Origin of the sequence: Pseudomonas sp. 18175 (assembly GCF_050432925.1) — a bacterium.
GTDB lineage: Bacteria > Pseudomonadota > Gammaproteobacteria > Pseudomonadales > Pseudomonadaceae > Aquipseudomonas.
Genome location: NZ_JBKFTO010000006.1, coordinates 282,668 through 323,540, shown reverse-complemented (window position 1 = coordinate 323,540; position 40,873 = coordinate 282,668). Strand labels below are relative to the sequence as shown.

Here is a 40,873-nt window from a genome sequence, read left to right as displayed (position 1 = left end):
CCTGCTACCGAAACCTACATAACTCATTGTTTACCAAGGAGTTTTCCGTTTCGACTGCGCCGGAAGTGGGGCGAATTATAGACATCCAGAATCTGCCGTCAACCTTTAATTACGCTTTTGTTGCAGAAGGTGCTTTTTTCGCAATAAGCCGTGGAATTCGGCGCATCACAGGCGGAATCCGCAGAATCAGCAGCAGCACACCTATAGATGCATAGATAGCCCACTCCTTTAGATCAGCGCGTACGATCCACAACATATGCAGCAAGCCAAGCCCAAGAATCACATACACAAGTCGATGCAGCTTCTTCCAACGGCCCCCCAACCGACGTTGGCTATAGCGATTGGACGTAACCGCCAACACCAACAACGACAGGAAACCCAATGCCCCGACAATAATATAGGGACGCTTACGCAGCTCTACCCCCAACTGCGACCAATCCAGCCCCAGGACAAACACACAATAAGCCGCCAAATGCAGGACAACATAAGCAAAGCACCACAACCCTAGCTGACGACGCACGGCTATCCACCCTGCCCAACCGCTCAACTTCTGCATGGGTGTCATTCCCAGGGTGACCAGCAGCAGGATCAACGCTCCAAGCCCCAATCGATCAACCAACACCTTGCCAGGATCAGGCCCAAGGGCAGAACCCCACGCCTCATACAGCCAAAACAACGGCCATATCCCCGCAACTATAAAGACGCCAACTCGCCAGACCGGGTAACGCATCAATAGTTCTTCCGCAGATCAAGCCCGGTATAAAGAGAGGCGACCTCATCCGAGTAGCCGTTGAACATCTGCGTCTCACGCACGTTAGGACTGAACAGACCGCTCGGCAGGCGCCGCTCCCTTGCCTGAGTCCAACGTGGGTGATCAACCGTAGGGTTCACATTCGCGTAAAACCCATACTCGTCCGCCGCAATACTTTGCCAGGTGGTTTTAGGCTGCTCGCTTACAAGGCTGATACGTACGATGGACTTCACACTTTTGAAGCCATATTTCCAAGGCACTACCAGACGCAGCGGTGCGCCATTCTGATTGGGCAACTCGCGCCCATACATACCCACGGCCAGGATCGCCAAGGGATTCATCGCTTCATCCAAACGAAGCCCTTCTATATAAGGCCAATCGATCAAGCCAAAATTCGAGCGCTGACCGGGCATGCTCTTCGGGTCTTGCAGGGTTTCGAAACGGATGTACTTGGCCTTTGAGGTCGGCTCAACCTGCTTGAGCAGAGCCGAGATCGGAAAGCCCAGCCACGGGATGACCATTGACCACGCCTCCACACACCGCAAACGGTAGATCCGCTCTTCCAGCCCATAAGGTTTCATGAAGTCTTCAAGGGCATAACGTCCGGGCTTCGCAACCTCGCCATCAATCACAACACTCCAGGGTTCGGTCTTAAGTGAGCCCGCGTTCGCTGCCGGGTCGCCCTTGTCTGTACCGAACTCATAGAAGTTGTTGTAGTGGGTCGCATCCTTGAACGGGGTAATCGCTTCGTCCTTTACGGTCACCGCCTGCCATTTGGCACTTGGCAGCTTCTCGGCAAACCAGTTCGGCGCCCTGCCAGGCTCAACGTCGGCATAACGCGACGCGTCATCAGCACTGGCCCAACGTGGCAGGCTGCTGGCAGCAATACCGGCAAGCGCACCACCGAGCAGGCTGCGGCGGGAAAAGTAGAGGGATTCAGGCGTGACATCCGATTCGTGGCAATCGGACGCTTTTGGCAACTTGATTAACATGGCAACTCCGCAGCATTGGAGAACTGATGCACCAATAGACTGCGGAGTATGGGGGAAATTACATTAAGGCAATGTTTTGTCCCGACGCATATGCAGTAAGTACTGAACCGGGCCCGATGCGGCATAGACCAGGAACGCCAGCAGCAGGATCCGTGGCGGGTCACTGAATACCACCGCAAACACCAAGACCACTGCCAGGATTGCCACGAACGGCACGCGCCCTTTCAGATCCAGCTCCTTGAAGCTGTTGTACTTGATATTGCTGACCATCAGCATGCCGGCCGCCGCAACCATCAAGGCCACCAGGAACGACATCTTCGACCCCTGAATGCCGTAGTCACTGAATGCCCAGACGATACCTGCCACAACACCTGCGGCAGCAGGGCTGGCCAGACCAATAAAGTAACGCTTATCGGCGGTCCCCACCTGGGTATTGAAGCGAGCCAAACGCAAAGCGGCACCCGCAACATAAATGAAGGCAACCATCCAACCCACCTTGCCCATATCACCCAAGGCCCAGGCAAACGCCAGAAGCGCTGGCGCAACACCAAAGGCAACCATGTCCGACAACGAGTCGTACTCGGCGCCAAACGCACTTTGGGTGTTGGTCATCCGCGCCACGCGGCCATCAAGACCGTCAAGCACCATGGCCACAAAAATGGCGATGGCGGCAAAGCCGAAGTATTTGCTGGCACTCGCCGCATCTCCCGCCGCCAGTGCACTTTGGGCACTCATGGAGTTGATGATGGAGTAGAAGCCGGCAAACAGGTTCGCCGTGGTGAACAGGTTGGGCAGAAGATAGATGCCACGATGCCGGACCTTGCGGCCTTCCGCGTCATGGCCCTCTTCGACATGCTCATCGATCGGCAGCAGGCTTTCGGCGTCAGAAGCCTGGTTTGGCTCTTCGGGACGTTCGCTCATGGACTTTACCTTGCAACGGTGTGAAAAAATTCGACAGGTACTTGCGGCGAGTGTTCGCCCGCAAACGATGCAGCTTTATACCAGAACCCGCCCCCCAAACGAAAAAACGCGGCCTAAGCCGCGTTTTCTCTTGATGCGTACGACTTAGTTTTTAGCTTTGTCGACGATCTTGTTGGCACCGATCCACGGCATCATGGAGCGCAGTTGCTCGCCGATGACTTCGATACCGTGAGCGGCGTTGTTACGACGCTTGGCGGTCATCGAAGGGTATCCGGTAGCACCTTCGCTAATGAACATTTTGGCGTACTCGCCGTCCTGAATACGTTTCAGGGCGTTGCGCATGGCCTGACGGGACTCGGCGTTGATCACTTCCGGGCCAGTCACGTACTCGCCGTATTCGGCGTTGTTGGAGATCGAGTAGTTCATGTTGGCGATACCGCCTTCGTACATGAGGTCAACGATCAGCTTCAGTTCGTGCAGGCATTCGAAGTAGGCCATTTCTGGCGCGTAGCCCGCTTCAACCAGGGTTTCGAAACCGGCTTTTACCAGCTCAACGGTACCGCCGCACAGAACGGCTTGTTCGCCGAACAGGTCGGTTTCGGTCTCGTCCTTGAAGGTGGTTTCGATGATGCCGGTACGACCGCCACCCACACCAGCCGCGTAGGACAGAGCTACGTTTTTGGCGTTGCCCGATGCGTCCTGGTAGATCGCGATCAGGTCAGGGATACCGCCACCCTTGACGAACTCGGAGCGTACGGTGTGGCCTGGAGCCTTCGGCGCGATCATGATCACGTCGAGGTCAGCACGTGGCACAACTTGGTTGTAGTGAATCGCGAAGCCGTGGGAGAAGGCCAGGGTGGCGCCCTTCTTGATGTTCGGTTCGATTTCGTTCTTGTACAGCGCGGACTGAAACTCGTCCGGGGTCAGGATCATGACCAGGTCGGCAGCAGCAACAGCGGAAGCAACGTCAGTCACTTTCAGGCCGTGGGCTTCAGCCTTGGCAACGGTGGCCGAGCCTTTACGCAGGCCAACAGTCACGTCAACGCCGGAATCTTTCAGGTTGCACGCTTGAGCGTGACCCTGCGAGCCGTAGCCGATGATGGCGACTTTCTTGCCCTGGATGATCGACAGGTCACAATCTTTATCGTAATAAACTTTCATGAGGTTCCTCTATATATCCAGGCCGTAAGGCCATTCGCTAATTTGGTTTAGATGCTGAGTACTTTGTCGCCACGGGCAATACCGGTGACACCACTGCGTACCGTTTCCAGAATCGAGGCCGTCCCGATCGACTGGATGAAGCTGTCCAGCTTGTCGCTTGTACCGGTCAATTGAACGGTATAAACGCTGGCGCTCACATCGACGATCTGCCCGCGATAAATATCGGTAGTGCGCTTGATCTCGGCACGTTGGGCACCCGTGGCCTTGACTTTAACCAGCATCAGCTCGCGCTCGATGTGGGCACTTTCCGACAGGTCGACCAGCTTGACCACTTCGATCAGCTTGTTGAGGTTCTTGGTGATCTGCTCGATCACCTCATCGTGACCCACGGTGGTCAACGTCAGACGCGACAGGGTCGGGTCTTCGGTCGGGGCCACGGTCAGGCTTTCGATGTTGTAGTTACGTTGCGAAAACAGGCCGACAACACGGGACAGAGCGCCGGGTTCGTTCTCCAGAAGCAGGGAGATAATGTGCCGCATGATTAAGTACGCTCCGTCTTGTTCAGCCACATGTCGCGCATAGAGCCGTCTTTGATCTGCATCGGATAGACGTGCTCGCTGGTATCCACCTGAATATCGATGAACACCAGGCGGTCCTTCATGGCGAACGCCTCTTCCATCTTCGGCTTCAGATCTTTCAGATCGGTGATGCGAATGCCGACGTGGCCATAGGCTTCAACCAACTTGATGAAATCTGGCAGCGATTCCATGTAGGAATGGGAGTGACGGCTACCGTAGCTCATGTCCTGCCACTGACGAACCATACCCAGCACGCCGTTGTTCAAGCAGACGATCTTCACGGGAAGACCGTACTGCAGGCACGTCGACAGTTCCTGGATGTTCATCTGGATGCTGCCTTCACCGGTGACGCACGCCACGTCGGTGTCCGGGAAGCTCAGCTTCACGCCCATGGCCGCAGGGAAACCAAAGCCCATCGTGCCCAGGCCACCGGAGTTGATCCAGCGGTTAGGCTTGTCGAACTTGTAGTACTGCGCGGCGAACATCTGGTGCTGGCCCACATCCGAGGTCACAAAGGCGTCGCCCTTGGTGACTTCGCACAGGGTCTCGATCACGGTTTGTGGCTTGATGATGCTGCCGTCGCCTTTGTCGTAAGGGAACAGGCCGCGATCACCGCGCCATTCGTCGATCTGCTTCCACCAACTGGCAACGGATTCCTTGTTCGGCGTTTCGCCGATGTCCTTGAGCGCAGCGACCATTTCGGTCAGCACGCTTTCTACAGGACCTACAATCGGCACGTCAGCCTTGATGGTCTTGGAGATAGACGCCGGGTCGATGTCGATATGGATGATCTTGGCATTCGGGCAGAATTTGCTCGCGCCGTTGATCACTCGGTCATCGAAACGTGCGCCCACGGCCAGGATCACGTCGGCGTGGTGCATGGTCAGGTTGGCGGTGTAGCTGCCGTGCATGCCAAGCATGCCGACGAACTGACGGTCCGTACCCGGGAATGCGCCGAGGCCCATCAGGGTGTTGGTCACGGGCAGGTTGAGCAGCTTGGCCAGTTCGGTCAGAGGTGCCGAACCGCCGCCTAGAATCACGCCACCGCCTGAGTACAGCACTGGACGCTTGGCCGCCAGCAACATTTCTGCAGCCTTGCGGATTTGGCCCGAGTGCCCACGAACGGCTGGGCTGTAGGAACGCAGCTTGGCTTTTTTAGGGAAGACGTATTCGAATTTTTCAGCCGGGTTAGTCATGTCTTTTGGGATATCGACCACGACAGGGCCCGGGCGACCGGACTGCGCGAGGTAGAACGCCTTCTTCATGACTTCCGGAATTTCCGACGCATGCTTGATCATGAAGCTGTGTTTCACGATCGGCCGGGAGATACCGATCATGTCGGTTTCCTGAAATGCATCAGTACCGACCATGGTGCTTGGCACCTGGCCAGAAATGATCACCATCGGGATGGAGTCCATATAGGCAGTCGCGATGCCGGTAATGGCATTGGTTGCGCCTGGGCCGGACGTTACCAGTACCACACCGGCTTTACCGGTAGCACGGGCGTAGCCGTCAGCCATATGGGTTGCAGCTTGTTCGTGGCGAACCAGGATGTGGGTAACAGCCGGTTCTTTGAACAATGCGTCGTAGACATGCAGCAGAGCACCACCTGGGTACCCGTAGATATAGTCGACGCCTTCGTCACGCAAAAAGCGGACGAGCATCTCACCGCCAGATAAAAGCTCCACGTTGTTCACCTCTAAAACGCCAGAATACCGTCCGTTGAAAACCGACGGGTCTTAATAGGTTTACTTCTCAACAGAGCATGAGCGACGGTGGTCGCCGACTACGTCAGCACTGACTGAGCAAGTATTGGGATCGTCCCAAGTGTTGCGGGCTTTTCCCACCCAGCGCGAGGTAACGCGTTGCGGGTGTAACAGGTCGGCGCGGATGTGCGCCTCATGATCTGCTGAGCGGGCCTGCTTCTGGCAGTCCCGATACAGCGGACTTTGGATTCTTCTGTTTCAGGCCGTTCAAGTCAAGCAATAATTGCGCTTTTTTCCAACTAAGCGCATGAGAACGCAGAAGAAAGGGCTTTGAGGAGGGATAAAACTCGCCTGAATGTCGTCAAGCGGTAGAAATGTGCGCAAGACTGCCGGAAAACCCGGCAGTCAGGCAATTAACGAGCGTCGACGATCAGTTGATCGAACTTTTTCAGCGCATTTCGCAAGCCAAGGCTCTCTCGCGGGCGGTCGGCGTAGACCATCTCGGCCATCTCCAGGATCCCCGACGCATTGGGGAGCGGCAGGTCCTGTTCGAGGATCTGCTTCATGCGCGCGAGGAAGATCCATTGCAACCACTGGTGAAAGTCCAGGGTATCCACCGAAAAGGGCTCGACACTGCTGAGCGCTTCGGCACCAGGGGACACCTCGTCCCACCAGCCCTGTACGCGCAACTCGCGCTCGATCAACAACAACTGTTCGGCAATCGCAGGAAAACGTACATCCATCAGTAGGTAACCTTGCCTTTTTGTCGCGCCTGGGCGGCACCGGCCGCATCACCTTGGGCGGCACGTGCATCACCGATCAAGGCCCACAGGTTCGCTTGCAGATCGGGGCGACCGTTGGCCAGGGTAAGGCCGCGACGGGCGAACTGCTCAGCTTGTGGCGCATCGCCTTGGGCCATACGTACTTGGGCCAGGCGATACAGAACCTGCGGCTCACGAGGCGCAACACGCTGGGCGCGCTCAAGACTCGACGATGCTCCGTTCAGGTCACCACCGGCCTGCTGCTGCTGGGCAGTGGTCAGCAGGGCCAGCACTGGCCCGTCCAGTTGCTCGTCGGCGGACAGGCCACCGGCACTGGACGACGACGGAATACCACTTGGCGTCGACGGCATGGTGTAGATGCCCTGGTTAATCGGCGCCGCTTGAATCGGCGTGGAATCAATCGGACCCGACGTGCTTGGCCCTGGGGTCCATGGCTCGGCGCTGATCGGTGCCGAGGTGGCAGCACCACCGCCCGGCACCATTACCACCACGCCCGAATCTTGCGGGACAGCTTGGGGCTTGGCTTGGGCAGGACGATTGGTCACAGTTTGACGGAACCCGCCATTGGCCGAGATCCGGTCGTTATTGGAGACGGCCGTGCTTGAGTCCACCACGGGAATCGAGCCGCGCTGCACGCTGGCGCAACCATTGAGCAAAGCCAGAGCTGTAATAGCTGGAATCCACCACTTGTTCACTTGAAACCCTCTTTGCTTAATTCATCCAGCCCTTGACCCAATCCATCACCGATTCCGCGTCAGCAGGCGCACTGCCACCGCACGCGGCGCCGGGTGGCGGTTCGCTGCCGCGAATATACGGCATCTGTACGGCGCCCGGACAGTTGGCATCGGAGCCCTGCCCTGTGTGCGGATCAATCCAGGCCTGCACGATGTTATCCGGCTGTGGCATGTTCAACGGCAGCGGGTCAGCCTTGCGCATGAAGCTGGTCCAGACTTGCAGTGCACCGGTCGCGCCGGTGAACGGCGTCTTGCCATTGTCGTCACGCCCCATCCATACAACCGCCAGCACGTCCTGACCGAAGCCTGCGAACCAACTGTCACGCGAGTCGTTACTGGTACCGGTCTTGCCCGCCAGCGTCAGGTTCGACGGCAGGACCTTATAGACCGAGCTGCCCGTACCTTCACGCATAACGCGTTGCATGGCGTTCTGGATCAGGTAGATCGAGCCCGCATCGAAACGCTGCTGGATCTGGAACGGATAGCGCTTGAGCGGCTCACCCTCAGCAGTCAGTACGCTGCGGATCCCGCGCATCGGGGTATTGAAACCACCGTTGGCCAGGGTCTGGTACATGGTCGCGACTTCCATTGGGGTCATCGCGCCAGCACCCAACAGGATCGACGGGAAGGCCGGGAATTCACGGGTGATGCCCAGGCGCCCAAGGGTTTTCAGCACGCTCGGCACACCCACTTCAAGCCCGAGGCGCGAAGTGGAAATGTTGTAGGAATGTGCCAGCCCTTGGTACAGGAACACTGTGCCGTGGGAACGACGATCGAAGTTCTGCGGCGTCCACACCTGGCCGTCACCGCCTTTGACCGACAGCGGGTCATCGGACAGCCAACTGGTCAGGGTGTATTTGCTCGGCTTTTCCAAGGCCGTCAGATAAACCGCTGGCTTGACCAGCGAGCCGATCGGCCGCACTGCATCCAGCGCCCGGTTGAAGCCGGCGAAACTGGCCAGGCGACTGCCGACCAAAGCCTGGACTTCGCCGGTTTCCGGGTTGGTCACGACCATGGCCGCTTCGACCTCATCGGCGCCTTTACGGCCGGTCATACGCTTGAAGGTGTCATTGACCGACGCCTCGGCCTTCATCTGCAGGATCGGATCGAAACTGGTGAAGATCCGCAGGCCTTCTTCGGTCAAGTCTTCGTCGCGGTAGTCTTCACGCAGTTGGCGCTTGACCAGGTCGATAAAGCCCGGGAAAGAGCTGTCCGCCAGCTTGCCGCGAGTAGTGACGCCCAATGGCATCTTTTTCGCCGCCGCCACTTGCTCAGCCGTGGCTACGCCCTGCTGTTCAAGGACGTCGAGCACCAGGTTACGGCGCTCCAATGCACGTTCAGGGTTGCGACGTGGGTTGTAGTAGGACGGCCCCTTGACCATCCCTACCAGCAACGCGACCTGATGCAGCTTGAGTTCAGACAGCGGCTGACCAAAGAAGAACTGGCTGGCCAAGCCAAAACCGTGCACCGCGCGCTGGCCATCCTGGCCGACGAATACCTCGTTGAGGTACGCCTCGAGGATTTCCTGCTTGCTGTAGTGGACCTCCAACAGCATCGCCATCATGGCTTCGGTGAGTTTGCGGGTCAGGCTGCGTTCGTTGGTCAGGTAGAAGTTCTTGACCAATTGTTGCGTCAGCGTACTACCGCCCTGGGTCATCTTGCCGCCCGAAGTGTTCACCCACACCGCGCGGGCAATCGACTTCGGCGAAACGCCCCAGTGATGGTAAAAATCGCGGTCTTCCACAGCAACCAGGGTTTCCAGCAGATACGGCGGCACCTGATCGAGCTTGATCAGGATGCGATCTTCAAGATTCTTCGGGTAAATACCGCCGATCATCAATGGTTCCAAGCGCACCACAGGCAGCTTGGAGCCATTGAGGGACGAGAGCTCCGCCACATAGTCGCCGGAGAAGCGCACGCGTACCGGCTGGGCTTTTTCCAGGCCTTCATAGAACTGGAAGCCGCGAGTGTTCAGGTCAACGGTATTACCGCTGACCGCCGCCGCGCCCGGACCGTTGCTCACGGGTTCGCGGCGATAGCCCAGGGCATCGAGTTCAGTAAGGAAGTCATCCTTGCTCAGCTTCTGGCCGGTGAACAGCTCCAGCGGGCGCGCATACACCTTGGCCGGAATGGTCCAACGCTTGCCGGAGAACTTCTCCTGGACCACAGCATCGAGGTAAACCGCAAAGCCGGCGAGGACCACAAGGCCAACCAGGCTGAGCTTCAACGCCCAGCCCAGCCACGGGCGCAGGCCGCGGGAAGGAGGTTTTTTAGGGGTACGGGGAGATCGGGTTCGAGTCATGGCGGCGGATTATACGCACTTTATTGATGATCAACATGAGCCGGACAGCGGTTTGCACAGCAGGCCCCAACAGCCATAATGCCCGCCATGATTTCCCAGACTCTGAAGGATCGCCCGTGAGCCAGTCCCTGATCGCAGCCCTGCAAAACCCGGCTTTGTACCCCCACCCGGTTGAAGCGTTCCAAGTCATCGAGACCCACATTTCCTGGGTCATCCTGACCGGTCCATACGCTTATAAGCTGAAGAAGCCGATGAACTTCGGTTTTCTGGACTTCACCTCGCTGGACGATCGTGGCCACTTCTGCCGTGAGGAACTGCGCCTCAACCAGCGCCTGACCGAAGATTTGTATCTAGACGTGTTGCCGGTGACCGGCACTGCAGAAGCGCCGCAATTGGGCGGTGATGGCCCGGTGATCGAATACGCGCTGAAAATGCGCCAGTTCCCGCAAAGCCAACTGCTCAGCACCCTGCAAGCCAATGGCGAACTGACCAACGCGCACATCGATGAGATGGCCAAGCAGATCGCACATTTCCACCTCAATGCGCCAAAAGTGCCACAAGACCATCCCGCCGGCACCCCGGACGAAGTGATGGCCCCCGTACGACAGAACTTCGACCAGATCCGCCCCTTCCTCAGCGATAAGGCCGACCTGATCCAACTTGAAGCCCTGCAAGCCTGGGCCGAAAGCAGCTTCGAGCGTCTCAAGCCGCTGCTGGCACAACGCAAGCTGGATGGCTTTACCCGTGAATGCCACGGCGACATCCACCTGGGCAACGCCACCTTGATCGATGGCAAGGTCGTGATCTTTGACTGCATCGAATTCAACGAGCCGTTCCGCTTCACCGACGTGTACGCCGATACCGGCTTCCTGGCGATGGACCTGGAAGACCGTGGCCTCAAGTCCCTGGCGCGCCGGTTTATCAGCCAATACCTGGAGCTAACGGGCGACTATCAGGGCCTTGAAGTGCTGAACTTCTACAAGGCCTACCGCGCCCTGGTGCGCGCCAAGGTCGCGTTGTTCAGCATGCCGGGCGACGCGAGCCCAGTGCAGCGAGCCACCAGCCTGCGCCAGTACCGCAACTACGCCAACCTGGCGGAAAGCTACAGCACCATCCCGTCGCGCTTCCTGGCGATCACCCACGGCGTTTCGGCTGTTGGCAAAAGCCAGGTGTCCATGCGTCTGGTGGAAGCACTCGGCGCTGTGCGCCTGCGTTCGGATGTGGAGCGCAAGCGCCTGTTCGGCGAGCAACAGGTTGAAAACACCCCACAGGCCGGCATCTACGCAACCGACGCCAGCGCAGCCACCTACGCACGCCTGAATGAACTAGCCGATACCGTGCTGCGCGCCGGCTTCCCAGTGGTTCTGGATGCCACCTTCCTGAAGCGCGAACAACGCGACGCCGCCGCAAAAGTTGCCGAAGCCACCGGTGCGCCGTTCCTGATTCTGGATTGCAACGCTCCACAAGCCGTTATCGCCAGCTGGCTGGCACAACGTCAGGCGGATAAAAACGATCCGTCCGACGCCACATTGGCCGTTATCGAAGAACAACAGGCCAATCGCGAGCCACTGACCGCCGAGGAGTTGCTGCTCAGCAAACGCGTCGAGACCAACGAAAGCGGGACCCTTGACGCGTTGGTGGCGCATATTCGGCAGTGCCTGCCAGGCCTGTAAGAAAAATTTCTTGGTCGTGTCTTCGATGAAGGCACACGACCAAGAGATAGTGGCACTATAATGGCGCCATAAAACCAACAGGAGTCGCCGTCATGAGTCAGCCCAAACTTCTTGATACCCCGCTCTACTCGCTCCTGCATAAAGACGATATCCGCGGCTTCAACCAGGAACGCCCGAAAGATGGCGTCATCGACATGCGCGGTGGCGACTTCCGTGGGCTGGACCTGCGGGAGCTGAACGCCTCGGGTGTTGACTTCACCGATGCGTATTTCCGCTCCGCCGACTTGCGCGGCCTGGACCTGCGCGACTGTTCGCTGGAGGGCGCCAGCCTGGCCCACGCGCAGATCTCGGGCACCTACTTCCCCCCCGAACTAACCGCCGATGAGATCCTCATGTCGGTTAATTTCGGCACCCGCCTGCGCTATCGCACCAAGTAAAACCCTGTGTTTGCAACCCCGGCACGCCCTTGCGTGCTGGGGCTTCACGCCTGCGTGCCGTCAAAATCCCCGCGCCATTCTTATAAGCTTTTAGGGCGCTTCTGACCAAAGAACCACGCTTTTCCTACTGAGCGCTACACTCCTTTTCAGGCTTGCCTGGTCACGATACCCACCGCACCATTCGGCCGTCGCAAGGAGGCTTGATGAACGATGAGCTGCAACACCTGAAAAACCTCGGCAAGACGTCAGCACAGTGGCTGCATGCGGTGGGCATCCACAGTGCGTCCGACCTACGTCGCTTGGGGGCGGTCGATGCCTATCGGGCCGTGCGTACGCGCGGGTTCAGGGCATCGAAAGTGCTGCTGTATGCCATCGAGGGGGCTTTGATGGATGTGCACTGGAACGACATTCCTGCCGAACGCAAGGAAGCATTGAACCGTCAACTGGACGCTATCTCAGCGCGCCAGAAAAATTAGATCAGCAACCAAACCCAGCACCTGCAGGCCTTCCGAACAACCGTTTGAGAAAAGCAGAAGCCTGCACCAAAACAATTGTTGACTCTCAAATGAGAATCGTTATGATTATCACAACTGGTCGCGAGATCAGCCGATAACTGAAAGACCATTGGTTCGGACTCTCAGATTATCTCCTCATCAGGCTAATCACGGTTATTTGACCCGGCTCTTGCCGGGTCTTTTTTTGCCCGCAGAAAACCGCTCGTAAAACGCCGCAATCAGCGCGCAATGATCAACGGATGTCCACGTTCAGGGTGCGGCTGAACCAGCACTTCCAACCCGAATACCGCTTTCAATGGCTCGGGCCGCATGACCTGAGACGGAGTATCCAGCGCATGGGGACGCCCCTCCTCCAGCAGTAGAATACGGTCACAGTAACGGGCCGCCAGGTTCAGGTCGTGAAGGATCACCAACACTGCCGCGCCGCGATCAGCAAAGGTCCGGATAGCCTGCAAGGTTGTATGTTGATGCAACGGATCCAACATCGAGGTCGGCTCATCCAGCAGCAACGTCTGCCCCGCTTCACCTGGCCATAACTGCGCCAGCACCCGCGCCAGATGCACGCGCTGGCGCTCGCCACCGGATAGCGCCAGGTAGCTACGACCACTCAGGTGCCCGACATCTGCTGCCTGCAACGCCGCCGCGATAATTTCGTCATCTCGCGCACGTCCGGTCTGATGGGGCAAGCGTCCCATGCCGACCACCTCTTCGACCCGAAAGGCAAAGTCCAGGGTCGAGGTTTGCGGCAGCACCGCCAGGCGTTGCGCCCGTTCTGATCCACTCCACGCGCTCAGCTCACGCTGGTCCAGCCATACCTTGCCGTGGCCAGGAGCCAGTTCACCGCACAACGCCCCCAGCAACGTGCTCTTGCCCGCGCCATTGGGGCCCAACACACCGAGTACTTCGCCGGGCAGCAGGTCCAGAGTGACACCTGCCAGAACGGTTTTGCGACCGCGGCTTATCTGCAGATCTTCTACACGCAGCATCAGGCACGCCCCCGCAACAACAGGTAAAGAAAAAACGGCGCACCAATAAACGCGGTGACAATACCGATGGGCAACTCAGCCGGTGCCAAGGCAAGCCGCGCAACCAAATCCGCAAACAGCAACAGGCTCGCCCCCGCCAGTACCGATGCCGGCAGCAACACCCGGTGATCCGGCCCAGCCAGCAACCGCACCAGATGCGGCACCACCAGCCCTACAAAACCAATCATGCCCGCAGCAGCTACCGCAGCCCCTACACCCAGGGCCGTACAGAACACCAGTTCGCGTTTAAGCCCCTCCACATCGACACCCAAGTGGTTGGCCTCAGACTCGCCCAGTAGCAGCGCATTCAACGCCGTGGCCCGGCGCGGCAACCACAGCGCCACACCCGCACTCACCAGCAATAAGGGCCAAAGCCGCGAATAGCTGGCACCGTTGAGGCTGCCCAGGTTCCAGAACGTGAGGGTACGCAGGGTGGCGTCATCTGCCAGGTAGGTGAACAGGCCCACCGCCGAACTGGCGAGCGCAGTCAGGGCAATGCCGGCGAGCAGCATCGTCGCGACATTTGTCTGCCCGTTACGCCGCCCCAGGCGATAGACCAGCGCGGTCACGCCCAAACCACCTAGAAATGCACACAGGGACAAGAGGTACGGCCCGAACGCCTCCGGCAAGCCGCCAAAATATGAGCCGCCGACAATCGCAATGGCCGCGCCCAGCGCCGCGCCGCTGGACACACCTACCAACCCCGGGTCTGCCAACGGGTTGCGAAACAATCCCTGCATCGCCACCCCCGACAACGCCAAGACGCCGCCGACCGCCAACCCCAGCAACGTGCGCGGTAAACGAATCTGCCCAAGGATCAGCTCAGCCTGCTCCAACCCTTGTGCATTGATGGGCGCGCCCATCATGCGCAAAGCGGCCTTCAACGTGTCCAGCAATGGCAGGCTGACCGGCCCCAGGGCCAGCGAAAGCCAGGTCGCCAACACACATAACAGCGCCAGCCCAATAAACAACGTTCGCGGTTTAACCAGAGTGGTCATGGGGCAGGCTTAGCCTGGGACGGGTAAAAGCCGGCAGAAAGCTTTACAAGACTTTGCGGCAGACGCGGCCCCAAGCCACCCACCAACAGGGTCGGGTCCAGCTCAAGCACACGTCCATTCTTGGCCGCCGGTGTCGACGCCAGAATCGGGTTTTCCTTGAACAAGGCCGCACGCGCCGCGTCACCGCTCAGGGCACGATCGGCAAAGACCAGCACGTCCGGACTCAGCCCCGCCAGCGACTCCACCGAGAAGGGTTTGTAACCGCTGTGGGTCGCAAGGTTATGCCCGCCGGCCTGTTGCAACATCCAATCGGCGGCCGTGTCTCTACCCGCGATCAACGGCTTACCCCCAGCATGACCGAGCAGCAGCAACACGCCCGGCGCTTTCTCTGTGGACTGCGCCTTGGCAACCCAAGCCTTCTGCTGATCGAGCGCCTGCTCATACTCGGTAAACAATTCGTTGGCCTTGGCCTCACTGCCCAACAACTTGCCCAAGTGTTGAAGGTTGCCTTTCAAGGTCGGCAAGTCTGGCTGCGCCGAGAACATTTCCACCTGCACACCCGCGCTGCGAATCTGCGCCAACACCGGCGGCGGCCCCATTTCCTCAGTACCCACCAACACCTGCGGGCGCAGGCTCAGGATGCCCTCGGCCGACAACTGCCGCTGATAACCAATACTTGGCAATGCCTTGAGGGATTCAGGATGCTGGCTGGTGGTGTCCACACCGACCAACTTCGACTCCCCGCCCAAGGCCGACACCCATTCCGACAACGCCCCTCCGGCACTGACCCAACGTTGTGGCAGTTCAGAGGCGTGTGCCCCAGTGTTGACCAGCAGTCCAACAACAAGCGCGATAGCGCTGGCACTCAGGCGCATAACAGGGTTTCCTTCCAAGGGCAGGGCCGCTCAAGCGCTCATCGATGTGACAGAAAGCCCCTGCCGGGCATCGTATTGAGCGCCCGGTCAGCCGACGGGCGAAGCCGGCATTTGATAATTGTTTGCATTTGAACGTCAAGGCACTTAAGGACTGAAATGAAGTTTCTCTGCCCCTCCGACAGCCTCGCGCCAGACAGCAGCCTTGGTTTTGAAATCGATGGTTGCAAATTACTGGCGGTGCGCCGGGACGGCGTTGCCTACTTCTATATCAACCGCTGCCCCCATCGCGGCGTCGCACTGGAATGGCAGCCCAATCGGTTCCTGGATTCAAGCGCCAGCCTGATCCAGTGCGCCACCCACGGTGCGCTGTTCCTGATCGAAAGCGGTGAGTGCATCGCCGGCCCCTGCGCCGGGCAAAGCCTCAAGGCCGTGCCCGGCCGTGAAGATGCGCAGGGCCTGTGGGTGGAACTCTAGTCGAGCAGCACGTCCAAACGACGGTCCACAAACACCTGTTCGGGCGTCACCTGCACGCCATAGGCCAACACTTCCACCCCCGCCGCCTTGGCCTCGCGCAACGCCGCAGCATACCCGGCGTCAATTTCCACAGCCGGTCGCACCGCCTCAATTCCCGAGAGATTGACGCAATACAACTGCACCGCTCGCACCCCCTCGCGTGCCAGATGAGCCAATTCCCTCAGGTGCTTGGCGCCGCGCTGGGTCACCGCATCCGGGAAGGCCGCCACGGTGGACCCCTCGAAGCCCAGGGTCACGCTTTTGACTTCGACATAAGCCGCACCCTCTGGGTAATCCAGGCGGAAATCGATGCGGCTATTCTCCTGGCCGTAAGGCACTTCGCGCTTCAAGGCCGTGAAACCATTGAGCTCAGCGATCACCCCCGCGCGCAGTGCTTCCTCGACCAACTGATTGGCCCGCGCCGTGTTCACGCACGCCAGGCGGCCCTGGGGCGTTTCAGCAATTTCCCAGGTACCGGGTAATTTGCGCTTGGGATCGTTGGAACGACTGAACCAGACCTGCCCTCCTTCGACCATGCAATTGAGCATCGAACCGGTGTTCGGGCAGTGAATAGTCAACAACTCGCCAGTAACGGTCTCGATATCGGTGAGAAAACGCTTGTAGCGGCGAATCAAACGGCCTTCTTCGAGGGGAGGATTAAAACGCATCAGCCTTGCCAGCTCCGCAAACCATGGGCGATTCGCGCTACCGCTTCCTGTAGGCGATCAAGGTTTTGCGTGTAGGCAAAGCGCACATGGTGTCCGGCCAGATGGCGGCCGAAGTCCAGCCCAGGGGTAAAGGCTACGTGTTCGGTTTCGAGAAAGTGTCGGCAGAACGCGAAGGCATCGCCGCCGAACTTGCTGATATCGGCGTACAAATAGAACGCGCCTTCCGGCTCGACGGCGATGCCAAAGCCCAGCTCGCGCAATGCGGGCAATAGGAAGTCGCGACGACGGCCAAACTCGGCGCGGCGCTCTTCCAAGATGCTCAGAGTCTGAGGGGTAAAACACGCCAGCGCCGCATGCTGGGCCATGCTAGGCGCACTGATGTAGAGGTTTTGCGCCAGCTTTTCCAACTCACCGACGGCCGCCGGTGGCGCCACCAGCCAGCCCAGGCGCCAGCCGGTCATGCCGAAATACTTGGAAAAACTATTCAAGACGAAGGCGTCATCGTCCACTTCCAGCACGCTGGCGGCGTCTGTGCCGTAGGTGAGGCCGTGGTAAATCTCGTCCACCACCAGATGGCCGTTGCGCGCCTTGATTGCGCCCGACAGTTCGGCTAGCTCGTCACGCGTGAGAATCGTGCCGGTCGGGTTGGCCGGGGACGCTACCAGCGCGCCCACACTGTCTTGGTTCCAGTGCTTGGTCACCAGGTCAGCGGTCAATTGGTAGCGCACTTCAGGGCCAACCGGCACCAATTGCGCCGCACCTTCTACCAACCGCAGGAAGTGCCGGTTGCACGGGTAGCCCGGGTCGGCCAGCAGCCAGTGTTTGCCCGGATCCACCAGCAGGCTGCTAGCCAGCAGCAACGCGCCGGAGCCGCCTGGAGTGATCAGGATTCGCTCAGGATCAACGTTCAAGCCATAGCGCTGCTGATAGAAACCACTGATAGCCTCACGCAACTCAGGAAGGCCGCGGGCTGCGGTGTAGCGCGTCTTGCCATTGGCGAGCGCCGCCTGACCGGCCTGGATGATCGGCTCAGCCGTGGTGAAGTCCGGCTCGCCGATCTCCAGGTGAATCACATCATGGCCGGCGGCCTGCAGCTCATTGGCACGCGCCAGCAACGCCATGACATGAAAAGGTTCGATGGCGCGACTGCGCGCACTGTAGGGCTGGGCCATTAGCCTTCCTTAACGGTGAGAACAAAATCCGGATTCTACCGAACCCGCGCGGTAAAACATGTTCTATTGCCCGACCGGCCGCTTGTGTGGTCCGGGCAAGTGCCTGCAAAACGACTAAAATCAACATTCGAGACGTTTCATACCCAGCCACGACGGGGCGCTTGCGTTTGCGACCTGGACGGCATGGGCCTCGACAACCGGGAGTGGCGCACCCCGAATCTATCTGGTAAGTTCGCCCGCTTGCAGCCGCAGGGCCGGCAGGTGTCGGTGACGTTGCAATCCTGCGCAATGGATTAGAAGAGTGAGAGGCGGTCTATTCATGTCCACCCAAGCAAAGCAACAGCAGACTCAAGGTCTCAATGGCTTCGAACCTTACGTAGAGAAGAAAGGTGAGGAGTACATGGGCGAGCCCATGCGCGAACACTTCACCAAGATCCTGAACAAGTGGAAACAGGACTTGATGCAGGAGGTCGACCGTACGGTTGACCATATGAAGGACGAAGCAGCCAACTTCCCTGATCCGGCCGACCGTGCGAGCCAGGAAGAAGAATTCGCCCTGGAACTACGAGCCCGTGATCGCGAGCGCAAGTTGATCAAGAAGATCGACAAGACGCTGCAGCTGATCAAGGACGAAGAATACGGCTGGTGCGAATCCTGCGGCGTCGAGATCGGTATCCGTCGCCTGGAAGCCCGCCCTACTGCGGACCTCTGCGTAGACTGCAAGACCTTGGCTGAAATCAAGGAAAAACAGGTCGGCAAGTAATCCTTCCGAGCTGAACGAATGGGGCGTACAAACGCCCCATTTTTGTTTCTGGCGTTTACCGATTTTCCAGTAGTATCCGGCCCATGACAGCCTCTACCTATATCGGGCGTTTCGCCCCCACGCCCAGCGGCCATTTGCACTTTGGCTCCCTGGTCGCCGCCCTCGCCTCCTACCTCGATGCCCGCGCCAACCATGGCCGCTGGCTGATGCGCATGGAAGACCTCGACCCTCCCCGCGAAGAGCCCGGCGCCCAGGCGGCGATTTTGCACGCCCTGGAAAGCTACGGCTTTGAATGGGATGGGGAATTGGTCCGACAAAGCGAGCGGCATGATGCCTACGCCAAAGTGCTGAACGACATGTTCAACCACGGCTTGGCTTACGCCTGCACCTGCTCACGTAAACAATTGGAACCCTACAACGGCATCTATCCCGGGCTGTGCCGTAATGCCGGTCACGACCAGCAAGACGCCGCCATCCGCTTGCGCGTACCGGAGTTGGAGTACCACTTTACCGACCGCGTACAAGGCGAATTCCGACAGCACCTGGGCCGCGATGTAGGCGATTTCATCATCCGTCGCCGCGACGGCCTCTACGCCTATCAACTCGCCGTGGTCCTCGACGACGCCTGGCAAGGTGTTACCGATATCGTGCGCGGCGCCGACCTGCTGGACTCCACGCCACGCCAGCTCTACCTACAAGAACTGCTGGGCCTGCGCCAGCCTCGTTACCTGCACGTACCGCTGATCATTCAGCCGGACGGTAACAAGTTGGGCAAATCCTACCGTTCACCGCCGTTGACACCCGACCAGGCCACGCCTTTGCTGTTAAGAGCACTGCGCGCCCTCGGCCAACAGCCAGGCAGCGAGTTGCTGCACGCCAGCCCACGAGAATTGCTGGATTGGGGCATCCAGCACTGGGATGCAACACTGATCCCACGCACACTCACCCTGGCCGAAGCACAATTGAGCTGAAGGCGCTTGCAGCTTGCCAGCCATCCGTTACCATCGCGGCAGTTTTTTAATCAGAGGCCAACATGTACATCTATCGATTGGTCCTGCTGCTGGTCGTCGGGATCTACCTGTTCTCCCCCGCCATCATGGATTGGTGGATCGACGCCACGGGCGCGTGGTATCGCCCTTATCTGCTATGGCTGATCCTGATCGTCGTGACTTTCATCCTGCAGAGCCAAAAAGATGCCGATGAGCTTTAGCCTCACCCAGATGCTGCTGGTCAGCGCCGCCTACCTGGCTGCGCTGTTCGGGGTGGCCTGGATCAGTGAGCGCGGAATGATTCCGCGGGCGATCATTCGCCATCCCTTGACCTACACCTTGTCCCTGGGCGTTTATGCCAGCGCCTGGGCGTTCTATGGCACGGTGGGCTTGGCCTATCAATATGGCTATGGCTTTCTCTCCAGCTACCTCGGCGTATCCGGTGCGTTTTTGCTGGCGCCGGTGTTGCTATACCCCATCCTGAAAATCACCCGCACCTACCAACTGTCGTCCCTGGCCGACCTGTTTGCGTTCCGCTTTCGCAGCACCTGGGCTGGCGCACTGACGACGGTGTTCATGCTGATCGGTGTACTGCCGCTGCTGGCCTTGCAGATTCAGGCGGTGGCCGACTCCATCAGCATTCTCACCCGCGAACCCGTGCAGCATCGCGTCGCCCTGGCGTTCTGCGCGCTGATCACCTTGTTCACGATTTTCTTCGGCTCGCGCCATATCGCCACCCGCGAGAAGCACGAAGGCCTGGTCTTTGCGATTGCCTTCGAATCGGTAATCAAGCTGATCGCCATCGGCGGCGTCGGCCTCTACGCGCTCTACGGCGTATTCGATGGCCCACAGCAGCTGGAGTTGTGGCTGCTGCAAAACCAGACCGCCCTCGCCGCCTTGCACACCCCGTTGCAGGAAGGCCCATGGCGCACACTGTTGCTGGTGTTCTTCGCCTCGGCCATCGTGATGCCGCACATGTACCACATGACCTTCACCGAGAACCTCAACCCGCGCTCGCTGGTCAGCGCCAGTTGGGGCCTGCCGCTGTTCCTGCTGCTGATGAGCCTGGCAGTGCCGCTGATCCTGTGGGCCGGCCTGAAACTGGGTGCTACCACCAACCCTGAATACTTCACCCTGGGGATCGGCATTGCTGCCAACAGCCCAGCCCTGGCAATGCTGGCTTACGTGGGCGGGCTGTCGGCGGCAAGCGGGCTAATCATTGTCACGACGTTGGCACTATCAGGCATGGCGCTCAACCACTTGGTGCTGCCGCTGTACCAACCGCCGGCCGAGGGCAATATCTACCGCTGGCTGAAGTGGACACGCCGAGCGTTGATCGTCGCGATCATCATGGCCGGCTACGGTTTCTACCTGCTGCTGGGCGCAGGCCAAGACCTGGCCAACCTGGGCATCGTTGCGTTTGTTGCCACGTTGCAGTTCCTGCCGGGCGTGTTGTCGGTGCTGTACTGGCCGACGGCCAATCGCCGGGGTTTCATCGCCGGTTTGCTGGCGGGGATCCTGGTGTGGATCGTGACCATGCTACTGCCGCTGGTCGGCAACCTGCAGGGCTTCTACATCCCGCTGCTGAACATGATCTACGTGCTGGACGACACCAGCTGGCACATGGCGGCGATTGCTTCACTGGCCGCCAACGTGCTGATGTTCACCCTGATCTCGCTGTTCACCAACGCCAGCCCCGAAGAAACCAGCGCCGCCGAAGCTTGTGCGGTGGATAACGTGCGCCGCCCGCAACGCCGCGAATTGCACGCAGCGTCGCCCCAGGAGTTCGCCACACAGCTGGCCAAACCCTTGGGCGCCAAGGCTGCGCAAAAGGAAGTCGAACAGGCACTACGAGACCTCTATCTCCCGTTCGACGAGCGTCGCCCGTACGCGTTGCGCCGCCTGCGTGACCGTATCGAAGCCAACCTGTCCGGCCTGATGGGCCCCAGCGTGTCCCAGGACATGGTGGAAACCTTCCTGCCCTATAAGGCCGGTGGGGAAAACTACGTGACCGAAGACATCCACTTCATCGAGAGCCGGCTGGAGGATTACCACTCGCGCCTCACCGGTCTTGCCGCCGAACTCGATGCCCTGCGCCGTTACCACCGCCAGACGCTGCAGGAGCTGCCCATGGGTGTGTGCTCCCTGGCCAAGGATCAAGAGATCCTGATGTGGAACAAAGCCATGGAAGAACTCACCGGTATCGCTGCGCAACGGGTGGTCGGTTCGCGCCTGAACACCTTGGGCGAGCCCTGGAAGGAACTGCTGCAAGGCTTTATCAACCTGCCCGACGAGCACTTGCACAAGCAGCACCTGGCCCTCGACGGCCAAACCCGTTGGCTCAACCTGCACAAAGCCGCCATCGACGAACCGCTGGCCCCCGGTAACAGCGGCCTGGTGCTGCTGGTAGAGGACCTGACCGAAACCCAGATGCTCGAAGACAAATTGGTGCACTCCGAGCGCCTGGCCAGCATTGGTCGCCTGGCGGCTGGCGTGGCCCACGAAATCGGCAACCCGATCACCGGTATCGCATGCCTGGCGCAAAACCTACGTGAAGAGCGCGAGGAAGACGGCGAGATCACTGAGATCAGCGGGCAGATCCTCGAACAGACCAAACGTGTCTCGCGCATCGTGCAGTCGCTGATGAGTTTCGCCCACGCAGGCGCCCATCAAAACCACGATGAAGCGGTGTGCCTGGCCGAAGTGGCGCAAGATGCCATTGGGCTGCTGGCCTTGAACCGGCGCAATTTCGAAGTACAGTTCTTCAATTTGTGCGACCCGGAACATTGGGTTGATGGCGACTCACAACGCCTGGCACAAGTACTGATCAACCTGCTGTCCAACGCCCGTGACGCCACCCCAGCCGGTGGTGCGGTACGCGTCAAGACCGAGGCTTTCGAGCATACAGTGGACCTGATCGTCGAAGACGAAGGCAGCGGTATTCCACAGAACATCATGGACCGATTGTTCGAACCTTTCTTCACCACCAAGGACCCGGGTGAGGGTACCGGTCTGGGCCTTGCACTGGTCTATTCCATCGTTGAAGAGCATTATGGACAAATCACCATCGACAGCCCGGCTGACACCGAAAGCCAACGCGGCACCCGTATTCGGGTGACCTTGCCGCGTCATGTCGAAGCGACGTCCGCTGTGAACTGAGACCGTCGAGAGAATTGAATCAATGCCGCACATTTTGATCGTCGAAGACGAAACCATTATCCGCTCTGCCTTGCGTCGCCTGCTTGAACGTAATCAGTACCAGGTCAGCGAAGCTGGCTCGGTGCAAGAAGCCCAGGAGCGCTTCAGCATTCCCACGTTCGACCTGATTGTCAGCGACCTGCGCCTGCCGGGTGCACCTGGCACCGAGTTGATCAAGCTGGGCCAAGGCACTCCGGTGCTGATCATGACCAGCTACGCCAGCCTGCGCTCGGCGGTGGACTCCATGAAGATGGGCGCGGTGGACTACATTGCCAAACCCTTCGACCACGACGAAATGCTTCAGGCCGTGGCGCGCATCCTGCGTGACCGCCAGTCGGCCAGCAGCGCGCCAGCCGAACAGCGCCCCGCCGGCAAAGCCGCCGACAAACCGGGTGTTGATAACAGCAATGGTGAGATCGGTATCATCGGCTCCTGCCCTCCCATGCAGGATCTGTACAGCAAGATCCGCAAAGTGGCGCCCACCGACTCCAATGTATTGATCCAAGGCGAATCGGGTACCGGTAAAGAGCTGGTGGCCCGCGCCCTGCACAACCTGTCCAAGCGTGCCAAGGCACCGATGATCTCGGTGAACTGCGCGGCCATTCCTGAATCCCTGATCGAGTCCGAACTGTTCGGCCACGAGAAAGGCGCGTTTACCGGCGCCAGCGCTGGGCGTGCGGGCCTGGTGGAAGCAGCAGACGGGGGCACGCTGTTCCTCGATGAAATCGGCGAACTGCCCCTGGAAGCTCAGGCGCGTTTGCTGCGGGTTTTGCAGGAAGGTGAAATTCGCCGTGTCGGCTCGGTGCAATCGCAGAAGGTGGATGTACGCCTGATCGCCGCGACCCACCGCGACCTCAAGAGCCTGGCCAAGATCGGCCAGTTCCGTGAAGACTTGTATTACCGCCTGCACGTCATCGCCCTCAAGCTGCCGGCCCTGCGCGAGCGCGGCGCCGACGTCAACGAGATCGCCAACGCGTTCCTGCTGCGCCAGAGCGCACGCATCAACCGTACCGACCTCAAGTTTGCCCCAGACGCCGAACAGGCCATTCGGCATTACTCGTGGCCGGGTAACGTGCGCGAGCTGGAGAACGCGGTTGAGCGCGCAGTCATTTTGTCGGAAAGCCCGGAGATTTCCGCCGAGCTGCTGGGCATCGATATCGAACTGAGCGACCTGGAAGATGACGACTTCATCGGCCTGGCCCCGCAACAAGGCGGCGGCAGCAATACCAGCCACGAGCCGACTGAGGACTTGTCACTGGAAGACTACTTCCAGCATTTTGTCCTTGAGCATCAGGACCATATGACCGAAACCGAACTGGCGCGCAAATTGGGCGTGAGCCGCAAGTGCCTGTGGGAACGTCGCCAACGCCTGGGCATTCCACGGCGCAAGACCGGGGTAGCCAGCGAGAGTTGAGGGTGCGCCCCCACAGGTAACACTCTCAGATGTGAAAAAACTGTTACCGCTGATTTTTTGCGTAACAAAAGCCGGGGCTTACGGTAACGAAGCCCCGGCTTTTTTTGGCCCGTCAAAAACCCGAAACCGCCTCAACACCCCGGTTTTATTGGGTGTTGCAAAAGTTGGCACGCACCCTGCTATATGCTTAGTACAAAAACAATAACAAGCTTTGTACAAGACAATAAAAATAAGACGAATCGACTCACGCATAACAAAAACAACACGGCGGAGGCGCAGCTAACTGATTCTTTTGGAGAGGCGTTGCATTTGGGGCTTGCCCCGCAACCAGGCCGAGAACAACAAAAACTGCCCTAAGGCAGAGCCTGAACTGGTTGGATCGTAGATCAGCAACACAGCGACCAAAGCAATCCGTTTGCTCTTGGCTCCCGATTGGGAGTGTCATGAAGGTGAAGCTTCATGGCGAGGGCGATCAACAAAAACAAGAAGCCCGCAACCAATAATAAAAATAGAGCACGCAACTACTTCTGGGGGAGCTTCGGCTCCCCTTGTAGTTTCTACGATTTGCCCTTCCAGCAACCTCTTGAAGCTTTTGGCTTGGGGCTTGCAGCTTGTTCCTACACCATCCCCTGACTAAATGCTAGAATCCCCGCCCATCATGCGGTCATTCTTCGTTATGGCCGAACATTCCTTCAAACAGTGCATCCCATGCTGAAGAAGTTGTTCCAGTCATTCCGTTCTCCCTTGCGTCGTACGCAACACCAACGCAGCACGCCTGAAGTGCTCAATAGCAGCCAGCATTCGCTGCAACGCGCCCAATTCAGTCGTTATGCGGTGAATATCGTCGAACGTTTGCAGAACGCCGGCTACCAGGCTTACCTGGTCGGTGGTTGCGTGCGTGACATGTTGCTCAATATCACGCCCAAGGACTTCGACGTCGCCACCAGCGCCACGCCTGAACAGGTCCGCGCCGAGTTCCGCAATGCGCGAATCATCGGTCGCCGCTTCAAGCTGGTGCACATCCACTTTGGTCGCGAAATCATTGAGGTCGCGACCTTCCGTGCCGGCCACCCGCAAAACGATGACGAGGAAGACACCAATCAGTCTTCCCGCAACGAAAGCGGGCGCATCCTGCGCGATAACGTCTACGGCACCTTGGAAGAAGACGCGCAACGCCGCGACTTCACCATCAATGCCCTGTATTACGATCCGGTCAGTGAGCGCATCCTCGATTACGCCAATGGCGTACACGACATCCGCAATAACCTGATCCGCCTGATCGGCGACCCAACGCAGCGTTACCAGGAAGACCCTGTACGCATGCTGCGGGCGGTACGCTTCGCCGCCAAGCTGAACTTCGGCATCGAGAAACACACGGCTGCACCGATTCGCGAACTGGCACCGATGCTGCGGGAAATCCCCTCGGCGCGCCTGTTCGAAGAAGTGCTCAAGCTGTTCCTCTCGGGCTACGCCGCCGACACCTTCGAAATGCTGGTGGACTTGCAGTTGTTCGATCCACTGTTCCCGGCCAGCGCCGAAGCACTGGAACAGAACCCGACCTACACCCACACCCTGATCAGCGAAGCGCTCATCAACACCGACCTGCGCATCAAGCAGGGCAAACCGGTGACCCCGGCGTTCCTGTTTGCCGCCCTGTTGTGGCCGGCCCTGCCAAAGCGCGTGCTGCGCCTGCAGGACCGTGGCATGCCGCCGATCCCCGCCATGCAGGAAGCCGCTCACGAGCTGATCGCCGAGCAGTGCCAGCGCATCGCCATTCCAAAGCGTTTCACCATGCCGATCCGCGAGATCTGGGACATGCAGGAGCGTCTGCCCCGCCGCAGCGGCAAGCGTGCCGACCTGCTGCTGGACAACCCACGCTTCCGCGCCGGTTACGACTTCTTGCTGCTGCGCGAAAGCGCTGGCGAGCAGACCGACGGCCTGGGCGAATGGTGGACTGACTACCAGGACGCCAATGACAGCGAACGCCGCGACATGATTCGCGACCTCGGCAGCAAAGGCGACGGCGAAGGCCCCAAGAAGCGTCGTCGCAGCGGCAGCAAACGCAAACGCAGCGCGGCCGACGCCTCGGGCGAATAACCGTGCAGCGCATCTACATCGGCATGGGCAGCAACCTGGCTGCCCCGGACCAGCAATTGCGCAGTGCTATCGAAGCACTGGGGCAATTGCCCGGCACCACTGTCGCCGGCGTCTCCGCCTTTTATCAAAGCGACTCCCTGCTCCCGGGCCAACCGCGCTACACCAACGCGGTTGCTGCCCTGGACAGCAGCCTTGCGCCGCCGGACCTACTGGATGCCTTACAGGCCATCGAAAACGACCAAGGCCGCGAACGCCTTGAGCGTTGGGGCCCACGCACACTCGACCTGGATATCCTGCTGTTCGGCGACCGCCTGATCGACGAGCCGCGCCTCAAGGTGCCGCATTACCAGATGCACGTGCGAGCGTTTGTGCTGTATCCGTTGGCGGAACTGGTGCCCGACAACTTCGAGTTGCCTGATGGCCAGCGCCTCAGCGATTTGCTGGCAGCCTGCCCGTTTGTCGGCCTGGAGCGCATCCTCACGGCCTGATGCTATCCCTGTGAGCGGGCTTATGTGGGAGCGGGCTTGCTCGCGAATGCGGTGTATCAGCCAGCACATGTGGCGACTGACACTCCGCCTTCTCGAGCAAGCCCGCTCCCACATTGGATCTTCGGCGCAGTACAAAAACTGCGCTCCACCAGCTGAATCGCATCAGTAACAGGGGTAACACCCCACGCGTAACAATGCGGTAACACATCCAATTGACTTCCCGCCCCCTCCTCACGACTATAGGCGTCCCGCTGCCGCCAACCCGGCGCTAAAGGGCGCAATCCAGGCCTTATAAGCACTGCTTTCAAGACAGTGCGCCTGTGTAAACGAAGACTCACGCGCGTTACTCGCTGTTTCCAAGCGCCTGAACGAGGACCCTTTTCATGCCAGACGTTACCCTGACCACCTTGCAGAGCCTCAAGCTCAAAGGTGAAAAAATCACCATGCTGACCTGCTACGACGCCACCTTTGCCCACGCCAGCTGCCAGGCCGGGGTTGAGGTGTTACTCGTAGGCGATTCCCTCGGCATGGTTCTTCAAGGGAATGACAGCACCCTGCCTGTGACCACCGACGAACTGGCCTACCACACCGCCAGCGTCAAGCGCGGCAACGATGGCGCGTTCATCATTGCCGACCTGCCGTTCATGGATTACGCCACCCTTGAACAAACCTTCCTGAACGCTGGCAAGCTGATGCGTGCCGGTGCGCACATGGTCAAGGTGGAAGGCGCCCTATGGCTGGCCGAATCGATCCGCCTGCTGGCCGAGCGCGGTGTGCCGGTGTGCGTGCACATGGGCCTCACGCCGCAGTCGGTGAATATCCTCGGCGGCTACAAGGTACAAGGCCGCAATGAGGCTCAGGCGCGCCAGATGCGTGCCGACGCCATCGCCCTGGAGCAAGCCGGCGCAGCGATGATCCTGCTGGAGTGCGTGCCTAGCGAGCTGGCAGCCGAAATCACCCAGGCCGTTAAAGTGCCAGTCATCGGCATTGGCGCGGGCGCGGCCACCGACGGCCAAGTACTGGTGTTGCACGACATGCTCGGCCTGTCGATCACCGGCCGCATGCCGAAGTTCGTGAAAAACTTCATGACCGGCCAGGACAGCATCCACGCTGCGTTGAGCGCCTACGTCGCCGAAGTCAAAGGCGTGACCTTCCCGGGCGCCGAACACGGATTCTCTGCATGAACACCGTAAAAACCCTACGTGAACTGCGGGCAGCTGTAACCCACGCCCGTAACGCCGGAAAACGCATTGGCTTCGTGCCCACCATGGGCAACCTGCACAGCGGCCATGCCACCTTGGTGACCAAGGCTGCACAACAGGCAGACTTCGTGGTTGCCAGCATCTTCGTCAACCCGCTGCAGTTTGGCGCCGGCGAAGACCTGGACAAGTACCCCCGCACCTTGGCCGCCGACCAAGAAAAGCTGCTGCAAGCCGGCTGCAACCTGTTATTCGCACCCACCGTCGAGGAAATGTACCCCGGCGGCACCACAGGCCAGACTCGCGTCAGCGTCCAGCAGTTGTCCGAAGGCTTGTGCGGCGCCAGCCGTCCAGGGCACTTCGAAGGCGTGGCGACGGTGGTCAGCAAGCTGTTCAACATGGTTCAGCCGGACATCGCCGTGTTTGGCCAGAAGGACTATCAGCAGTTGGCCGTAATCCGTGCAATGGTCCATGACCTCAACATGCCGATCCAGATCATCGGCGAGCCCACCGTGCGTGCCGACGACGGCTTGGCGCTGTCGTCGCGCAACGGCTACCTCAGCGAAGAACAACGGGCCATCGCGCCGGTGCTGTACCGCAGCCTCAGCCAGATGGGCGCGGCGATCACCGCAGGTGACCACGACTTCGCCAAGCTGCGTGCCGAACAGGTCCTCCAGATCGAAGCCGCCGGGTTGCGTATGGACTATCTCGAAGTACGCCAAGGCGTGCATCTGCGGCCGGCCACCGCCGAAGATCGCGACATTGTGATCCTGGTAGCCGCCTATCTGGGCGCCACCCGCCTCATCGACAACCTGCACCTGAACCTCAACTGACCCCCTCCCCGCTGTGCCGGTATAAAAAAGTACCGGCCACAGCGCAGACAAAGCCAAGACATATTCCCACGCTAGGTTTAATGTAATCGCCCTGCGCTTATAGTTAGCGCTGTCCGGAACCCAGCCCTTGATGAAAGACTGGATGTTCCGGGCTTAGAAGTGTCCTAAAGGCAGTCCCCGTAATAAAAGGAAACCCGCAGCGATGGCGTACTACCGCACTCCTCATGACGTTACCGCTCTGCCCGCCTGGCAAGCGCTTAATCAACACCGCCAAGCCATGCAGGATTTCAGCATGCGCGAAGCGTTCAATGCCGATCCCCAGCGTTTTTCCCAATTCACTTTGAGCAGCTGCGGACTTTTCCTCGATTACTCGAAAAACCTGATCACCAGCGAAACCCGTGACCTGCTGGTGGGCCTGGCCAAGGAAGTCAATCTCAAAGGCGCGATCGACGCGCTGTACGCCGGCGAGCCGGTCAACTCCTCCGAAGGCCGCCCGGCCCTGCACACTGCGCTGCGCCGCCCGGTGGGCGACAAGCTGTCGGTCAATGGCGTGAACATCATGCCGGACGTGCACAAGGTGCTAAACCAGATCACTGATCTGGTCGGCCGCATCCACGACGGCCTGTGGCGTGGCTATACCGAAAAACCGATCACTGACGTGGTGAACATCGGTATCGGTGGCTCCTTCCTGGGCCCGGAGCTGGTGTCCGAAGCGCTGTTGTCCTACGCCCACAAAGGTGTGCGCTGTCACTACCTGGCGAACATTGACGGCAGTGAGTTCCACGAGCTGACCATGAAGCTGCGCGCCGAGACCACACTGTTTATCGTCTCGTCGAAATCGTTCAACACCCTGGAAACCCTGAAGAACGCCCAGGCTGCTCGCGCCTGGTACCTGGCCCAGGGTGGTTCGGAAGCCGAGCTGTATCGCCACTTCATCGCTGTATCAAGCAACAATGCAGCGGCCGTGGCCTTCGGCATCCGTGAAGAAAACATCTTCCCGATGTGGGACTGGGTCGGCGGGCGTTACTCGCTGTGGTCGGCCATCGGCTTGCCAATCGCCCTGGCTATCGGCATGTCCAACTTCAAGGAACTGCTGTCCGGTGCCTATACCATGGACCAGCACTTCCAGAACGCGCCATTCGAAGCCAACATGCCGGTGCTGCTAGGCCTGCTGGGTGTGTGGTACGGCAACTTCTGGGGCGCGCAGAGCCATGCGATCCTGCCGTACGACCACTACCTGCGTAACATCACCAAGCACTTGCAACAGTTGGACATGGAATCCAACGGCAAGAGCGTGCGCCAGGACGGTACGCCAGTGGCCACCGATACCGGCCCGGTGATCTGGGGCGGCGTCGGTTGCAACGGCCAGCATGCCTACCACCAGTTGCTGCACCAAGGGACCCAACTGATCCCGGCCGACTTCATCGTGCCGATCGTCAGCTTCAACCCAGTGTCCGACCACCACCAGTGGCTGTACGCCAACTGCCTGTCCCAAAGCCAGGCGCTGATGCTCGGCAAGACCCGCAGCGAGGCCGAAGCTGAACTGCGCGACAAGGGCATGGCGGAAGACGAAGTGCAGAAGCTGGCTCCGCACAAGGTGATCCCGGGCAACCGTCCGAGCAACACCCTGGTGGTGGAACGCATCAGCCCACGTCGCCTGGGCGCCCTGGTAGCCATGTATGAGCACAAGGTGTTCGTGCAGAGCGTGATCTGGGGCATCAACGCCTTCGACCAATGGGGCGTGGAGCTGGGCAAAGAGCTGGGCAAGGGCGTTTACAACCGCCTGACCGGCACTGAAGAAAGCCTGGCTGATGATGCTTCGACCCAGGGCCTGATCAACTACTTCCGTGGTCGTCACCGCGGCTAAGGTTGATCCCGCAAGGCCAACGTCCGTTTGGACGTTGGCCTTGAACCCTCCTCCCACTGCGTGCATCTTTATGACTTGTCGCTAAAACAAGAATAAGGACCGCACATGTTCGATATCAGCACATTCCCTGCCGCCGATGCCGTGCGCCGGGCTGCGCAGCTCAGCCAAGCGGACTACCAGCGCCTCTATCGCCAATCCATCGAGCAACCCGATACCTTCTGGGCCGAGCAGGCCAAGGGCTTTCTCGACTGGACCAAACCCTGGCATACCGTCCACAGCTCAGACATCAACACCGGTGCCGCCCAATGGTTTGCCGGTGGCCAGCTCAACGTCAGTTACAACTGCATCGACCGTCACCTGGCCGAGCGTGCCGATCAGCCTGCCTTCATTTGGGAGGGTGATGATCCTGCAAAATCCGCCAAAATCACCTACCGCCAACTTCATCAAAACGTCAGCCGCCTGGCCAATGTGCTGAAAAGCCGCGGGGTGAAGAAAGGCGACCGTGTGTGCATCTACATGCCGATGATCCCGGAAGCGGCCTACGCCATGCTGGCCTGCACCCGCATTGGCGCGGTGCATTCGGTAGTGTTTGGTGGCTTCTCGCCGGATGCCCTGCGTGACCGCATCCTTGATGCCGACTGCCGTACGGTGATAACCGCCGACGAAGGTGTTCGCGGTGGCAAGCCCGTGGCGCTGAAACAGAACGTCGACAAGGCTCTGGCCAGTTGCCCGAATGTAAGTACCGTGCTGGTGGTGGCGCGTACCGGCGCAAACGTGAACTGGAGCGAAGGTCGCGACCTCAAGTACCAACAAGCCGTTGAAGCGGCCAGCGACGACTGCCCACCCGAGCCGATGGACGCCGAAGACCCGCTGTTCATCCTCTACACCTCCGGCAGCACCGGCAAACCCAAGGGCGTTCTGCACACCACCGGTGGCTATCTGCTACAGGCGGCGATGACCTTCAAGTACGTGCTCGACTACCGCGATGGCGAAGTGTTCTGGTGCACCGCGGATGTGGGCTGGGTCACCGGCCACAGCTACATCGTGTACGGCCCACTGGCCAACGGTGCGACGTCGCTGATGTTCGAAGGCGTGCCGAGCTACCCGGACAGCTCGCGCTTCTGGCAGGTTATCGACAAGCATCAGGTGAATATCTTCTATACCGCGCCCACCGCCCTGCGCGCCTTGATGCGCGAAGGCCATGGCCCGCTGGAGAATACCTCCCGCGCCAGCCTGCGCCTGCTGGGCAGTGTCGGCGAACCGATCAACCCGGAAGCCTGGGATTGGTATTTCAACGCAGTCGGCGAACAGCGCTGCCCGATCGTGGACACCTGGTGGCAGACCGAGACCGGCGGCATCATGCTCAGCCCGTTGGTCAGCGCCCAGCACATCAAACCGGGCTGCGCGACCCAGCCGATGTTTGGCGTACAACCCGTGCTGCTGGACGAACAGGGCAAACCATTCAACGGCGCCGGCAGTGGCGTGCTAGCGATCAAGGCGAGCTGGCCTGGGCAGATCCGCAGCGTGTACGGCGACCCGCAGCGCATGATCGACACCTACTTCAAACCCTACCCCGGTTACTACTTCACCGGCGACGGCGCACGCCGCGATGAAGACGGCGACTACTGGATCACCGGGCGTATCGACGATGTGATCAACGTGTCCGGCCACCGCATCGGCACCGCCGAGGTAGAAAGCGCGCTGGTGCTGCACGACCAGGTCGCCGAAGCCGCCGTGGTGGGTTACCCCCATGACGTCAAGGGCCAGGGCATCTATGCCTTTGTCACGCCCATGAACGGTGTGGAACCCAACGATGCGCTGAAAAAACACCTGCTGGAGCTGGTGAGCAAGGAAATCGGCAGCTTTGCCAAGCCGGAACTGATCCAATGGGCACCCGCCCTGCCCAAAACCCGGTCCGGCAAGATCATGCGCAGGATTTTGCGCAAGATCGCCTGCAACGAACTGGATAGCCTGGGTGATACCTCAACCCTGGCCGACCCAAGCGTGGTGGACGGCCTGATCGACAAACGCCTGAACCGATAGGAAACCCTTAAGTCGCCATGGAATTTATCCGCAGCCGCATCGAAAACCAGCTGATGAGCCTCACCGGTCTGTCGCTGGGCCAACTGGACCTGGAAAACCCCAAGGGCGACCCAGGCCTGTTCGGGCCGGACTCGGTGAGCTGGCAAGTCCATGGCGATTTCAGCAGCATGCTCATCGGCGGCATCAGCGCGTTGATGCTGCAAGCCTTGCACCCGTTGGCCCTGGCGGGCGTGTGGGACCATTCCAACTTTCGTCAGGACATGCTCGGGCGGTTGCGGCGCACGTCGCAATTTATCTCCGGCACCACGTTTGGCTCGCGGCGTGATGCCGACTGGTTGATTGAAAAAGTACGCACCATTCACCTACAAGTGGTTGGCCATGCACCGGATGGTCGACCTTATGCGGCCAGCGACCCGGAGTTGCTGACCTGGGTGCATGTGGCGGAGGTCAGCAACTTCCTGGCCGCACACCTGCGCTATCGCAACCCTCATCTCTCGGGCCGCGATCAAGACCGTTACTACAGTGAAATCGCCCTGGTGGCCGAACGGCTGGGCGCGCTGAATGTTCCACGCTCACGGCAGGAAATTTCGGATTATCTGGAGCGCATCCGACCTCAGTTGCTGTGCGACGATCGCAGCCGCGAAGTGTTGCGCCTGCTGCTCAACGCGCCCTCTCCCAGCACGATGGCCAAGCCCTTTGGCGCCTTGATGATGCAGGCCGGCATTGACCTGCTACCGGATTGGGCCAGCGCCATGCTCGATCAGTACCAGAGCCCGCTGCAGCGCCAGATGGTCCGCGCCGGGGTCAAGCGCAGTGCGCCACTATTGCGCTGGGCGATGCGCAATGGTTCGGTGCAACGCGCCCATCGACGGATGGGGTTGATGTAGGCAACCCCGCATAACTGGTAAACTTCGCGCCCTCTTTTCCCAGCAAGGCGCGCTCCATGTCTCCCCTGAATCAGGCGCTGCGCGCCGCCCTCAATCATCGTCAAGACCTGATCAACGAGTTACACGCCCAAGGCACCGATTGCTATCGGTTGTTCCATGGCAGCCAAGAAGGTGCCGGTGGCCTGACTATCGATCGCTACGGCCCGCAATTGCTGGTGCAAAGCTTTCACCAGTCCCTGCAAACCGAGGAACTGCTGGAGCTGCATCAACTGATCAACCAGTACATGGGCCTGGAATTGCTGCTGGTGTACAACGACCGCGCCCGTGGCAACTCGCGCATCGACCGCGAAGACACGGTGTACCGCGCCGATCCTGCGGCGCTGGAAGACCTGGTCGGTCATGAGTGGGGGCTCAATTACCGTGTGCGCGGGCGACATGCCGGACAGGACCCATTGCTATTCCTCGACCTGCGCAACACCCGTGGCTGGGTTAAAGAGCACAGCGCTGGCAAAAGCGTGCTGAACCTGTTCGCCTACACCTGTGGCGTAGGCCTCAGTGCCGCCGCTGGCGGAGCGCGGGAGGTATGCAACCTGGACTTCGCCGAGGGCAACCTGGCGGTCGGGCGCGAGAACGGCCTGCTTAACCCTGAGTTGCCAGCCATGGAATTTGTGCAGTCCGACTACTTCCCGGCGATTCGCCAACTGGCCGGCCTGCCGATCACCCAGAGGCGCGGGCAAAAACTGCCGAGTTATCCACGTTTGGAACAACGCCAGTACGACCTGGTGCTGCTCGATCCCCCAGCCTGGGCCAAGAGCGCATTCGGCACCGTCGACCTGCTTCGCGATTACCAGAGCCTGCTCAAGCCTGCACTACTGGCCACTGCCGACAATGGCGTACTGATTTGCTGCAATAACCTGGCAAAAGTCAGCATGGATGATTGGCGTGAGCAGGTTCTACGTTGCGCGGAGAAAGCCGGGCGCCCGGTACGCGACTGGCAGATCATGACGCCGGGCGCGGATTTTCCTTCACAAGACCAACAACCACCGCTAAAAACATTGATACTCCAGCTGTAGGACGTTTCCCAAGAGCCTGGATCTTCGGAACCGAAAACCCGTGCCATACTCCAAGGCACTCCTGTTCGACATAGATGGCGTCACCCATGCCCAAAGGATTGATTCGCGCCATCGGCGCCTTGTTGACCGCAGTTGCTCTGTACAGCCTGCTGGGCTTCCTGATTTTGCCCGGCATTGCCCTTCGCATTGCCAATCAGCAACTGGCCAATTACGCCACGGTGCCAGCGCGCATCGAGCGTATCGAGCTCAACCCGTTCAGCTTGGAACTGACGGTATGGGGCTTGAAAATCGGCGAGCCTGGCAAGGAGCAGGTGGGTTTTGAGCGTCTCTATGCCAACCTGCAGATCGACAGCTTGTGGACGCGCGCGCTGCACTTGGCCGATGTGCAATTGGACCAGCCCAAGACTGAAGTGCGGTTCGACAAGTCAGGCCAACTGAACCTGGCGCAGCTGTTCAAGCTGCCGCCCAGCGAGCCAACCCCGGCCAATCCTGACGCCAAACCCTTCCCGCTGCGTATCGACGGCATCAAGCTGGCCGGCGGCTATGTGCACTTCGAAGACTTGCGCCCCAGCGAACCCATTGAATTTCTCTACGACAAACTCGATTTCGAGCTGAAAAACCTCAGCACCTTGCCCGAAGACAATGCGGACATGACTCTGGTCGCCGCAGGCCCGGAAGGTGGGCAGATCGACTGGAAGGGCAATTTCAGCCTGGTGCCGATCACCTCCGAAGGCACGCTGAAAGTCACCGACGGCAAGATGAAGGCCTGGTGGCCGTACGTGCGCGATGCATTGCCATTGGTGCTTGAAGATGGCGTGCTCAATTTCAGTACCGAATATAAGTTCAGCCTGGCCAAAGAGACCGAGCTGAACCTGACCAACACCGCCGCCAGCATCGCACCGTTTGCCATCAAGGCCCCCGATGGTCGGCCCCTGGTACGCCTGGAGCGTCTGGACGTCAGCGAAACCACCGTGGACCTGGCCAAGCAACAAGTGGTGGTCGGCAAGATCCGCAGCAATAAGCTGGAAACCTGGGCCGCCCGCGAAGCCGATGGGCAACTGGACTGGCAGAAACTGTTCGCCAGCCAACCGAGCAAACCGGCCCAGGCGCCGGAGCCAGCCACGGCACCGGCCACCGCCGACTCTCCAAAACCCGCACCTGCCGCCCCGAGCAAACCTTGGCAAGTGCTGCTCAAGGATGTGCAACTGCGCAACTATCAGGTGCACTTGGCGGACCGTCAGGCCAAGCCTGCAGTCGCGTTGGAACTGGGGCCGTTGAATGTCGATGTACAGAACTTCGATAGCCTCAACCAGAGCCCGTTTTCCCTCAAGATCGACAGCGGCCTGGGCAAACAGGGCAAGATCGCAGCCACCGGCGAGGTCAACCTCAACCCGGTCAGCGCCAAGCTGAAAGTGACCACTCAGGACATCGACCTTCGCGTGGCACAGTCCTATATCAGCCCGTTCATTCGCCTGGAACTGCGCAGCGGCATGCTCGGCAGCAACCTGGATGTGAACCTCAAGAGCACTGAGCCACTCAAGCTCCAGGTCACAGGCCGGGCACAGGTCGATCAACTGCACACCCTCGACACCCTCAAGACTCGCGACTTCGTCAAATGGCAGCGCGTGGTGGTGGAGGGCTTGAACTATCAGCACGGCGACAGCCTGTCGATCGACAAGGTCAACCTGCTGCAACCCTATGCACGCTTCATGATCAATGATGACCGCACCACCAACGTCGATGACTTGCTGATTCCACAACCACCCGACAAAGGTCCAAAAGCTGCCAGCAATGAAAAGCCATTGGGTATACGTATCGGGCAGATTGCGATCAACGACGGTTCGGCGAACTTCGCCGACTTCAGCCTCACGCCCAACTTTGCCACCGCGATCCAACAACTCAACGGGCAAATCGGCACCATCGACAGCCGTCAGGCCAAGCCAGCTAGCGTCGATATCAAGGGTAAGGTTGACCGCTATGCACCGGTGACCATCAAGGGCAGCGTGAACCCCTTTGACCCGATGGCGGCACTGGATATTGCCACCAGCTTCAAGCGCGTCGAGCTGACTACGCTTACGCCCTACTCCGGCAAGTTCGCCGGGTTCCGTATCCGCAAGGGCCGTCTTAACCTCGACCTGCATTACGTGATCACCAAGGGCCAGTTGAAGGCCGAAAACAAAGTGGTGGTCGAGCAACTGCAACTGGGCGAGAAAGTCGACAGTGCCGACGCTGTGGACTTGCCGATTCGCCTGGCGATTGCACTGCTCAAAGACAGCGACGGCAAAATTTCCATTGAACTGCCAGTAACGGGTGACTTGAATAACCCGCAATTCAGCGTGATGCCGATTGTGTGGCAAACCCTACGTAACCTGGTGGTGCGCGCGGCCACGGCACCGTTCAAGTTCATTGGCGGGCTGATTACCGGAGGTGGCGCAGAAGACCTTGGCAACGTGTCCTTCGCCCCGGGCTCGAGCGCCTTGAGCAAAGACGCCGAAGGCGCCCTGAACACCCTGGCCAAAGCATTGAAAGAACGCCCTGCCCTGCGCCTGGAAATCGAAGGCACTGCCGCTGCCAGCAGCGACGGTCCATTCCTGGCGGCTGAGCGCCTGGAGCGGGAATACCAGTACAACTACTACAAGATTCTTCAGCGCCGAGGGGAGAAGGTTCCAGCCCAGGCGTCGTTACTTGTGGTGCCGGAGAAGGAAAAAGCACCGTTGCTTGAAGGCATCTACCGTACACGCTTGAAACAGCAGCCACCGGCCGAATGGAAAGACCTGAGCGATGACGAGCGTGCCGCGAAGCTGCGTGACGGCGTGATCAAGTTCTGGAGCACCAGTGATGTGCTACTGCGTCAACTGGGTCAAGACCGTGCCAGCACAATCAAGGACTATCTGGTGGATAAAGGCCAGCTGGAAGATGACCGGGTGTACTTCATTGATGCCAACCTGGGGCAGGCTGAGAAAGATGGCAGCGTGGTGACACCGTTGCATCTGGNCCAGCACAATCAAGGACTATCTGGTGGATAAAGGCCAGCTGGAAGATGACCGGGTGTACTTCATTGATGCCAACCTGGGGCAGGCTGAGAAAGATGGCAGCGTGGTGACACCGTTGCATCTGGATGCTGAATAGCGTCCAGACAATACAGTTCTAAATGTGGGAGCGGGCTTGCTCGCGAATGCGGTGATTCAGTCGACTAATTCGTTAGCTGACACTCCGCCTTCGCGAGCAAGCCCGCTCCCACATTGGCCCCCAATTATCCCGACATCTTTCCTCCAACCACAAAAAAACAGGCCCCGACACGAATGCCGGGGCCTGTAGTGACCACATCCCTGTGATCGATCGCATGAACACGTGAGGTGCATTGAGTGGATATCTAGCTCACTCGTTGCCGCCGACGCTTGGTTCAAAGCGATAAGTGAAGCGTTACTCTGCTTTCAGGCCATCGGCCGATACAGCTTTAACGCCTTTGATTTTCTTGGTGATGTTCACCGCCGTGGTTTTCTGCGCTTCGGTCACTGGAGCAGTCGACGACAGGGAAACTACACCTTTGTTGGTTTCAACTTTGATGTCGGTGCCAGGGATGCCTTTTTCGGTAACCAGATCAGCCTTCACTTTGGTGGTGATCCAGGTATCGGACGTAGCGCCTTTAGCGTCAGCGGCTGCGACCTTGGTTTTGTCTACGTTGTCAGCTTTGTAGGCGCCACCGGCATACAGGCTGTCAGCAGAAACAGCTTTCACGCCTTTGATTTTCTTGGTGATCGCTACAGCCGTCGCTTTCTGCGACTCCGAGATCTCTACGTCAGAGGACAGGGTCACTACACCTTTGTTGGTTTCGACCTTGATGTCCGAACCTGGAATGCCTTTTTCCGTCAGCAGATCAGCTTTGACCTTAGTGGTGATCCAAGTGTCCGAGGTGGACTCCTTGGCTTTGGTCACTTCACCAGAGGCCAGAGTCATAGGCGCTTGGGAAGTTTGAGCAAAGGCTACGTTAGCAGCCATGGCCAGGGTCAGAGCGGTAGCAGTAGCGAATGCGAACTTCTTCATACGTGTAACTCCTGTTTTATTAAAAGTCTGCAGTGACTAAACCTTGATGCTGCAGCGTTAACAGGGATGTTGCAGGCGCTGTGCCAAGTCTTTAACACCCATAAAACCTATATAAAACAATAACTTATAAAAAACATCGATTTTCAGAATCGTGCAACTTGCATGAACCCCATCGTGCTTGCATGCAAGTTGCGGCTTTTGCCTGGGTGTAAACGGCTGATTTCACTTCACTTTCCTGGCCCCATAAAAAAAGGACTCCGAAGAGTCCTTTTATTCAGCGTAAGCCTTGGGGTGATTAAACGCCCGAAGCCTTGGCTGCTGCTACGTCCTTGATGGACAGCTTGATACGGCCGCGGTTGTCCACGTCCAGTACCAGTACTTCCACTTCCTGGCCTTCTTTCAGAATGTCGGTCACTTTCTCAACGCGAGCGTCGCTCAGCATGGAGATGTGAACCAGACCGTCTTTGCCCGGCAGGATGTTGACGAATGCGCCGAAGTCGACGATACGCTCAACCTTACCCACGTAGATCTTGCCGATCTCGGCCTCAGCGGTGATACCCAGAACGCGTTGACGTGCAGCTTCAGCCGCTTCCTTGGTTTCGCCGAAGATCTTGATCGAACCGTCGTCTTCGATATCGATCGAAGCCTTGGTCTCTTCGCAGATCGCACGGATAGTCGCGCCGCCTTTACCGATAACATCACGGATTTTGTCGGTGTCGATTTTCATCGCAATCATGGTCGGAGCATTTTCCGACAGCTCGGTACGGGACTGACCAATGATCTGGTTCATCTGGCCGAGGATGTTCAGGCGCGCTTCCAGGGCTTGGCCCAGGGCGATTTCCATGATCTCTTCGGTGATGCCCTTGATCTTGATGTCCATCTGCAGCGCGGTAACACCTTTGGCGGTACCGGCTACTTTGAAGTCCATGTCGCCCAGGTGGTCTTCATCACCCAGGATGTCGGTCAGGATGGCGAACTTCTCGCCTTCTTTAACCAGGCCCATGGCGATACCGGCAACCGGCGCCTTCATCGGCACACCAGCGTCCATCAGTGCCAGGGATGCACCGCAAACGGAAGCCATGGAGCTGGAACCGTTGGACTCGGTGATTTCCGACACAACACGGATGGTGTACGGGAATACGTCAGCTGCAGGCAGCATGGCCTGTACCGAACGACGCGCCAGACGGCCGTGACCGATTTCGCGGCGACCAGCGCCCCCCATGCGACCACACTCGCCCACCGAGAACGGAGGGAAGTTGTAGTGCAGCATGAACGGGTCTTTTTTCTCGCCTTCCAGGGTGTCCAGCAGCTGTGCGTCGCGGGCGGTGCCCAGGGTCGCAACTACCAGGGCCTGGGTTTCACCACGGGTGAACAGCGCCGAACCGTGAGTCTTCGGCAGAACGCCGACTTCGATGTCCAGCGGACGTACGGTGCGGGTGTCGCGGCCGTCGATACGTGGCTTGCCGTTTACGATGTTTTCGCGAACGGTGCGGTATTCGATCTCGCCGAAAGCAGCTTTGACTTCGCTGGAGGAAGGCTGGCCTTCTTCACCGGACAGCTTGGCTACAACCTGGTCCTTCAACTCGCCCAGGCGAGCGTAACGGTCAGCCTTGACGGTGATGGTGTAGGCGTCGGAGATGGCAGCGCCGAACTCGGAGCGGATAGCGCCCAGCAACTCGGTGGCTTCGGCTTGTGGAGCCCAAGCCCAAGTAGGCTTGGCAGCTTCGGCAGCCAGCTCGGTGACAGCCTTGATAACAGCCTGGAACTCGTCGTGGGCGAACAGTACGGCGCCCAGCATTTGGTCTTCGGTCAGCTCTTTGGCTTCCGACTCAACCATCAGAACGGCTTCCGAAGTACCGGCAACGACCATGTCCAGGCTCGATGCTTTCAGTTGCTCGTAAGTCGGGTTCAGCAGGTAGCCGGTGCTTTCGTGGAAAGCAACGCGGGCTGCGCCGATCGGGCCATCGAAAGGAATGCCGGAGATAGCCAGGGCAGCCGAGGTACCGATCATCGCAGCGATGTCCGGATCGGTCTTCTTGCTGGTGGAAACGACGGTGCAGACAACCTGCACTTCGTTCATGAAGCCTTCTGGGAACAGCGGACGGATCGGACGGTCGATCAGTCGGGAAGTCAGGGTTTCTTTCTCGGAAGGACGGCCTTCGCGCTTGAAGAAAC

At 59.3% G+C, this 40,873-nt stretch carries 34 protein-coding genes (1 of these 34 only partly in view); 18 read left to right on the top strand and 16 right to left on the bottom strand.

The window, feature by feature from the left end:
• Positions 1-109: 109 nt before the first annotated feature.
• From msrQ to mrcB, 9 genes are all read right to left on the bottom strand, one after another.
• Complete coding sequence (msrQ, locus tag ACLD1Y_RS11270; protein WP_429478077.1) at positions 110-730, bottom strand: protein-methionine-sulfoxide reductase heme-binding subunit MsrQ; 621 nt, start codon at positions 728-730, stop codon at positions 110-112.
• A complete protein-coding gene (gene msrP / locus ACLD1Y_RS11265) occupies positions 730-1,743 on the bottom strand; it encodes a protein-methionine-sulfoxide reductase catalytic subunit MsrP (RefSeq protein ID WP_429478075.1) in 1,014 nt (337 codons plus the stop codon). The genes msrQ and msrP overlap by 1 nt, the downstream gene beginning before the upstream one ends.
• 63 nt (positions 1,744-1,806) lie before the next feature.
• A complete protein-coding gene (pssA, locus tag ACLD1Y_RS11260) occupies positions 1,807-2,664 on the bottom strand; it encodes a CDP-diacylglycerol--serine O-phosphatidyltransferase (protein ID WP_429478073.1) in 858 nt (285 codons plus the stop codon).
• 144 nt (positions 2,665-2,808) lie between these two features.
• A complete protein-coding gene (ilvC, locus tag ACLD1Y_RS11255; protein ID WP_003176099.1) occupies positions 2,809-3,825 on the bottom strand; it encodes a ketol-acid reductoisomerase in 1,017 nt (338 codons plus the stop codon).
• A gap of 47 nt (positions 3,826-3,872) precedes the next feature.
• Positions 3,873-4,364, bottom strand: coding sequence for an acetolactate synthase small subunit (gene ilvN, locus ACLD1Y_RS11250; protein WP_003176102.1), 492 nt, complete (start codon positions 4,362-4,364; stop codon positions 3,873-3,875).
• A gap of 2 nt (positions 4,365-4,366) precedes the next feature.
• The gene (locus ACLD1Y_RS11245) at positions 4,367-6,091 is read right to left on the bottom strand and encodes an acetolactate synthase 3 large subunit (RefSeq protein ID WP_429478071.1); all 1,725 of its coding nucleotides are present in this window, start codon (positions 6,089-6,091) and stop codon (positions 4,367-4,369) included.
• Between the two features lie 431 nt (positions 6,092-6,522).
• Positions 6,523-6,852, bottom strand: coding sequence for a YqcC family protein (locus ACLD1Y_RS11240; protein ID WP_429478069.1), 330 nt, complete (start codon positions 6,850-6,852; stop codon positions 6,523-6,525).
• Positions 6,852-7,586: a tetratricopeptide repeat protein gene (locus ACLD1Y_RS11235; protein ID WP_429478067.1), complete on the bottom strand. Its 735-nt coding sequence runs from the start codon at positions 7,584-7,586 to the stop codon at positions 6,852-6,854. The genes ACLD1Y_RS11240 and ACLD1Y_RS11235 overlap by 1 nt, the downstream gene beginning before the upstream one ends.
• A gap of 16 nt (positions 7,587-7,602) precedes the next feature.
• Positions 7,603-9,927 (bottom strand): penicillin-binding protein 1B, encoded by a 2,325-nt coding sequence (gene mrcB, locus ACLD1Y_RS11230; RefSeq protein WP_429478065.1) that lies wholly within the window; start codon positions 9,925-9,927, stop codon positions 7,603-7,605.
• A gap of 116 nt (positions 9,928-10,043) precedes the next feature.
• On the opposite strand from mrcB, the gene ACLD1Y_RS11225 reads away from it, so the two are divergent.
• The 3 genes from ACLD1Y_RS11225 to ACLD1Y_RS11215 all read left to right on the top strand — a co-directional run bounded on the left by ACLD1Y_RS11225 (position 10,044) and on the right by ACLD1Y_RS11215 (position 12,513).
• The gene (locus tag ACLD1Y_RS11225) at positions 10,044-11,600 is read left to right on the top strand and encodes an AAA family ATPase (protein WP_429478063.1); all 1,557 of its coding nucleotides are present in this window, start codon (positions 10,044-10,046) and stop codon (positions 11,598-11,600) included.
• Positions 11,601-11,692: 92 nt separating this feature from the next.
• Positions 11,693-12,037 carry a pentapeptide repeat-containing protein gene (locus ACLD1Y_RS11220; protein ID WP_429478062.1) on the top strand — a complete coding sequence of 115 codons (345 nt, stop codon included), beginning with the start codon at positions 11,693-11,695 and terminating at the stop codon, positions 12,035-12,037.
• Between the two features lie 203 nt (positions 12,038-12,240).
• Positions 12,241-12,513 (top strand): TfoX/Sxy family protein, encoded by a 273-nt coding sequence (locus ACLD1Y_RS11215; protein ID WP_010562703.1) that lies wholly within the window; start codon positions 12,241-12,243, stop codon positions 12,511-12,513.
• 257 nt (positions 12,514-12,770) lie between these two features.
• On the opposite strand, the gene ACLD1Y_RS11210 is transcribed toward ACLD1Y_RS11215, so the two are convergent.
• From ACLD1Y_RS11210 to ACLD1Y_RS11200, 3 genes are read right to left on the bottom strand one after another with little or no spacing between them, the layout of a single operon-like run.
• Positions 12,771-13,538: a heme ABC transporter ATP-binding protein gene (locus tag ACLD1Y_RS11210; protein WP_429478059.1), complete on the bottom strand. Its 768-nt coding sequence runs from the start codon at positions 13,536-13,538 to the stop codon at positions 12,771-12,773.
• Positions 13,538-14,521: a FecCD family ABC transporter permease gene (locus ACLD1Y_RS11205; RefSeq protein ID WP_429478083.1), complete on the bottom strand. Its 984-nt coding sequence runs from the start codon at positions 14,519-14,521 to the stop codon at positions 13,538-13,540. The genes ACLD1Y_RS11210 and ACLD1Y_RS11205 overlap by 1 nt, the downstream gene beginning before the upstream one ends.
• Before the next feature lie 50 nt (positions 14,522-14,571).
• Positions 14,572-15,450, bottom strand: coding sequence for a heme/hemin ABC transporter substrate-binding protein (locus tag ACLD1Y_RS11200; RefSeq protein WP_429478057.1), 879 nt, complete (start codon positions 15,448-15,450; stop codon positions 14,572-14,574).
• 156 nt (positions 15,451-15,606) lie between these two features.
• On the opposite strand from ACLD1Y_RS11200, the gene ACLD1Y_RS11195 reads away from it, so the two are divergent.
• Positions 15,607-15,924, top strand: coding sequence for a Rieske (2Fe-2S) protein (locus tag ACLD1Y_RS11195; RefSeq protein WP_429478055.1), 318 nt, complete (start codon positions 15,607-15,609; stop codon positions 15,922-15,924).
• Here ACLD1Y_RS11195 and sfsA read toward each other — a convergent pair.
• Positions 15,921-16,631 (bottom strand): DNA/RNA nuclease SfsA, encoded by a 711-nt coding sequence (gene sfsA, locus ACLD1Y_RS11190; protein ID WP_429478053.1) that lies wholly within the window; start codon positions 16,629-16,631, stop codon positions 15,921-15,923. The genes ACLD1Y_RS11195 and sfsA overlap by 4 nt on opposite strands.
• The gene (locus ACLD1Y_RS11185) at positions 16,631-17,803 is read right to left on the bottom strand and encodes a pyridoxal phosphate-dependent aminotransferase (protein WP_429478051.1); all 1,173 of its coding nucleotides are present in this window, start codon (positions 17,801-17,803) and stop codon (positions 16,631-16,633) included. Before ACLD1Y_RS11185 ends, sfsA begins: the two co-directional genes overlap by 1 nt.
• Positions 17,804-18,122: 319 nt before the next feature.
• Here ACLD1Y_RS11185 and dksA point away from each other — a divergent pair, with 319 nt between their 5' ends.
• The 14 genes from dksA (at position 18,123) to ACLD1Y_RS11115 (ending at position 37,680) form a co-directional block, all read left to right on the top strand.
• On the top strand, positions 18,123-18,566 hold the full coding sequence (gene dksA, locus ACLD1Y_RS11180) for an RNA polymerase-binding protein DksA (protein ID WP_025857127.1): 444 nt from the start codon (positions 18,123-18,125) through the stop codon (positions 18,564-18,566).
• 83 nt (positions 18,567-18,649) lie between these two features.
• Positions 18,650-19,537: a tRNA glutamyl-Q(34) synthetase GluQRS gene (gene gluQRS / locus ACLD1Y_RS11175; RefSeq protein ID WP_429478049.1), complete on the top strand. Its 888-nt coding sequence runs from the start codon at positions 18,650-18,652 to the stop codon at positions 19,535-19,537.
• A 62-nt stretch (positions 19,538-19,599) separates the two neighbouring features.
• Complete coding sequence (locus tag ACLD1Y_RS11170) at positions 19,600-19,776, top strand: hypothetical protein (protein WP_003176118.1); 177 nt, start codon at positions 19,600-19,602, stop codon at positions 19,774-19,776.
• Positions 19,760-22,714, top strand: a complete 2,955-nt coding sequence (locus ACLD1Y_RS11165) for a sensor histidine kinase (protein ID WP_429478048.1) — start codon at positions 19,760-19,762, stop codon at positions 22,712-22,714. Before ACLD1Y_RS11170 ends, ACLD1Y_RS11165 begins: the two co-directional genes overlap by 17 nt.
• A 22-nt stretch (positions 22,715-22,736) precedes the next feature.
• A complete protein-coding gene (locus ACLD1Y_RS11160) occupies positions 22,737-24,167 on the top strand; it encodes a sigma-54-dependent transcriptional regulator (protein WP_429478046.1) in 1,431 nt (476 codons plus the stop codon).
• Positions 24,168-24,875: 708 nt separating this feature from the next.
• Positions 24,876-26,264, top strand: coding sequence for a polynucleotide adenylyltransferase PcnB (locus ACLD1Y_RS11155; RefSeq protein WP_429478044.1), 1,389 nt, complete (start codon positions 24,876-24,878; stop codon positions 26,262-26,264).
• Between the two features lie 2 nt (positions 26,265-26,266).
• Positions 26,267-26,752 carry a 2-amino-4-hydroxy-6-hydroxymethyldihydropteridine diphosphokinase gene (gene folK / locus ACLD1Y_RS11150; protein ID WP_429478042.1) on the top strand — a complete coding sequence of 162 codons (486 nt, stop codon included), beginning with the start codon at positions 26,267-26,269 and terminating at the stop codon, positions 26,750-26,752.
• Positions 26,753-27,135: 383 nt separating this feature from the next.
• Entirely contained in the window at positions 27,136-27,936 is an 801-nt protein-coding gene (panB, locus tag ACLD1Y_RS11145) for a 3-methyl-2-oxobutanoate hydroxymethyltransferase (RefSeq protein ID WP_429478040.1), read from the top strand.
• On the top strand, positions 27,933-28,784 hold the full coding sequence (gene panC, locus ACLD1Y_RS11140; RefSeq protein ID WP_429478038.1) for a pantoate--beta-alanine ligase: 852 nt from the start codon (positions 27,933-27,935) through the stop codon (positions 28,782-28,784). Before panB ends, panC begins: the two co-directional genes overlap by 4 nt.
• A 202-nt stretch (positions 28,785-28,986) precedes the next feature.
• The gene (gene pgi / locus ACLD1Y_RS11135; protein ID WP_429478036.1) at positions 28,987-30,651 is read left to right on the top strand and encodes a glucose-6-phosphate isomerase; all 1,665 of its coding nucleotides are present in this window, start codon (positions 28,987-28,989) and stop codon (positions 30,649-30,651) included.
• 105 nt (positions 30,652-30,756) lie between these two features.
• On the top strand, positions 30,757-32,694 hold the full coding sequence (acs, locus tag ACLD1Y_RS11130; protein WP_429478034.1) for an acetate--CoA ligase: 1,938 nt from the start codon (positions 30,757-30,759) through the stop codon (positions 32,692-32,694).
• Positions 32,695-32,711: 17 nt separating this feature from the next.
• On the top strand, positions 32,712-33,581 hold the full coding sequence (locus tag ACLD1Y_RS11125) for an oxygenase MpaB family protein (protein WP_429478032.1): 870 nt from the start codon (positions 32,712-32,714) through the stop codon (positions 33,579-33,581).
• A 56-nt stretch (positions 33,582-33,637) separates the two neighbouring features.
• Positions 33,638-34,654: a class I SAM-dependent rRNA methyltransferase gene (locus tag ACLD1Y_RS11120; RefSeq protein ID WP_429478031.1), complete on the top strand. Its 1,017-nt coding sequence runs from the start codon at positions 33,638-33,640 to the stop codon at positions 34,652-34,654.
• Positions 34,655-34,740: 86 nt separating this feature from the next.
• The gene (locus ACLD1Y_RS11115) at positions 34,741-37,680 is read left to right on the top strand and encodes a DUF748 domain-containing protein (RefSeq protein ID WP_429478029.1); all 2,940 of its coding nucleotides are present in this window, start codon (positions 34,741-34,743) and stop codon (positions 37,678-37,680) included.
• 397 nt (positions 37,681-38,077) lie between these two features.
• On the opposite strand, the gene ACLD1Y_RS11110 is transcribed toward ACLD1Y_RS11115, so the two are convergent.
• Both ACLD1Y_RS11110 and pnp read right to left on the bottom strand, forming a co-directional pair.
• The gene (locus ACLD1Y_RS11110; RefSeq protein ID WP_429478027.1) at positions 38,078-38,698 is read right to left on the bottom strand and encodes a BON domain-containing protein; all 621 of its coding nucleotides are present in this window, start codon (positions 38,696-38,698) and stop codon (positions 38,078-38,080) included.
• A 295-nt stretch (positions 38,699-38,993) separates the two neighbouring features.
• Positions 38,994-40,873 carry the 3' portion of a polyribonucleotide nucleotidyltransferase gene (pnp, locus tag ACLD1Y_RS11105; RefSeq protein ID WP_429478025.1) on the bottom strand. The gene runs 226 nt beyond the window's last position, so the window shows 1,880 of its 2,106 coding nt (coding positions 227-2,106); its start codon lies beyond the right edge, outside the window; the stop codon is at positions 38,994-38,996.

What these genes read in the sequence shown, in the direction of transcription:
- msrQ (WP_429478077.1), bottom strand. Translation starts at nt 730, where the DNA reads ATGCGTTACCCGGTCTGGCGAGTTGGCGTCTTTATAGTTGCGGGGATA.
- msrP (WP_429478075.1), bottom strand. Translation starts at nt 1,743, where the DNA reads ATGTTAATCAAGTTGCCAAAAGCGTCCGATTGCCACGAATCGGATGTC.
- pssA (WP_429478073.1), bottom strand. Translation starts at nt 2,664, where the DNA reads ATGAGCGAACGTCCCGAAGAGCCAAACCAGGCTTCTGACGCCGAAAGC.
- ilvC (WP_003176099.1), bottom strand. Translation starts at nt 3,825, where the DNA reads ATGAAAGTTTATTACGATAAAGATTGTGACCTGTCGATCATCCAGGGC.
- ilvN (WP_003176102.1), bottom strand. Translation starts at nt 4,364, where the DNA reads ATGCGGCACATTATCTCCCTGCTTCTGGAGAACGAACCCGGCGCTCTG.
- ACLD1Y_RS11240 (WP_429478069.1), bottom strand. Translation starts at nt 6,852, where the DNA reads ATGGATGTACGTTTTCCTGCGATTGCCGAACAGTTGTTGTTGATCGAG.
- mrcB (WP_429478065.1), bottom strand. Translation starts at nt 9,927, where the DNA reads ATGACTCGAACCCGATCTCCCCGTACCCCTAAAAAACCTCCTTCCCGC.
- ACLD1Y_RS11220 (WP_429478062.1), top strand. Translation starts at nt 11,693, where the DNA reads ATGAGTCAGCCCAAACTTCTTGATACCCCGCTCTACTCGCTCCTGCAT.
- ACLD1Y_RS11215 (WP_010562703.1), top strand. Translation starts at nt 12,241, where the DNA reads ATGAACGATGAGCTGCAACACCTGAAAAACCTCGGCAAGACGTCAGCA.
- ACLD1Y_RS11210 (WP_429478059.1), bottom strand. Translation starts at nt 13,538, where the DNA reads ATGCTGCGTGTAGAAGATCTGCAGATAAGCCGCGGTCGCAAAACCGTT.
- ACLD1Y_RS11200 (WP_429478057.1), bottom strand. Translation starts at nt 15,450, where the DNA reads ATGCGCCTGAGTGCCAGCGCTATCGCGCTTGTTGTTGGACTGCTGGTC.
- ACLD1Y_RS11195 (WP_429478055.1), top strand. Translation starts at nt 15,607, where the DNA reads ATGAAGTTTCTCTGCCCCTCCGACAGCCTCGCGCCAGACAGCAGCCTT.
- sfsA (WP_429478053.1), bottom strand. Translation starts at nt 16,631, where the DNA reads ATGCGTTTTAATCCTCCCCTCGAAGAAGGCCGTTTGATTCGCCGCTAC.
- ACLD1Y_RS11185 (WP_429478051.1), bottom strand. Translation starts at nt 17,803, where the DNA reads ATGGCCCAGCCCTACAGTGCGCGCAGTCGCGCCATCGAACCTTTTCAT.
- dksA (WP_025857127.1), top strand. Translation starts at nt 18,123, where the DNA reads ATGTCCACCCAAGCAAAGCAACAGCAGACTCAAGGTCTCAATGGCTTC.
- gluQRS (WP_429478049.1), top strand. Translation starts at nt 18,650, where the DNA reads ATGACAGCCTCTACCTATATCGGGCGTTTCGCCCCCACGCCCAGCGGC.
- ACLD1Y_RS11170 (WP_003176118.1), top strand. Translation starts at nt 19,600, where the DNA reads ATGTACATCTATCGATTGGTCCTGCTGCTGGTCGTCGGGATCTACCTG.
- ACLD1Y_RS11165 (WP_429478048.1), top strand. Translation starts at nt 19,760, where the DNA reads ATGCCGATGAGCTTTAGCCTCACCCAGATGCTGCTGGTCAGCGCCGCC.
- ACLD1Y_RS11160 (WP_429478046.1), top strand. Translation starts at nt 22,737, where the DNA reads ATGCCGCACATTTTGATCGTCGAAGACGAAACCATTATCCGCTCTGCC.
- ACLD1Y_RS11155 (WP_429478044.1), top strand. Translation starts at nt 24,876, where the DNA reads ATGCTGAAGAAGTTGTTCCAGTCATTCCGTTCTCCCTTGCGTCGTACG.
- panB (WP_429478040.1), top strand. Translation starts at nt 27,136, where the DNA reads ATGCCAGACGTTACCCTGACCACCTTGCAGAGCCTCAAGCTCAAAGGT.
- panC (WP_429478038.1), top strand. Translation starts at nt 27,933, where the DNA reads ATGAACACCGTAAAAACCCTACGTGAACTGCGGGCAGCTGTAACCCAC.
- pgi (WP_429478036.1), top strand. Translation starts at nt 28,987, where the DNA reads ATGGCGTACTACCGCACTCCTCATGACGTTACCGCTCTGCCCGCCTGG.
- acs (WP_429478034.1), top strand. Translation starts at nt 30,757, where the DNA reads ATGTTCGATATCAGCACATTCCCTGCCGCCGATGCCGTGCGCCGGGCT.
- ACLD1Y_RS11125 (WP_429478032.1), top strand. Translation starts at nt 32,712, where the DNA reads ATGGAATTTATCCGCAGCCGCATCGAAAACCAGCTGATGAGCCTCACC.
- ACLD1Y_RS11120 (WP_429478031.1), top strand. Translation starts at nt 33,638, where the DNA reads ATGTCTCCCCTGAATCAGGCGCTGCGCGCCGCCCTCAATCATCGTCAA.
- ACLD1Y_RS11110 (WP_429478027.1), bottom strand. Translation starts at nt 38,698, where the DNA reads ATGAAGAAGTTCGCATTCGCTACTGCTACCGCTCTGACCCTGGCCATG.